47 protein-coding genes and 1 pseudogene (1 of these 48 running past the window's edge) are annotated in these 57,170 nt (G+C 65.9%); 27 read left to right on the plus strand and 21 right to left on the minus strand.

The annotated features are described in order from the left end of the window. Nucleotides 1-272: 272 nt before the first annotated feature. From CT676_RS46115 to CT676_RS29065, 3 genes are all read right to left on the minus strand, one after another. The gene (locus CT676_RS46115) at nt 273-401 is read right to left on the minus strand and encodes a hypothetical protein (RefSeq protein ID WP_275552127.1); all 129 of its coding nucleotides are present in this window, start codon (nt 399-401) and stop codon (nt 273-275) included. Beyond that, nucleotides 401-1,378, minus strand: coding sequence for a helix-turn-helix domain-containing GNAT family N-acetyltransferase (locus CT676_RS29060; protein ID WP_085402540.1), 978 nt, complete (start codon nt 1,376-1,378; stop codon nt 401-403). Before CT676_RS29060 ends, CT676_RS46115 begins: the two co-directional genes overlap by 1 nt. A gap of 66 nt (nt 1,379-1,444) precedes the next feature. Then, nucleotides 1,445-2,020, minus strand: a complete 576-nt coding sequence (locus CT676_RS29065; RefSeq protein ID WP_085402541.1) for a glycosyl transferase — start codon at nt 2,018-2,020, stop codon at nt 1,445-1,447. A 335-nt stretch (nt 2,021-2,355) separates the two neighbouring features. On the opposite strand from CT676_RS29065, the gene CT676_RS29070 reads away from it, so the two are divergent. Both CT676_RS29070 and CT676_RS29075 read left to right on the plus strand, forming a co-directional pair. Next, the gene (locus CT676_RS29070) at nt 2,356-3,195 is read left to right on the plus strand and encodes an RMD1 family protein (RefSeq protein WP_085402542.1); all 840 of its coding nucleotides are present in this window, start codon (nt 2,356-2,358) and stop codon (nt 3,193-3,195) included. Nucleotides 3,196-3,371: 176 nt separating this feature from the next. Then, the gene (locus CT676_RS29075; protein ID WP_071916148.1) at nt 3,372-3,755 is read left to right on the plus strand and encodes a hypothetical protein; all 384 of its coding nucleotides are present in this window, start codon (nt 3,372-3,374) and stop codon (nt 3,753-3,755) included. Between the two features lie 194 nt (nt 3,756-3,949). Here the strand turns inward: CT676_RS29075 and CT676_RS29080 are convergent, their stop codons facing one another. Continuing rightward, on the minus strand, nt 3,950-5,131 hold the full coding sequence (locus CT676_RS29080) for an acetate/propionate family kinase (protein ID WP_135215914.1): 1,182 nt from the start codon (nt 5,129-5,131) through the stop codon (nt 3,950-3,952). A 4-nt stretch (nt 5,132-5,135) separates the two neighbouring features. Beyond that, the gene (locus CT676_RS29085) at nt 5,136-7,523 is read right to left on the minus strand and encodes a phosphoketolase family protein (protein ID WP_167768195.1); all 2,388 of its coding nucleotides are present in this window, start codon (nt 7,521-7,523) and stop codon (nt 5,136-5,138) included. Nucleotides 7,524-7,733: 210 nt separating this feature from the next. On the opposite strand from CT676_RS29085, the gene CT676_RS29090 reads away from it, so the two are divergent. From CT676_RS29090 to CT676_RS29105, 4 genes and pseudogenes are all read left to right on the plus strand, one after another. Continuing rightward, a complete protein-coding gene (locus CT676_RS29090; protein ID WP_085402545.1) occupies nt 7,734-8,897 on the plus strand; it encodes a PA0069 family radical SAM protein in 1,164 nt (387 codons plus the stop codon). Between the two features lie 23 nt (nt 8,898-8,920). Beyond that, nucleotides 8,921-9,375: pseudogene (locus CT676_RS29095) on the plus strand (VOC family protein). Between the two features lie 76 nt (nt 9,376-9,451). Beyond that, on the plus strand, nt 9,452-10,303 hold the full coding sequence (locus tag CT676_RS29100) for a ribonuclease HII (RefSeq protein ID WP_085402590.1): 852 nt from the start codon (nt 9,452-9,454) through the stop codon (nt 10,301-10,303). A gap of 99 nt (nt 10,304-10,402) precedes the next feature. Next, a complete protein-coding gene (locus CT676_RS29105; protein ID WP_085402547.1) occupies nt 10,403-11,911 on the plus strand; it encodes a glycosyltransferase family 39 protein in 1,509 nt (502 codons plus the stop codon). A 122-nt stretch (nt 11,912-12,033) separates the two neighbouring features. On the opposite strand, the gene CT676_RS29110 is transcribed toward CT676_RS29105, so the two are convergent. Continuing rightward, the gene (locus tag CT676_RS29110; protein ID WP_135215916.1) at nt 12,034-12,840 is read right to left on the minus strand and encodes a uracil-DNA glycosylase; all 807 of its coding nucleotides are present in this window, start codon (nt 12,838-12,840) and stop codon (nt 12,034-12,036) included. A 139-nt stretch (nt 12,841-12,979) separates the two neighbouring features. Between CT676_RS29110 and CT676_RS29115 the strand changes: the two genes are divergently transcribed. The 3 genes from CT676_RS29115 (at nt 12,980) to CT676_RS29125 (ending at nt 17,674) form a co-directional block, all read left to right on the plus strand. Further along, nucleotides 12,980-14,641, plus strand: coding sequence for an electron transfer flavoprotein-ubiquinone oxidoreductase (locus CT676_RS29115; protein WP_085402548.1), 1,662 nt, complete (start codon nt 12,980-12,982; stop codon nt 14,639-14,641). Between the two features lie 329 nt (nt 14,642-14,970). Beyond that, nucleotides 14,971-16,764, plus strand: a complete 1,794-nt coding sequence (locus tag CT676_RS29120; RefSeq protein ID WP_094184200.1) for a tetratricopeptide repeat protein — start codon at nt 14,971-14,973, stop codon at nt 16,762-16,764. 25 nt (nt 16,765-16,789) lie between these two features. Beyond that, the gene (locus CT676_RS29125; protein WP_085402549.1) at nt 16,790-17,674 is read left to right on the plus strand and encodes a 4-(cytidine 5'-diphospho)-2-C-methyl-D-erythritol kinase; all 885 of its coding nucleotides are present in this window, start codon (nt 16,790-16,792) and stop codon (nt 17,672-17,674) included. A gap of 127 nt (nt 17,675-17,801) precedes the next feature. On the opposite strand, the gene CT676_RS29130 is transcribed toward CT676_RS29125, so the two are convergent. Beyond that, a complete protein-coding gene (locus tag CT676_RS29130) occupies nt 17,802-18,674 on the minus strand; it encodes an alpha/beta hydrolase (RefSeq protein ID WP_085402550.1) in 873 nt (290 codons plus the stop codon). 483 nt (nt 18,675-19,157) lie between these two features. On the opposite strand from CT676_RS29130, the gene CT676_RS29135 reads away from it, so the two are divergent. Beyond that, on the plus strand, nt 19,158-19,421 hold the full coding sequence (locus CT676_RS29135; RefSeq protein ID WP_085402592.1) for a hypothetical protein: 264 nt from the start codon (nt 19,158-19,160) through the stop codon (nt 19,419-19,421). Between the two features lie 64 nt (nt 19,422-19,485). Here the strand turns inward: CT676_RS29135 and CT676_RS29140 are convergent, their stop codons facing one another. The 4 genes from CT676_RS29140 to CT676_RS29155 all read right to left on the minus strand — a co-directional run bounded on the left by CT676_RS29140 (nt 19,486) and on the right by CT676_RS29155 (nt 23,394). Further along, nucleotides 19,486-20,118, minus strand: coding sequence for a LysE family translocator (locus tag CT676_RS29140; protein ID WP_135215917.1), 633 nt, complete (start codon nt 20,116-20,118; stop codon nt 19,486-19,488). Nucleotides 20,119-20,162: 44 nt separating this feature from the next. Beyond that, on the minus strand, nt 20,163-21,425 hold the full coding sequence (gene fabF / locus CT676_RS29145; RefSeq protein ID WP_135215918.1) for a beta-ketoacyl-ACP synthase II: 1,263 nt from the start codon (nt 21,423-21,425) through the stop codon (nt 20,163-20,165). Between the two features lies 1 nt (nt 21,426). Further along, nucleotides 21,427-21,942 (minus strand): helix-turn-helix domain-containing protein, encoded by a 516-nt coding sequence (locus tag CT676_RS29150; protein ID WP_085402554.1) that lies wholly within the window; start codon nt 21,940-21,942, stop codon nt 21,427-21,429. A 444-nt stretch (nt 21,943-22,386) separates the two neighbouring features. Next, nucleotides 22,387-23,394 (minus strand): polyprenyl synthetase family protein, encoded by a 1,008-nt coding sequence (locus CT676_RS29155; protein WP_085402593.1) that lies wholly within the window; start codon nt 23,392-23,394, stop codon nt 22,387-22,389. 133 nt (nt 23,395-23,527) lie between these two features. Between CT676_RS29155 and CT676_RS29160 the strand changes: the two genes are divergently transcribed. From CT676_RS29160 to glyS, 6 genes are all read left to right on the plus strand, one after another. Beyond that, nucleotides 23,528-23,755 carry a DUF2007 domain-containing protein gene (locus tag CT676_RS29160; RefSeq protein WP_014497336.1) on the plus strand — a complete coding sequence of 76 codons (228 nt, stop codon included), beginning with the start codon at nt 23,528-23,530 and terminating at the stop codon, nt 23,753-23,755. Further along, nucleotides 23,748-24,578 carry a methyltransferase gene (locus CT676_RS29165; protein WP_135215919.1) on the plus strand — a complete coding sequence of 277 codons (831 nt, stop codon included), beginning with the start codon at nt 23,748-23,750 and terminating at the stop codon, nt 24,576-24,578. Before CT676_RS29160 ends, CT676_RS29165 begins: the two co-directional genes overlap by 8 nt. Nucleotides 24,579-24,729: 151 nt before the next feature. Beyond that, the gene (locus CT676_RS29170; protein ID WP_085402555.1) at nt 24,730-25,638 is read left to right on the plus strand and encodes a S49 family peptidase; all 909 of its coding nucleotides are present in this window, start codon (nt 24,730-24,732) and stop codon (nt 25,636-25,638) included. Nucleotides 25,639-25,742: 104 nt separating this feature from the next. Beyond that, on the plus strand, nt 25,743-25,934 hold the full coding sequence (locus CT676_RS29175) for a hypothetical protein (protein ID WP_071916131.1): 192 nt from the start codon (nt 25,743-25,745) through the stop codon (nt 25,932-25,934). 248 nt (nt 25,935-26,182) lie between these two features. Beyond that, entirely contained in the window at nt 26,183-27,130 is a 948-nt protein-coding gene (locus CT676_RS29180) for a glycine--tRNA ligase subunit alpha (protein WP_028153882.1), read from the plus strand. Further along, nucleotides 27,130-29,229, plus strand: coding sequence for a glycine--tRNA ligase subunit beta (gene glyS, locus CT676_RS29185; RefSeq protein ID WP_085402556.1), 2,100 nt, complete (start codon nt 27,130-27,132; stop codon nt 29,227-29,229). Before CT676_RS29180 ends, glyS begins: the two co-directional genes overlap by 1 nt. A 299-nt stretch (nt 29,230-29,528) precedes the next feature. Here the strand turns inward: glyS and CT676_RS29190 are convergent, their stop codons facing one another. Then, nucleotides 29,529-29,882 (minus strand): DUF1236 domain-containing protein, encoded by a 354-nt coding sequence (locus CT676_RS29190; RefSeq protein ID WP_038944551.1) that lies wholly within the window; start codon nt 29,880-29,882, stop codon nt 29,529-29,531. Between the two features lie 223 nt (nt 29,883-30,105). On the opposite strand from CT676_RS29190, the gene CT676_RS29195 reads away from it, so the two are divergent. The 3 genes from CT676_RS29195 to CT676_RS29210 all read left to right on the plus strand — a co-directional run bounded on the left by CT676_RS29195 (nt 30,106) and on the right by CT676_RS29210 (nt 35,281). Beyond that, nucleotides 30,106-30,261 (plus strand): DUF3096 domain-containing protein, encoded by a 156-nt coding sequence (locus tag CT676_RS29195; protein WP_014497329.1) that lies wholly within the window; start codon nt 30,106-30,108, stop codon nt 30,259-30,261. Between the two features lie 96 nt (nt 30,262-30,357). Beyond that, the gene (gene ppdK, locus CT676_RS29200; protein ID WP_085402557.1) at nt 30,358-33,321 is read left to right on the plus strand and encodes a pyruvate, phosphate dikinase; all 2,964 of its coding nucleotides are present in this window, start codon (nt 30,358-30,360) and stop codon (nt 33,319-33,321) included. Between the two features lie 505 nt (nt 33,322-33,826). Then, the gene (locus tag CT676_RS29210; protein WP_085402559.1) at nt 33,827-35,281 is read left to right on the plus strand and encodes a cell wall hydrolase; all 1,455 of its coding nucleotides are present in this window, start codon (nt 33,827-33,829) and stop codon (nt 35,279-35,281) included. Between the two features lie 108 nt (nt 35,282-35,389). Here the strand turns inward: CT676_RS29210 and nadC are convergent, their stop codons facing one another. From nadC to nadA, 3 genes are read right to left on the minus strand one after another with little or no spacing between them, the layout of a single operon-like run. Beyond that, the gene (gene nadC, locus CT676_RS29215) at nt 35,390-36,268 is read right to left on the minus strand and encodes a carboxylating nicotinate-nucleotide diphosphorylase (RefSeq protein WP_085402560.1); all 879 of its coding nucleotides are present in this window, start codon (nt 36,266-36,268) and stop codon (nt 35,390-35,392) included. An 11-nt stretch (nt 36,269-36,279) separates the two neighbouring features. After that, nucleotides 36,280-37,887, minus strand: a complete 1,608-nt coding sequence (locus CT676_RS29220; protein WP_135215920.1) for an L-aspartate oxidase — start codon at nt 37,885-37,887, stop codon at nt 36,280-36,282. A gap of 9 nt (nt 37,888-37,896) precedes the next feature. Continuing rightward, on the minus strand, nt 37,897-39,003 hold the full coding sequence (nadA, locus tag CT676_RS29225; RefSeq protein ID WP_085402562.1) for a quinolinate synthase NadA: 1,107 nt from the start codon (nt 39,001-39,003) through the stop codon (nt 37,897-37,899). Between the two features lie 337 nt (nt 39,004-39,340). On the opposite strand from nadA, the gene CT676_RS29230 reads away from it, so the two are divergent. The 8 genes from CT676_RS29230 (at nt 39,341) to CT676_RS29265 (ending at nt 50,725) form a co-directional block, all read left to right on the plus strand. Then, nucleotides 39,341-40,594 carry an MFS transporter gene (locus CT676_RS29230; RefSeq protein WP_135215921.1) on the plus strand — a complete coding sequence of 418 codons (1,254 nt, stop codon included), beginning with the start codon at nt 39,341-39,343 and terminating at the stop codon, nt 40,592-40,594. A gap of 41 nt (nt 40,595-40,635) precedes the next feature. Then, the gene (locus tag CT676_RS29235; RefSeq protein ID WP_085402564.1) at nt 40,636-41,622 is read left to right on the plus strand and encodes an MDR family oxidoreductase; all 987 of its coding nucleotides are present in this window, start codon (nt 40,636-40,638) and stop codon (nt 41,620-41,622) included. Nucleotides 41,623-41,734: 112 nt separating this feature from the next. Then, a complete protein-coding gene (locus tag CT676_RS29240; RefSeq protein ID WP_085402565.1) occupies nt 41,735-42,334 on the plus strand; it encodes a hypothetical protein in 600 nt (199 codons plus the stop codon). A gap of 154 nt (nt 42,335-42,488) precedes the next feature. Continuing rightward, on the plus strand, nt 42,489-42,722 hold the full coding sequence (locus CT676_RS29245) for a hypothetical protein (RefSeq protein ID WP_028152150.1): 234 nt from the start codon (nt 42,489-42,491) through the stop codon (nt 42,720-42,722). A 224-nt stretch (nt 42,723-42,946) separates the two neighbouring features. Beyond that, a complete protein-coding gene (locus CT676_RS29250) occupies nt 42,947-44,689 on the plus strand; it encodes a HAMP domain-containing methyl-accepting chemotaxis protein (protein ID WP_085402595.1) in 1,743 nt (580 codons plus the stop codon). A gap of 180 nt (nt 44,690-44,869) precedes the next feature. Next, complete coding sequence (locus CT676_RS29255; protein ID WP_085402566.1) at nt 44,870-46,576, plus strand: methyl-accepting chemotaxis protein; 1,707 nt, start codon at nt 44,870-44,872, stop codon at nt 46,574-46,576. A gap of 205 nt (nt 46,577-46,781) precedes the next feature. After that, nucleotides 46,782-48,752 (plus strand): HAMP domain-containing methyl-accepting chemotaxis protein, encoded by a 1,971-nt coding sequence (locus CT676_RS29260; RefSeq protein WP_167768196.1) that lies wholly within the window; start codon nt 46,782-46,784, stop codon nt 48,750-48,752. Between the two features lie 284 nt (nt 48,753-49,036). Further along, nucleotides 49,037-50,725 (plus strand): methyl-accepting chemotaxis protein, encoded by a 1,689-nt coding sequence (locus tag CT676_RS29265; RefSeq protein ID WP_085402569.1) that lies wholly within the window; start codon nt 49,037-49,039, stop codon nt 50,723-50,725. A gap of 3 nt (nt 50,726-50,728) precedes the next feature. Here the strand turns inward: CT676_RS29265 and CT676_RS29270 are convergent, their stop codons facing one another. The 6 genes from CT676_RS29270 to CT676_RS29295 form a co-directional block, all read right to left on the minus strand. Then, a complete protein-coding gene (locus CT676_RS29270) occupies nt 50,729-53,470 on the minus strand; it encodes a DUF2339 domain-containing protein (protein WP_135215922.1) in 2,742 nt (913 codons plus the stop codon). A 51-nt stretch (nt 53,471-53,521) separates the two neighbouring features. Further along, nucleotides 53,522-54,490, minus strand: coding sequence for an NAD regulator (locus CT676_RS29275; protein WP_167768197.1), 969 nt, complete (start codon nt 54,488-54,490; stop codon nt 53,522-53,524). A 19-nt stretch (nt 54,491-54,509) separates the two neighbouring features. Next, a complete protein-coding gene (locus CT676_RS29280; RefSeq protein ID WP_028152156.1) occupies nt 54,510-55,016 on the minus strand; it encodes a protein-tyrosine-phosphatase in 507 nt (168 codons plus the stop codon). A 144-nt stretch (nt 55,017-55,160) separates the two neighbouring features. Continuing rightward, a complete protein-coding gene (locus tag CT676_RS29285) occupies nt 55,161-55,775 on the minus strand; it encodes an HD family hydrolase (protein WP_085402572.1) in 615 nt (204 codons plus the stop codon). Next, nucleotides 55,772-56,398 carry a DNA-3-methyladenine glycosylase I gene (locus CT676_RS29290; RefSeq protein WP_063985089.1) on the minus strand — a complete coding sequence of 209 codons (627 nt, stop codon included), beginning with the start codon at nt 56,396-56,398 and terminating at the stop codon, nt 55,772-55,774. The genes CT676_RS29285 and CT676_RS29290 overlap by 4 nt, the downstream gene beginning before the upstream one ends. Beyond that, nucleotides 56,395-57,170 carry the 3' portion of a folate-binding protein YgfZ gene (locus CT676_RS29295; protein WP_085402573.1) on the minus strand. 100 nt of this gene lie beyond the right edge of the window, so only the last 776 of its 876 coding nucleotides appear in the window; its start codon lies beyond the right edge, outside the window; the stop codon is at nt 56,395-56,397. Before CT676_RS29295 ends, CT676_RS29290 begins: the two co-directional genes overlap by 4 nt.

The raw sequence follows: 57,170 nt of genomic DNA on the forward strand, positions 1-57,170 counted from the left end.
GACTGTTCGGGTTCAATGGACTAACGGACGGGGCACCTCTCTCACCCACGGCCTGCAACGACCTGGGGGTTTGCGGGCTCCCGTCCGTCACCGCAACGTCTACAATAGCAGACCTGCGGCGCTTCGACTTACAAGGGGTCTCCATCCGCACGGACCGCTCGGAGACATACCCCTCACCCAAGCGAGTTCGTATCTACTGGCGTCGCTGCCCTCTCCCGCAAGGGGCGAGGGCACAATCATGCGCATCGCGCCCGCTGCGACAGCGATAGCGACTAGCTCTTCCGCCGCAGCGAGCCCCACACCACGCGCCACATAGTCCGGCACGCTTCCGCGTGCAGCCGTCGTGCGCGGCGCTTGTAGAGATCGACGAGCTCTCCCGTGATGAGCGCGTGCCGCCGCATCAGAGATCGCGCTCCCAGGTTTCGCCGGTGAGGTTCTGGCCAAAGCTGCGATGCGGCTCGGTGGCGGTCAGCTTGAAGCCGGCATCCTGATAGATTTTTCGCGCGGCGACCAAATTGCTCTGCGTCCACAGCGTCATCCGCCGATAGCCGCAGGCGCGGGCAAAGGAGACGCATTCGGCGACCAGCCGTTGGCCTAGCCCCTGTCCGCGTGCGGCCGGATCGAGCAGCAACAGGCGCAGCTTGGCGACGTCGTCGCTGGCCTTGACCAGAAATACCGAGCCGACCGGCCGGCCCTCGATGTCGGCGATCCAGCAGCGCTCGCGCGAGGCATCGTAGGAGGTCATGTATTTGGCGACGATCTCGGCCACCAGCGCCTCGAAGCCGGAGTCGAAACCGTATTCGCTGGCGTAGAGCGCGCCGTGGCTCTGCACCACCCAGCCCATGTCGCCCGGGCGGGGCTCGCGCAGGGTCGCGCGCGGGGATGGCGTCCGCGGCATAGCGAGCAGCCGCTCGATCGTCTCCATCGCACCGGTGAGCTTGCTGCGCTCCTCATCCGGCAGCGGCCGCAGCATCGCGGCGACGTCGTCCTGGGACGAGCGTTCGAGCCTGGCGAACGCCTGGCGGCCCTTCGCGGTCAGGCTCAACTGAACCTGCCGGCGGTCGCTCGGAAGCGGCTTGCGCGCGATCAGGCCGCTCTCGTCGAAGTTCTGCACGATGCGACTGAGATAGCCGGCGTCGAGCCCGAGCGCGATGCCGATCTCCTTGGCCGACTGCTCGCCACCATGGGCCAGCTCGTAGAGCACGCGCGCCTCGCTCAGCGAGAACGGGCTCTTCAGGAGCTGCTGGTCGAGCACGCCGAGCTTCTGGGTGTAGAAGCGGTTGAAGGCGCGAACCGCCTGGACCTGGTCGTCAGCGACCTGTTCGGTCGAAGCGGGGCAGGATGGCGACGGGCTGGATGACGAAAGGGCAGATGGCATGGGTCACCTCGATAATTGCCATTGTCAAACAATTATTTGACTTTGGCAAGTATTAGATCGGTGACGTCAGCCGACCATGACGATCCGGCTGCGCAGCATGGTCCGGGACGAGCGGCCGAGCCGCCGGAGCAGCCGCGCCTCGGAACGGCGGGCCTGGGGCGGGTAGCCGCCGATCCGGTCGTAATGATCGCGCGCGATCAAGAGTCCCTGATCGCCGAGGGGGCCGACCAGTTTGCGCACCACGGCCCAGAGGACGTCGCGAAACCCGGTATCGGCATAAGGCGACCGTGTGTAGCGGAACACCGCCGCGCGATCCCTGCCGCTGGTCGAGACAGCCTGGATGAACTGGGTGGTTTCCTCGATCCAGCCGGTCTCCAGCACGGCGCCGGCCGGGAGGAACATCAGCCAGGGCGAACGGGCCTGGAGCGCGCCGGCGGCAAGCGCGGCGCCCTGCGAGGATCCCTCGAAGCCGATGAAACGGCAGCCTGCAACGTCCGCCACGCGCTCGATGACGCCGTTGCGGGTGCCGTCGACCAGCAGCACTTCGCGGATGACGCCCGCGGCGGCGCCGGGCACCAGCGCGGCGAGGGTTGCGACCGCCGTCTGCTCGACGCCTTCGGTCGGTATGATGACGCTCAGCATGATTGAGGCTTCGATGTCTGCACTTCGGGAGAAGCGTAGCTTGTTATGAATGTGTCATAAACACGCGGCGTCGCCGAGTGCAACTTTTCGCCGGTGTTCCGGCATGCGATGGTAGATCGCCGCCGGTCTATCGCAGCCGAATATGTCGTGCGCGGGGTGGCCCTGTTGCCGAATGTTTCCGCGAATGTCGTTTCCGTGAGCTTCAAACGGGGGCTTTCTCTGCCGATATGATCGGGGCGAGGACGGCACGTTCCGCAAGGCTGCACCGGCAGTCTGACACAAACCTTGTGACGGGAAAAACGTGCAACGCTCGCCGCGCAAAGTGAGATAGTCCAGTGAACGCCGATCAACTTCCCGTTGGCACCACGCCAACATCGCCGAAGCCGGAGGCCGCGCCGACCCTGCGGATCCGCGCCGTGATGCTGGGCGAACGCATCAATCCGTCCGGGCTCGAGCTTGGCGCACCTGTCTCCTCGACGCCTGCTGCCTTCCGCGTCCATGCCGGGCTCGTCGTGATCTTCCGCTACGGCGTCGTGGTGCTGATCGGCCTCCTCCCTTCGGAGGAGAAGGTGCTGATCGACAGCCTGAAACCGCGGGTGACCGGCGAGCTCAGCCCTTTTGAAGAGGAGATCGCACAGGCGCAGCTCTGCAAGGATGAGAACGCCGAGGCGATCCAGCCCGGCGGGCCGATCTGCCTCGCCAAATTCTCCGACGATCGGCTGCTGATCGTTGCGGACGCGCTCGCCAAGAGCACCTCGCTCGCCCGCGACGAGCGCCGCGTCGCCGCGGTTTTCGACGTGATCGAGCCCTTCGCGCGGGGGCTCGCCGAGCAGGGCCGCACGCCGCCCCGGCGCAAGGGCATCCTGCAACTGATCGGCAATGCGCTTCTGGTCCAGCAGCGCGTCGCCGGCCGTGTCGCGGTGGCCGAGAAACCGGACGTGCTCTGGGAGAAGCCCGAGCTCGACCGCCTCTATGCCCGTCTCGAAGACGAGTACGAATTGAAGGAGCGCCTTGACACGCTTGAGCGCAAGCTCACCGCGGTCTCGGAAACCGCCAACGCGCTGACCGACATCATCGACACCCAGCGCTCGCTGCGTCTGGAAATCGCAGTCGTGGTGCTGATCGTGATCGAGGTCGTGATCGGGTGCATCCAGATCCTGTCGGGCACGCATTAGACCGGCCTGAGATCGGCCTGCACGCCACTGTGCGGGCGGGGAACCGTCGTTCATGTAGATGAACGTTGATCCAAATCAAAGGCACGAAGCTCCAGCGCACGAGACTTCGATCGGACCCGCGGTCAACGCGATGTGCAGCTGTCCGCGGCTTCCTCCCTCGAAGAAGGAGTACGCTGATGTTGCGTCAAGCTCTCATCGCTTCGGCAGCCGCAGCTATGCTGCTTGTCGCCTTCACTCCCGATGACGCATCTGCCCGCGGCGGTCGCGGCGGCGCCATGCGCGCAGGAGGTTTCCACGGCGGTGCCGTGCGGGCAGGAGGCTACCGCGGGGGCGCGGTCGCGGCGCGTGGATATCGGGGCGGTGCTGTCGCCGTGCGCGGCGGGCGTTACGGCTATCGGGGCGCTTATGCAGGGTATCGCGGATATCGTTACGGCGTCGGTGCGGCGGCAGTGGGGGCCGCGGCGATCGGCGCAGCTGCGACGGGGGCCTACTACCGCAGCGGCTGCGGCTATGACGCTTACGGAAACTATGTTTGCCCGGGCGGGTACTCTCCGTACTGAGCGGAGCGACGTAGTTGGCCCATGGTGCTCGAAGCGCTGGCGAAATCGTTTGCTTTGCGCACCATGGTCATTTCGACAGTGGCGCAGCAGCGCTGCGACAAGTCATGGCCCGACAAGTCATGGCCCGAGAAGTCATGGCCCGCTGAAATTCTCCCACGGGGGAGAAGGGAAAGATGCAGCGGTCGACCGGGCTTTCATTTCACTCGCAGCACAGCCGCGCAATGCCGAGCGATCGTCAGCTCCTCATTCGTCGGAATGACGAACACATTGACGGTGCTGCCACTGCTGCTGATCCGCTCGCGTGCCGCGTCATTCGCACCCGCGTCAATATGCACGCCGAGCCACCCGAGCCGCTCACCAATCGCGGTGCGGATTTCCTTCGCATGCTCGCCGATGCCGCCGGTGAAGACCAGACAGTCCAGCCCGCCCAGCGTGGTCGCCATCACCGCGACCTGCTGCGCCGCACGGAAGGTGAAGAGCTCGACCGCCTGCCGCGCCGCCGCCTCACGGCTCGCCAGCAGCGTGCGCATGTCGGCAGAGATGCCGGAGACGCCGAGCAGGCCTGACTCGTGATAGAGCAGGTGCTGGACATCCTCGACCGGCATCCTCTCGTGCTGTTGCAGATAGAGCAGCACGCCGGGATCGATCGTGCCGCTCCGGGTGCCCATCACGAGGCCATCGAGCGGCGTCAGCCCCATCGTGGTGTCGACGCTGCGGCCATCGCGCAAGGCGCACAGGCTGGCGCCATTGCCGAGATGCGCGATGATGGTGCGCTTGGCAATGAACTGCGGCGCGATTTTCGCGAGGCGCCCCGCGACATATTCGAACGAGAGGCCGTGAAAGCCGTAGCGCCGGATACCGCGCTCTTCATAGCGCCGCGGGATGGCGAAGCGGCTCGCGGGTGGAGCCATGCTGTGATGGAAGGCCGTATCGAAACAGGCGATCTGCGTCAGTTCAGGCCGGATCGTGCTGATGATGCCGACAGGTTCAAGGCAGCGCGGCTGGTGCAGCGGCGCCAGTGGCGTCAGTGCGTCCAGCTTTGCGTAGACGTCGTCAGTCAGCTCAACCGGGCCCGAATAATCCGGCCCGCCATGAACGATGCGGTGACCGACGGCGCGCAGGCGGTGGTCGGCAAAACGCTCCTCGATGAAGCCGAGCACGTCCGCGAACAGATGGCCGCTGTCCGCATCGGATGCTTCCCTCTGCGTCTCGAAAAGGTCTCCGCCCGCGGGGCTTTTCACCACGAGCCGCGGCTTCGCCTCTTGCTCGTCGAGCAGGCCCTTGCAGAGCAGGGCAGGCTCGGCCGCCGCGATGTCGAACAGGCCGAACTTGATGCTCGACGAGCCCGAGTTGAGGACGAGGACCGACACCGTCATGACGTCAACCCGTCTTGCCCGGCCAGACCCAGTCGCGGATTTCAGGCATGTCCTCGCCGTGTTCGCGCACATAGTGCGAATGTTCGATCAGTTTGTCGCGGAACTGCTGTTGCACCTGCGCGGCCCTGGTCGCCAGACCCGGCACGCGCGCGATCGCCTCGATCGCGAGGTGATAGCGGTCGAGCCCGTTGAGCACGACCATGTCGAACGGCGTCGTCGTGGTGCCTTCCTCGGCAAAGCCGCGCACATGCATTCCGGCATGGTTGGTGCGGTTATAGGTGAGACGGTGGATGAGATAGGGATAGCCGTGATAGGCGAAGACCACGGGCTTGTCTGATGTGAACAGGCTGTCGAAATCGCGGTCGGACAGGCCGTGCGGGTGCTGGTCTTTCGGCTGCAGCGTCATGAGGTCGACGACGTTGACGACGCGGATCTTCAGGTCGGGCAGCGCCTTGCGCAGCAGATCGACGGCGGCGAGCGTCTCCAGTGTCGGCACGTCGCCGGCGCAGGCCATCACGACGTCGGGCTCGCCATCCGCATCCTCCGTGCCGGCCCAGGTCCAGATGCCGATGCCGGCATCGCAATGCGTGGCGGCGTCCTGCATCGATAGCCATTGCGGGGCTGGCTGCTTGCCGGCAACGATCACGTTGATGCGGTCATAGGTGCGCAGGCAGTGATCGGCGATCCACAACAGCGTGTTGGCATCGGGCGGGAAGTAGATGCGGACGATGTCGGCCTTCTTGTTGGCGACGAGATCGACGAAGCCGGGATCCTGATGGCTGAAGCCGTTATGGTCCTGCCGCCAGACATGCGAGGTCAGGAGATAGTTCAGCGAGGCGATCGGTCGCCGCCAGGGCAGATGCCGCGTCACCTTCAGCCATTTGGCGTGCTGGTTGAACATGGAATCGACGATGTGGATGAAGGCCTCGTAGCAGGAGAACAAGCCGTGGCGGCCGGTGAGCAGATAACCCTCGAGCCAGCCCTGGCAGAGATGCTCGCTCAAAACCTCCATCACGCGGCCGTCTTGGGCGAGATGCACGTCGTAAGGCTCCGTCGGCTCCATCCAGACCCGTTCGGTCGCCTCGAACACGGCGTCGAGCCGGTTTGACGCGGTCTCGTCCGGACCCATGATGCGGAAGTTGCGCGCCTCGGCGTTGAGGCGGATGACGTCGCGCAAAAATTTGCCGAGCTCACGCGTCGCTTCGCCGGTGACGCCGCCGGGCTGCGGCACGTCCAACGCAAAACTGCGGAAGTCCGGCAGCTTCAACTCCTTCTTCAACAGGCCGCCATTGGCGTGCGGATTGGCGCCCATGCGCCTGTTACCTTCGGGCGCCAGAGCCTGGAGCTCGGGAATAAGCGCGCCGCTGCCGTCGAACAGCTTCTCGGGCTCGTAGCTGCGCATCCAGTCTTCGAGGATTTTCAGATGCGCCGGGTTCTCGCGACAGCCCGCAACGGGAACCTGATGTGCGCGCCAAAAGCCCTCGACCTTCTTGCCGTCGACCTCCTTCGGGCCGGTCCAGCCCTTCGGGCTGCGCAGCACGATCATCGGCCAGCGCGGCCGCTCGACGCTCTTGCGGCCGTCGCGGGCATGCTGCTGGATCGAGCGGATGCTGGCGAGCGCGACGTCGAGCGCATCCGCCATGGCCTGGTGCATCAATTCGGGATCGTCGCCCTCGACGAACAGCGGCTCGTGGCCGAACCCGCGGAACAGGTCGCGGATCTCCGCGTCGCGCATCCGTCCGAGCACGGACGGGTTCGCGATCTTGTAACCGTTGAGGTGCAGGATCGGCAGCACGGCGCCGTCATGGGCGGGATTCAGGAACTTGTTTGAGTGCCAGGACGCCGCGAGCGGGCCGGTTTCCGCCTCGCCATCGCCGACGACGCAGGCGACGATCAGGTCGGGATTGTCGAATGCGGCGCCATAGGCATGCACCAGCGCGTAGCCGAGCTCGCCGCCTTCGTGGATCGAGCCCGGCGTTTCCGGCGCCGCGTGGCTCGGAATGCCGCCGGGGAAGGAGAACTGCCTGAAAAGTTTTCGCAATCCGTCCGTATCGCGCGCGACGTCAGGATAGATCTCGCTGTAGCTGCCTTCGAGATAGGTGTTGGCCACCATGCCCGGGCCGCCGTGGCCGGGACCGCAGATATAGAGCACGCTGACATCGAGCGCGCGGATGACGCGGTTGAGATGGGCGTAGATGAAGTTCAAACCGGGCGTCGTGCCCCAATGTCCGAGCAAGCGCGGCTTGATGTGCTCCGGCCGCAACGGCTCGCGCAGCAGCGGATTGTCGAGCAGATAGATTTGCCCGACGGAGAGGTAGTTCGCGGCGCGCCAATAGCGATCGAGCAGATCGAGCTCGCTGCTCCCTGAGGCCGATTGTCGTTGATTTGTCATGTTCCTGCTGACTTTCACCCAGCGATCGTCACCAACTTTGTTCCGGTGCGATTGATCCCTGTCCGGCATCGAACAGGATCGCCGCGACCGGTGTGTTGCGTGAGGTCAAAGGACCGCGCCCGAAATTTGGGCGGCTACTGTGCATGGGGTTGTTTTTCAGTTTTTTGTTTGTGTTCTTGATTTGTTCCTTTGGCGTGCTATCTTGGCTTCATGAGTCCAGCATCCTCTCATGCTCTCAAGCACCCGCCGGTCACGGCGCCCTCCGAGCCGGCGGGTGCGGACTCTGATTTTCCCGAACTGGCGGTCGCCATCGACAAACAGCGCAGGCGAGGGCGGGGCGCCCAGTCCAATGCCAGCGGCCGCTTCGAGGCCGAGGCCCGCGTCGCCTTCGACGATGGCTGGCAGAGCCTGGAGGAGCTGCCGCCGTTCAAGACCACCGTTGGCGTCGACACCTCGCGCAAGGTGATCACCCGCAACGAATCCCCCGATATCGGCTTCGACCGCTCGATCAATCCCTATCGCGGCTGCGAGCACGGCTGTGTCTATTGCTTCGCGCGGCCGACGCACGCCTATCTCGGCCTGTCGCCGGGGCTCGACTTCGAGTCAAAGCTGTTTGCCAAGCCCGAGGCGCCTTCGCTGCTCGAGAAGGAGCTGGCCGCGACCGGCTACGAGCCGCGGATGATCGCGATCGGGACCAATACCGATCCGTATCAGCCGATCGAGCGCGAGCGTAAGATCATGCGCGGCATTCTCGAAGTGCTGGAGCGCGCCGGCCATCCGGTCGGCATCGTCACCAAGTCGGCGCTGGTCGTGCGCGACATCGACATTCTCGCGCGGATGGCCAAGCGCAACCTCGCCAAGGTCGCGATCTCGGTCACCTCGCTCGATCCAAAACTCGCGCGGACCATGGAGCCGCGCGCGGCGACGCCGCCGAAGCGGCTGGAGGCGCTGAAGCAGCTCTCGGAGGCCGGCATTCCGACCACCGTGATGGTCGCGCCCGTGATCCCCGCGCTGAACGATTCCGAGATCGAGCGCATTCTCGATGCCGCCGCCCATGCCGGCGTCAAGGAAGCCTCCTATGTGCTGCTGCGGCTGCCGCTGGAGGTGCGTGATCTCTTCCGCGAATGGCTGATGGCCAACTATCCGGACCGCTACCGCCACGTCTTCACCCTGATCCGCGACATGCGCGGCGGCCGCGATTACGACGCGAAATGGGGTGAGCGGATGAAGGGCACCGGACCGATGGCCTGGACCATCGGCCGCCGCTTCGAGATCGCCTGCGACAGGCTTGGGCTGAACAAGCGGCGCTCCAAGCTGACGACGGATCACTTTGCGAGGCCGAAGCGGAACGGCGATCAGCTCAGCCTGTTCTGACCGGGAAGCGAAAGAGGCGTAGCATGAGCCAGGAACTTGCCGCGCCGGTGCCGCGGCTCACCGTCATCACACTGGGTGTGAGCGACATTCGCGCCAGCATCGCCTTCTATGACGCGCTCGGCTTCTCGCGTCGGCTGAAGGGGACCGGCGAGGCCGTCGCCTTCTATGATACCGGTGGTCCGGTGCTGGCCCTGTTTCACTGGGATAAGCTCGCGGCCGATGCCAAGTTGCCGGACAATCCGAGGCCCGCGACCTTCCGCGGCATCACGCTCGCCTGGAACTGCGCCACGCGCGGCGAGTCGATGCGGTTCTGGCCTTCGCCGTCGGCAAGGGCGCGGCACTGCTGAAAGCGGCGCATGAGACCGACTACGGCGGTTATTCCGGCTATTTCGCCGACCCCGACAGCCATCCCTGGGAGGTCGTGGTCGCGCCGGGCATCGAGGTCGGTGAGGACCGGCGGGTGCATCTGGCAGAGTAGGCGGCTGGTCTGAATAACGGGAATTGTCCGGGGTTCCCGGTTGCGCCGGCCGGGCCGCTTGCGCACGATCCCGGCCATGATTCGGGACAAGTCGACCAGGAAGCCGACCAAAGACGCGCCAGAGAAGGGCGCGTCGAAGAAGAATGCCGCCAAGAAGGCAGCGCTTGCGAAGGCGGCCAAGGGGGCGGCCGGTAGGCAGCGCGCCATCATCGCCGTCGCCTCGCCGAGCTTCCGCCGCGAGCGCGCGCTGATCAAGCGTGGCATCTGGCCGGTTGCCGGCTGCGACGAGGCCGGCCGCGGGCCTCTGGCTGGTCCCGTGGTGGCGGCCGCCGTGATTCTCGATCCCGACCGCATTCCGCGCGGCATTGACGATTCCAAGCGCCTGACGGCCGAGGAACGGGAAAGACTGTTCGACAAGATCTGCGCCACCGCGCAGGTGTCGGTCGCCGTCGCCTCGCGCTCCCGGATCGACCGCGACAACATCCTGCGTGCCTCGCTGTGGGCGTTGAAGCGCGCCGTGGTGGCGCTGCCCGACACGCCGCGTCATGTGTTTGTCGACGGCCGCGATCGGCTCGACACCGCCTGCGACTGCGAGGCCGTGATCGGCGGCGACGGCATCGTCCTGTCGATCGCCGCCGCCTCGATCATCGCCAAGGTAACGCGCGACCGGCTGATGTGCGCGCTGGCGCAGGACTGCCCCGGCTACGGTTTCGAGCAGCACAAGGGCTACGCCGTTCCCGAGCACCTCGACGCGCTCGACCGCCTCGGCCCCACCGTCCACCACCGCAGCTTCTTCGCCCCCGTCGCCGCCGCCCGCGCCAAGCACATGCCCTGGACGGTCGAGCCGGTGCGGGACTTGTTTGCGGTGACCGAGATGGACGTGCAGGTGGAAGCAAGCGTTGAAATTGATGCGCCAGCGGGCCTCTAGGGCAGACGGTCGTTGCCACAACGCGCAGCGCCCTTTATCAAAACAGATGTGAGCGAATAGGGCCGGCTGGACGGGTTGGCTGCATCTTTCGGACGTTGTATGCGGTTTACCTCCCTGGTCATCGAGCTCATTCGCGCCCGGCCGCGGCTGATCGTGTGGATCGCCGTGCTGCTCCAGGCCGCGATGTGGCTGTTCGTGGCGCTGGTGTTCTATCGCAGCCCGCCCGGCACCCTCGCGACCCTGCTCGCCTTCGGGCGCGAGTACCAGGTCGGTACTGATCTGGGCCCGCCGCTCCCGGTCTGGCTCGCCGACATCGCCTATCGCGCCGCCGGCGGCCACATGTTCGGCGTCTATGTCCTCGCCCAGCTCTGCGAGGTCGCGACCTTCATCGCGCTCTATCATCTCTCCCGCGCCGTGGTCGGCTCACAGCAGGCGGTGCTCGCCGTGCTGCTGACCATGACGGTGCTGGCCTTCTCCTCGCCGGCGCTCGACTTTGGCCCGCTGGTGCTGGCGCGGCCGCTCTGGGCGCTGCTGCTGTTGCATTCCTGGCAGATCATCGGCCAGCGCCGCGGCAATGCCTGGTTCGCCTGGTCGATCGAGGCGGGCCTCTTGCTGCTGACGACGCCCGCGGCGATCTTCCTTCTCCTCCTGCTCGTCGTCTTCGCGATCTCGACCGCCGGCGGACGCCGGACGCTACGCGCGCTCGATCCGCTGTTCGCGCTGATCGTCGTCGCCGTGCTGGCGCTGCCCTATGCGGTCTGGCTGATGCGCGCCGAGACGCTTGTCATGCCGACCCTGCCTGAAGTCGCCGCGCTGAACGCCCGCGCGCTGCACGCGGCCTGGCTGCTCGGCGGGCTCGTGCTTGGCGCGGCGGCGATCCCGGCGCTGACCTTTCTCAATAGCGGCCTGTTCGTCGCCAAGGGCGAGGAAGCGCCGATCATCTACCGGCCGCCGGTCGAGCCGCTCGCGCACAACTTCGTCTATTTCTTCGCGCTGGCGCCTGCGCTCGGCGCGGTCCTGATCTCCGGGCTGCTCGGGCTCGATGCCGTCGTCGGCGGTGCCGGTGTCGTACTGGTCATGTCGGGACTTGCCGTGGTCGTGACGGCCGGGGACCTCATCGCGATGCGCCGCGCGCGGGTGCTGCGGACGGTGTGGGCTGCCGCCGTCCTGGCGCCCGCAGCCGGCGTCGTGCTCGCCGTGCTGTTTCTGCCCTTGACCGGCGCCAACGAGATTGCGACCTCGATGCCGGCGCGCGCGATCTCGGATTTCTTCGACGAGAGCTTTGCCCGCCGCACCAATCATCGCCTGCGCGCGGTCGCCGGCGAGACCCAGCTCGCGAGCCTGATCACGCTGCATTCCGGCCGGCCGCATCTCTTCATCGATGCTCAGCCCGCGCGCACGCCGTGGATCAATCAGGCCAAATTCAGCGAGACCGGCGGCGTCGTGGTCTGGCGCGCCTCCGACACCGCCGGCACCCCGCCGCCGGAAATCCTCGCGCGCTTTCCCGGCATCGTTCCGGAAGTGCCGCGCGCGTTCGAATGGCTGGTGACTGGCCGCCAGCAGTTGCTGCGCATCGGCTGGGCCATCGTACGGCCGAAGGGGACGTAGCGACAAACGCTGAAATCGTAGGGTGGGCAAAGGCGCAAAGCGCCGTGCCCACCATCAAGTCTATCCGTCGTCGACCTAGTGATGGTGGGCACGCTTCGCTTTGCCCACCCTACGACAGCTCGCTATCCCGCCAGCACCTTCGCGATCGCGCGCAGATCCTGCCAGGCCAGCCGCTTGTACGACGGTGAGCGCAAGAGATAGGCCGGGTGGAACGTCGGCAGCGCGCGGATGGTGCGCCCAGCCGTCTCGTAGTCGAACCAGCGGCCGCGGGTGCGCATGATGCCCTCGCGCGTCGACAGCAGCGTCTGCGTTGAGGGATTGCCGAGCGTCACCAGCACGTCGGGATTCACCAGCTCGATCTGGCGCTGGATGAAGGGCAGGCAGATCTGCGTTTCCTGCGGCGTCGGCGTGCGGTTGCCGGGCGGCCGCCAGGGAATCACGTTGGCGATGTAGGCGGTGGTGCGGTTGAGCCCGATCGCGCCGATCATGAGGTCGAGCAGCTTGCCGCTCCGCCCGACGAAGGGCAGCCCCTCGATGTCCTCGTCGCGGCCCGGCGCCTCGCCGACGAACATGATGCGCGCCTGCGGATTGCCGTCGGCGAACACCAGCCGCGTCGCGGTATGCTTCAGCGCGCAGCCTTCAAAATTCTGCATCAGCTCGCGCAGTGCCTCGAGCGTCGGCGCGGTACGCGCGGCCTCGCGTGCGGAGGCGATCGCAATGTCCGGCGCAGGTGCGGCCTCGCCGCGCATCACCGCGGGCGCGGCAACAGGCCGTGGTGCCTCGACCGGAGGTGCGGCGCGCGGGGCCGGCGGCGGAGCATCCAATTCCGCCAGGCGGTCGACAGGTTCCTCCGCGAGCGCGCAATCGACCCCGGCCTCCAGATAGAAGGCGAGAAGCTCTCGGACGGTGGGTGCGGGCTCGGGGATCATTTGGAAAGTCAGACTTTTACTATATCAGTTTGGGGTGCCTTGCATCCCAGTGGAACGCATTTCCGTGGTTGTCCTACCCGGAAAAATCGGAAACAAGGGGGCGCAAATGACGAGGAACCGTCTCAAGGGCTGAGATCAGATGAGCACCGAAGAACTTCCCCCGCGCGAATCCATGGAATTCGACGTCGTCATCGTCGGCGCCGGCCCGTCTGGCCTGGCGGCCGCGATCCGGCTGAAGCAGCTCAATGCCGATCTCAACGTCGTCGTGGTGGAGAAGGGCTCCGAGGTCGGTGCGCACATTCTCTCCGGCGCCGTGATCGATCCGGCCGGGCTCGACAAGCTCATCCCGGACTGGCGCGAGGATTCCGACTGTCCGCTGAAGACGCAGGTGAAGGACGACCGCTTCTACTGGATGACGGGAGGCGGCGCGATCAAGCTGCCGAACTTCATCATGCCGCCGCTGATGGACAATCATCACTGCTATATCGGCTCGCTCGGCAATGTCTGCCGCTGGCTGGCGCGCAAGGCCGAGGCGCTTGGCGTCGAGATCTATCCGGGCTTTGCCGCCGCTGAGGTGCTCTATGACGAGCAGGGCGCGGTGAAGGGCATCGCCACAGGCGACATGGGCATCGGCCGCGATGGCAAGCCGAAGGACTCCTTTACCCGCGGCATGGAACTGCTCGGCAAGTACACTCTGTTCGCCGAGGGCGCGCGCGGCAGCCTGACCAAGCAGCTGATCGCGAAGTTTGCACTGGATTCCAAGAGCGAGCCGGCGAAGTTCGGCATCGGCCTCAAGGAAGTCTGGCAGATCGATCCCGCCAAGCACCAGAAGGGCATGATCCAGCATTCGTTCGGCTGGCCGCTCGACCTGAAGACCGGCGGCGGCTCGTTCCTTTATCACTATGACGACAATCTCGTCGCCGTCGGCTTCGTCGTGCATCTCAACTACGACGATCCGTATCTGTCGCCGTTCGACGAGTTCCAGCGCTTCAAAACCCATCCCTCGATCCGCGGCACCTTCGAGGGCGCCAAGCGGCTCGCCTATGGCGCGCGCGCCATCACCGAAGGTGGCTATCAGTCGGTGCCGAAGCTGAGCTTCCCCGGCGGCGCGCTGGTCGGTTGTGCGGCGGGCTTCGTCAACGTGCCTCGCATCAAGGGCGTGCACAATGCGATGGGCACCGGCATGCTCGCCGCAGAGCATGTCGCGGCCGCGCTCGCTGCCGATCGCGCCAATGACGAGATCGTCGACTACGAGAACGCCTGGCGGTCCTCGGCGGTCGGCAAGGACCTGTTCCTGGTCCGCAACGTCAAGCCGCTATGGTCGAAGTTCGGCACCGTGCTCGGCGTCGCGCTCGGTGGCTTCGACATGTGGTGCAACACGCTGTTCGGTGGCTCGCTGTTCGGCACGCAGTCGCATGCGAAGCCCGATCGCGCCACGCTTGATCCGGCGAAGAGCCACGCGCCGAAGAACTACCCGAAGCCGGACGGCAAGATCTCGTTCGACAAGCTCTCGTCGGTGTTCCTGTCCAACACCAATCATGAGGAGGACCAGCCGGTCCATCTCAAGGTCGCCGACATGAACCTGCAGAAGACCTCGGAGCACGACGTCTTCGCCGGTCCCTCGAATCGCTATTGCCCGGCCGGGGTCTATGAGTGGGTCGAGGAAGGCGCGAGCCCGCGCTTCCAGATCAATGCCCAGAACTGCGTCCACTGCAAAACCTGCGACGTGAAGGACCCCAACGGCAACATCACCTGGGTTCCCCCGGAGGGCGGCGGCGGTCCGAACTACGAGGCCATGTAAGCTAGGCCATGCAAGCCGGGATCATTGGACCAAAGCGATCGAGCCGGGGCCAATGTGACGTGCCCCCGGCATTGTGACGCACGTTCGCGTGAGAACCGGCCCGGGGTAGCGGTCCGCGGCCACGATAAGGCCATACTGGCAGCGTCTTGGGGCGTAGTCGGCCGATTTGGGGCGTGCGGAGGGGATCGCATGCCCGAATCCTTGCGGTGAAGCGCCAAAAGCGGCATTGTCGGCCCGACGGTTCCGGGTCCCCATGCCACCGGCCGCGTTCGCATGCGATACGGCCTACTGCTGCAAACCCAGGCACTACAACTCAAGGCGAGCCCCTGATGTTCTCAAATCGTTTCAACCGCTGGACTGTTGCCGCCATCGCCCTCATGGGCACAGCGATCGCGACGGTCCCCGGCGCGGTCCTGGCGCAGACGCCGGACCATCCGTCCGACACGGCGGCGCAATTCCCGACCCGGAACGATCTGAAGTCGCTGACGACCTCCGGCAGCTATCTCGCCGCCCGCCACGCCAGCGTCGAGCGCGACGCGGCCTCGGCCGCCGCATTCTACCGCTCGGCGCTCCGCACCGATCCCAAGAACAACGAGCTGCTCGATCGCGCCTTCATCTCGTCGGTTGCCGACGGTGACATCGACGAGGCGGTCAAGCTCGCCGAGCGCGTCCTGACCATCGACAAGACCAACCGCGTCGCGCGTCTCGTCGTCGGGGTGCACGATCTCAAGATGAAGAAATACGCGACCGCGCAAACCAACATCAACCAGTCGATCCGCGGTCCGATCACCGATCTCGTCGCCACGCTGCTGTCGGGCTGGGCCGCCTATGGCGCGGGCGATGCCAAGGGCGGCGTCGCCACCATCGACAAGCTCGCCGGTCCGGAATGGTATCCGCTGTTCAAGGACCTCCATGCCGGCATGATCCTCGAGCTCTCCGGCAAGGAGAAGGACGCCGGCGTCCGCTTCGAGCGCGCCTACAAGCTCGACGATTCCATGCTGCGCGTCACCGAGGCCTATGCCCGCTGGCTGTCGCGCAACAAGGATTCCGCGGCCGCGACCACCGTCTACCTGGCTTTCGACAAGAAGCTCGCCCGCCATCCGCTGATCGTGGAAGGTCTGCGCGACACCAAGGCCGGCAAGAAGATGCCGCCGCTGGCCGACTCCGCGCAAGCTGGTGCCGCCGAAGCGCTCTACGGCATCGGTGCCACGCTGACCCGCCGCGGCGGCGAGGATCTGGCGCTGGTCTATCTTCAGCTCGCGCTCTATCTCCAGCCGACCCATCCGCTGGCGCTGCTCTCGCTCGCCGATCTCTATGAATCGGTGAAGCGGCCGCAGATGGCGATCAAGGTTTATGAGCGGGTGCCCGCGACCTCGCCGTTGAAGCGCAACGCGCAGATCCAGCTCGCCATCGATCTGGATTCCGCCGACCGCACCGACGAGGCGATCAAGATCCTCAAGGGCGTCACATCGGACGATTCCAAGGATCTCGAAGCCATCATGGCGCTCGGCAATATCGAGCGCGGCCGCAAGAAGTTCGGCGATTGCGGCGCGACCTATTCGCGGGGCATCGACGTGCTGCCGGCCGGCAACGACAAGGCCAACAGCGTCTGGTATTATTATCGCGGCATTTGCGAGGAGCGCTCCAAGGAGTGGAGCAAGGCCGAAGCCGACATGAAGAAGGCGCTCGAGCTCCAGCCCGACCAGCCGCATGTCCTCAACTATCTCGGCTATTCCTGGATCGACCAGGGCGTGAATCTCGACGAAGGCATGAAGATGATCAAGCGTGCCGTCGAGCAGCGTCCCGACGACGGCTACATCGTCGACTCCCTCGGCTGGGCCTATTACCGCATCGGCAATTACGAAGAGGCGGTGAAGAACCTCGAGCGCGCGATCGACCTCAAGCCCGAGGATCCCACCATCAACGATCACCTTGGTGATGCCTATTGGCGCGTCGGCCGTACGCTGGAAGCGAAATTCCAGTGGGCCCACGCCCGCGATCTCAAGCCCGAGCCGGAGGAGCTTCCGAAGATCGAGGCCAAGATCGCCAACGGTATGACCGACGATTCGAACTCTTCGGCCGCGCAGGCGGACAAGAAGAAGGACGACGGCAAGGGCGGCTAAGAGCGCGTTTGGGGGCTGATCGCCAATGTCGGCGTTGATTGAAGAAGGGCGCGCGAAGGTCAATCTGAGCCTTCGCGTCGTCGGCCGTCGTGCCGACGGCTATCATGATCTCGAAAGCGTGGTCGCGTTTGCCGACTGCGCGGACCAGCTTACGCTGGAGCCGGGCGGCGAGCTGAAGCTCGTCACCACCGGGCCGCTGGCCGCGGCCTGCGGCGATACCGCGGACAATCTCGTGGTCAAGGCGGCCAGGCTCCTGGCCGAGGCCGTGCCGAACCTGAAGCTCGGGGCCTTCGCGCTCGACAAGGTGCTTCCCGTCGCGGCCGGCATCGGCGGCGGCTCGGCCGATGCCGCGGCGGCACTGCGGCTGCTCGCACGTCTCAACAATCTCTCGCTCGACGATCCGCGCCTGCAGAAGGTTGCGCTCGCCACCGGCGCCGACGTGCCGGTGTGCCTGTTCTCGCGCGCCTGCGACATGACCGGCGTCGGCGAGCAGCTCCTGCCGCTGGCGCTGCCGAGCATGCCCTGCGTGATGGTCAATCCGCGCGTGCCTGTTGCCACCAAGGACGTGTTCCAGGCGCTGGGCCTGCGCAACGGCGAACTCTTGGTCGGCGCAACGTCCGTTCTCGACGCTCCGGCGTGGCCCGAAGAGGGTGAGTCGATCGCCGATTGGGTCGACGTTCTCGAAACCGTGGCCAACGATCTCGAAGCCCCTGCGCTGCGCATCGAGCCTGTGATCGGCGAGGTGCTGGAAGCCTTGCGTGACTCCGCCGGCGTCAAGCTGGCCCGCATGTCCGGCTCCGGCGCGACTTGCTTTGCGATCTATGGCGCAGCGAGCGATGCGCATGCCGGCGCGGAAAAGATCCGGCGCACCCACCCCGGTTGGTGGGTGCATGCGGGGACGTTGAGCTAGGTTTTTCCGGGCTACGATTCTGCCGTAGGGTGGGCAATGCGAAGCGTGCCCACCAAACTTATTCTCGCAATCTGGCTGCGTGGTGGGCACGGCGCCTTGCGCCTTTGCCCACGCTACGGCAGTGGAGCTAGCCGCCGTCTTCGGCGAGCCCGAGAAACCGCCGGATCTCACTCAACACCTCTTGCGGCTTGTCATGCTGTAGCCAGTGCCCCGCGCCGGCGATGGTCTCGATGCGTGCCTGCGGGAAATAGCGCTCCAGGCCTGCGGCCCTGGCACCCGCGAGAAAACTTTCTCCGGCATTCAGCAGCAGCGTCGGACTTGTGATGCGCGACCACAGCGCGACGTGATCGTCCGGCCAGAGCCGGTGCGGCGCAGAGGCGCGCTGGTAGGGATCGAACTTCCAGCTATAGGTGCCGTCCTCATTCCGCCGCGAGCCGTGCGTTGCAAGATGCAGCGCGAGGTCGCGGGCGAGGCGCTTGTTGTGAAGCACCATCTGCGCGGCCGCGTCTTCGAGGGTCGCATAGCGGCGCGGCGTGCGGTCGTGCAGCCTGTCGAGCTGGCTGACCCATTTGCTGATGCGCTCATGCGTCGGCGCTTTGGGGGTGTCCGGCAACATGGTGACGCCGTCGAGGACGACGAGCTTCGTGACCAGCTCTGGGAACGACCCCGAAAAGATCAGGCTCACCATGCCGCCCATGGAATGACCAATGAGAGTCACTTGAGGCGCTGCGATGCTGCGAATGAGCTGGGCGAGGTCGTAGACATACTCGGTCAGCGCGTAGCTGCCGCCCTTGGTCCAGTCGGAATCGCCATGGCCGCGCAGATCGGGCGCGAGCACGTGAAAGTGCGGCTGAAGCGAGCGGGCGATGGCGTCCCAGCTCCGGCAATGATCGCGGCCGCCATGGACCAGGATGGCGACGGGCGCGCCGTGATTGCCCCAATCGGCATAGTGCAGCCGCAGGCCGTGGGACTCGTATGTGCGACTTTGCGGGGCAAGCATCGGGCGCCGATCCTTCGAAATGCCGGACGAGATAGCAGCACGACTGGAGTAGCCTGCTGCCGCCCATTCCACAAGCAAGCCGCAGGTCACGGGCGCTTCGGCGGCGAGCTCGTGCCGCCTAGGCGGCGCATGGCGCGTCGGCGCTGCCGGGTCTTGCGCATCTTCGCGTCGTGACAGCGACGCGCGGTGCGCGACAACGACCTTGTCAGGAGGCGATAACGCGACCAGGACATCATCCTCATCGAACTCTCCATCGCAACAACCATGGGTGAGCCGCGAGCGATGGGTCGTTCGAATTCCACGCGTTACATCTTGGTCATTACGGGTTGGAAAGTGTTTCGGGGCGATGGCGACAATGTTGCGCGCACGCCGTCATCGCGAGCCGATCGCTTCATCGAAATCGTTCATCGGTATTAAACCTGCGTAAGGCGCCGAACGCAGGACGCACTCATCGCCTCCAACGGATGTTAGGAGGTGAACATCATGAAACTTGTATCTGCGTTTGTCGGCCTTGCCGCACTTGGCGGGGTCACGCTGTCGAGCGGGGCTGCGTCAGCAGCACCGATCGAGGTGCCGACCGGCTATGTCTGCAATGAATGGGGCCATTGCTGGCAACGCCACTACCATGGAGGCTACTACCATCCGCACTACTGGGGTGGTTACGGCTGGCACCATCATTGGGGTGACGGCTGGCGCTGGCATCATTGGGCTCGCTGGCACCGCTGGCATCATTGGCACCACTGGTGAAATCTGAGAAAGGGGCTGCGGCCCCTTTCTTTTTTCGGTGGATGCCCGTCGGGAATGACGCGAGCTAGCCCTGCACCGGCCGCCGCGCCAGCGCGAGCGAGAGGCCAAGGCCGGCGATGAAGACGCCCGAGCCCTGCGTGAGACGCCGCATCAGATGTGGCCTGCCAATCAGCTGCGTGCGCGTTGCAGTTGCCATCAGCACGACGACGACATCGGCGAGCGTGTTCAGGATCACCGAGATCGCGCCGAGCACGATGAATTGCAGCGTGGGGCTCGATCCCGCGGGATCGAGGAACTGCGGAATGAAGGCGAGGAAGAATGCGGCGGTCTTCGGGTTCAGCGCCTCGACCAGCACGCCGTCGCGGAACGCGCGCCTGTCGCCGACGGGCTCGTTCTCCAGCGAGAGCGCGCGGCCGGCGCTGCGGAAGGTCTTGATGCCGAGCCAGACCAGATAGAGCGCGCCGATGAATTTCACGACGGCAAACAGCTCCGCACTGGCAAGGATGATCGCGGAGACGCCGAGGCTGCCCGCGACGACATGAACCAGCCCGCCCAGCGCGGTGCCCGCGGTTGACGCAAAGCCGCTGGCGCGTCCTTCGGACAAGGTCCGTGCCGCGACGTAGAAGATGCCGGGGCCGGGAACGGCGGCAATGAGACACGCTGCGGCCAGGAACAGCCAGAAATTCGTTTCGATCATCCCGGTTTGGTAACGAAGCGTGCCGCGATTACAAGGCCTCTCGTTCAGCCCATCCGGCGGAAGATCACGCTGGCATTCACCCCGCCGAAGCCAAATCCGTTGGAGATGGCGTTGAGCATCGGCATCGGCCGCGCGCTGCCTGCGACGATGTCGATGCCATCAGCGCCGGGATCTGCGTTTTCGAAATTGCGCGTCGGCGGCGCGACCTGGTCGCGCAAGGCGAGGACGGTGAAGATCGCCTCGAGTCCGCCGGCAGCGCCGAGCAGATGGCCGGTGGCCGATTTCGTCGCGCTCACCGCGATGTTCCGGTTGCGGCCGAACAGCGCGGCGATCGCGCCGAGCTCGCTTTCGTCGCCGGCCGGCGTCGACGTCGCATGCGCGTTCAAATGTTGCAAATCCGCGGGCGCAAGCTTCGCCTGGCGGAGCGCGATCTCCATGGCACGGCGGGCGCCGTCGCCATCGGGCGGGCCCGACGTCATGTGATAGGCGTCCGCCGTCGTGCCGTAGCCCACGATTTCCGCAATCGGGGAGGCGCCGCGCGCCAGTGCATGCTCCAGCTCCTCGATCACCAGGATGCCCGCGCCTTCGCCCATGACAAAGCCGTCGCGGTCGCGATCGAACGGGCGCGAGGCGCGCGCGGGCTCGTCGTTGAATCCGCTCGACAGTGCGCGGGCCGCGGCAAAGCCGCCGATGCTGACGATATCGATGCAGGCCTCCGCGCCGCCGCAGATCGCGACATCGGCTTCGCCTGCACGGATCATGCGCGCGGCATCGCCGATCGCCTGGACGCCGGCGGCACAGGCCGTGACCGGTGTGCCCAGCGCGCCCTTGTAGCCGTATTTGATCGAGACGTGGCCGGCGGCGAGATTGGCGAGAAACGAGGGGATGGTGAAGGGCGAGAGCCGGCGCGCGCCGCGCTGCTCGGTGATGCGCACCGCCTCCGCCATTGCCGGGAAGCCGCCGACGCCGGAAGCGATGATCGTCGCGGTTCTCTCCAATGTCGCCGCGTCCTGCGGCGTCCATCTGGCCTGCGCGACCGCTTCTGCGGTGGCGAGCAGGGCGAACAGGATGAAGCGGTCCATCTTGCGCTGGTCTTTTGGCGCGGCAGCTTGCGCGGGGTCGAAGCCGCCTTCGGCATCGTCGGCCTTGTCGGGCACGAGACCGGCAATGCGCGCGGGCAGTGCCTGCGACCATTCCGGCAGAGGGCGCAGCCCACTCTGGCCGGCGAGCAGCCGGCGCCAGGACAGTTCAACACCGCAGCCGAGCGGCGACACCGCTCCCATTCCCGTCACGACGATACGACGCATGTCAGTCTCCAGCCGGCGCAACGGCCGGGTTCATGGCTTTGAGCGAGCCGAGCCGCTTGCGCATCCCGCGGCTGGCGCGGGGACCCGGGACGACGACCGCATTGGCGAGGGTGATCGGACGCATGTCGGCGGCATCGACCACGATCGGATCGAACGGGCGAGCGTCGCTCCGATTCGCCAGCATGATGGATTCGCCCTTGGGCGCGAGATGCCTGTTGCCCCAGGCCAGCAGTGCCACGACCACAGGGAAGAAATCCCGCGCCTTCTCCGTCAGCACATATTCGTACCGCGGCGGCCGTTCGTGATAGCGGCGGCGGATGAACATGCCGCTCTCGGTGAGATGGGCAAGGCGCCGCGACAGGATGTTCGGCGCGATGCCGAGGCTTTGCGAAAATTCGTCGAACTTCGTCGCGCCCTGGAAGGCATCCCGCAAGATCAGGATGCTCCACCATTCGCCGACCGTCTCCACGGCGCGGCCGACCGGGCATTCCAGGATGGAGGGGGATTTCGGCTGCATGGCGGGAGCGTAGGAGAGTGGCTTGCAAAATGCAAGTCACTGGGCAGGCGGCGGCAGGTAGAGTGAGCGGTGAGGATGCGGAGGCGGGGCTGGCGGTGAGGTGCGCAGCGGGCGAGCGGTGAGTATGTGAAAGCAGGCTGGTGGTGGGATTTAAGGTAGCCGCCGGATAGCCGCTATCGTGCCCCGGACGCAGCGCAGCGCCTCTTGGCGGTGCGCTGCAGAGCCGGGGCCCATGTTGCGGAGAGCCTTGCGTGTCGCTTCCCGGCTCCGCGCAGCAGCGTTTCCCGCTGCAGCGCGTCCGGGACAAGAGAGGGAATGCGCCGTTGCCTAGCTCTCCGTCGTTGCGAGCGCAGCGAAGTAATCCAGACTGTTCCCGCGGAGGGATTCTGGATTGCTTCGCTGCGCTCGCAATGACGACGTGGAAAGAGCGTCAGCCTTTGTCGCCTAGTGCGACCGGGCCAGACAGAACGCGACCACCTGCTCCAGCGCGCTCTTCATCGGTGAGGACGGGAACAGCGCCAGCGCGTCGACGGCCATGGCGCCGTAGTGCTGAGCGCGGCTGAGCGTGTCCTCGAGCGCGCGATGCTTGTTCATCAGGCCCAGGGCGTGGTCGAGGTCGGTGTCGCCGATCTCGCCGCGCTCCAGCGCGCGGATCCAGAAGGCGCGCTCGGTGTCGTTGCCGCGGCGGAAGGCGAGCACGACCGGCAGCGTGATCTTGCCCTCGCGGAAATCGTCGCCGGTGTTCTTGCCGAGCTTGGCGCTCTTGCCGCCATAGTCGAGCACGTCGTCGACGAGCTGGAAGGCGATGCCGAGATTCATGCCGACCGAGCGGCACGCGGTCTGCTCCGCCTTCGGGCGGTTGGCGATCACGGGGCCGACCTCGCAGGCGGCCGCAAACAGCTCGGCGGTCTTGCCGCGGATCACGGCGAGATATTCGTCCTCGGTGGTCGCGGTGTTCTTGGCGGCGGCAAGCTGCATCACCTCGCCCTCGGCGATGGTGGCGGCGGCCGCGGAGAGGATGTCGAGCGCGCGGAGCGAGCCGACCTCGACCATCATGCGGAACGCCTGGCCGAGCAGGAAGTCGCCGACCAGCACGCTCGCCTCATTGCCCCAGAGCATGCGCGCCGACAGCTTGCCGCGGCGCATCTCGCTCTCGTCGACCACGTCGTCGTGAAGGAGCGTCGCGGTATGCATGAACTCGACGCTTGCAGCGAGCTTGATGTGACCGTCGCCGGCGTAGCCGGCGAGGTTGGCCATGGCGAGCGTCAGCATGGGCCGCAGGCGCTTGCCGCCGGAGGAGATGAGGTGGTTGGCGACCTCCGGGATCATGGTGACATCCGACCCGGTCCGCGACAGGATCGTGGCGTTGACGCGCTCCATGTCACCAGCGACAAGGGCAACCAGCTGTTCGATCGACGCGCCGGGAGTTTCGAAAGGTACGATGACGGCCACGCCGGTCTCCAATATTTGCCCCGGAGGGGCTATTCTGATGCAAATACAATAGAAACTGGCAGCGGATGCGGCAAGTGCCGCGGAACCATTGACATTTGCCGCTTTAGCCCCTTTCAGGCAGGAGACCTGCGTTTTGCGTGAACTGGTTCGGACCAACGACATGGTGCTGGTGTCGGCGATCGGCGCGCTGCTCGACGGCGCCAACATCCATCATCTGGTGCTGGACCAGAACATGAGCATTATCGAGGGCTCGCTGGGTATCCTGCCGCGGCGGATCCTGGTCCATGAGGATGACGCCCAGGAGGCCAGGGAGCTCCTCACCGAGGCCGGCCTCAGTCATGAACTGCGCGGCGATGATTGACGTCGTCACAGACTTCACCGAGGACGCCTTTCTCGGCGGGCAATTGCGCTTGAAGCAGAAGCGGTCCGGCCACCGCGCCGGGCATGACGCCATCCTGCTCGCGGCGGCGACGGAAGCGCAGGCGGGCGACCGTGTCGTCGATCTGGGCGCCGGCATCGGCACCGCCGGGCTGGCGCTTGGCCGGCGCGTCGCGGGAATCAGCCTCAGCCAGGTCGAGATCGATCCGGAACTGGCGGAACTCGCGCGCGCCAATGCGGCGGCGAATGCGATCGCCGCGGAGACGATCGTGCTCGACGTTACGGCCGACGCACAGGCGTTTGCGGCTAATGGCCTCGCGCCCGACAGCGTCGACGTGGTGCTGATGAACCCACCCTTCAACGATCCCGCACGCCATCGCGGTTCGTCCGATCAGACGCGCCGCACCGCGCATGTTGCGAGCGAGGAGACGCTGAATGCATGGGTGCATGCGGCGCGGCGCATCCTCCGATCGGGTGGCGCGCTGACCTTGATCTGGCGCGCCGATGGAATCGAGGAGGTTTTGGCAGCGCTGTCACGTGGTTTTGGAAGCCTGTCGATCCTGCCGGTTCACGGCGAGGCAGGACGGCCCGCGATCCGCGTGCTGGTGCGCGCAATCAAAGGCGGCCGGGCTCCGACGCGGCTGCTGCCGGGCCTCATGCTCAACGACGAGTCAGGCGTGCCTAAAAATCAGGTGAGGGAGATTCTGGAAGGGAGGGCGTTCTTGCCGCTGGCGGAGCCGCGACGGCCTACTGCGGAAGCGATTCCGACTGCTGCTCTTGCGGGGTCGTCAGACGGATCGCCATGAACAGCGCACCGACCAGCAGCAACAGCAGATAGATTTTCATGGTGTTCTCCGCTGCCTCATTGCAGCTTCCTAACGGGGAATCTGCAAAACACGTTCCGGGCACTTCCAATGACAGTCGCGTGATAAGAAATGGTTAAGCAGAGGTAACGGCATGGCCGAACAATTGAACGATCGTGAGGGTTCCGGCCTGGCCGACAAGCTCATGCAATATCTGCCGGCGCGCTTCCGTCCCGGCACGGCGGTGGTGCCGGTGGTGCGGCTGTCCGGTGTGATCGGTGCGGTGACGCCGCTGCGCCCGGGCATGACGCTTGCGGGCGTCGCGCGGGTGCTGGAGCGGGCGTTTTCGTACCGGAACGCCAAGGCGGTGGCGCTGGTGATCAATTCGCCCGGCGGCTCGCCGGTGCAGTCGCGCCAGATCTATCTGCGCATCAAGCAGCTCGCGGCGGAGAAGAAGCTGCCCGTGCTGGTGTTCGTCGAGGACGTCGCGGCGTCCGGCGGCTACATGATCGCCTGCGCCGGCGACGAGATCATCTGCGATCCGTCTTCCATCCTGGGCTCGATCGGCGTGGTCGGCGGCAGTTTTGGTTTCCAGGAGGCGATCAGGCGGCTCGGCATCGAGCGGCGGCTCTACACGGCCGGCGCGCACAAGGCGATGCTCGATCCGTTCCTCCCGGAAAACCCCGACGACGTGGCGAAGCTGAAGGCGCTCCAGCGCGAGATCCACCAGATCTTCATCGCGCTGGTGAAGGAGAGCCGCGGCGCGCGGCTGAAAGGCGCCGACGACACCCTGTTCACCGGCGAATACTGGGCCGGCGAGAGTTCGATCGCGCTGGGGCTCGCTGACGGCATCGGCGATCTCCGCTCAACTCTTCGTGCCCGCTATGGCGAGAAGGTTCTCACCCCTGTGATTGCGCCGCCGACCGGTCTGCTCTCGGGCCTTTTGGGGCGGAAATCGCCCGGTGCGGGCCAGCTTTCGGCCATGGAATCAATGGCCGGCCTGCCGGACGAGTTGATCTCGGCGGTCGAGACGCGGGCGATTTGGGCGAAATTCGGGTTCTAGGCGACACCCTCCCGCGCCATTTGGTCCGGGCCGAGCCAATTGCGGCGCGGCCCGGTCTGCGCAAGAATGTCTGTGGGGGCTGAGCACTAGACAAGGATCGACCGATGCCGCCGTTTGTCGCTTTCGCGGGCGTCCTGGGCGGGCTTGCCGTGGTCCGCTGGGCCTACAAGACCGCTGTCCGGATCAACCATGAGCTGGAGGAGATGCGCCTGTCGCGCGTCGCTGAAGCCGCCCATGCCGGGGATATTCAGAAGCTGAAACGTGACCCCGTGACCGGAGCGTATCGGCCCGGCTAGGTAGCGCCACTCGCGTCATGCCCGGGCTTGTCCCGGGCATCCACGTTCTTCGTACCGCGACCAAGGTCGTGGATGGCCGGGACATAGGCGAGCGGAAGTGACGCCGTCCTTCGGACGGCTATGCCCGGCCATGACCGGCCATGACGGAGCACAGGGCCGCTTTCCAGGCCCCCTTTGCCTTGATTCCCATCCCCGCCGTCGATACGGTCCCGCGCGATTCAACCCCCCCGCGAGAGCCTGATCTGACGATGGACGCCTCATTGCCCGCCCATATGCGCCCGGAACGCTCGTTCCAGGGCTTTATCCTCGCGCTCCAGCGGTTCTGGGCCGAGCAGGGCTGCGTGATCCTGCAGCCCTACGACATGGAAATGGGCGCGGGCACCTTCCATCCGGCGACCACGCTGCGCGCGCTCGGGCCGAAGCCCTGGAACGCCGCCTATGTGCAGCCCTCGCGCCGGCCCAAGGACGGCCGCTACGGCGAGAATCCGAACCGGATGCAGCACTACTACCAGTTCCAGGTGATCATGAAGCCGTCGCCGCCGAATCTTCAGGAGCTGTACCTGAAGTCGCTCGCCGCGATCGGCATCGATTCCGCCGTGCACGACATCCGCTTCGTCGAGGACGATTGGGAGAGCCCGACGCTGGGTGCCTGGGGCTTAGGGTGGGAATGCTGGTGCGACGGCATGGAAGTCAGCCAGTTCACCTATTTCCAGCAGGTCGCGGGATTTGAGTGCGCGCCTGTTGCCGGCGAGCTCACCTATGGGCTCGAGCGCCTCGCGATGTATGTACAGGGCGTTGATCGCGTCTACGACCTCAACTTCAACGGCCGCGAGGGCGACGCCAAGGTGACCTATGGCGACGTGTTCCTGCAGGCCGAGCGTGAATATTCGAAGCACAATTTCGAAGTCGCCGACACCGCGATGCTGTTCGAGCAGTTCAAGATGGCGGAAGCCGCCTGCCGGAAGTACCTCGACGCCGGCTGGCAAAAAAACTCAGAGTCCGGCAAGCGCGAGGCGCACCTGATGGCGCTGCCGGCCTATGACCAGTGCATCAAGGCGAGCCATGTCTTCAACCTGCTCGACGCGCGCGGCGTGATCTCCGTGACCGAGCGGCAGAGCTACATTCTTCGCGTGCGCGAGCTGGCAAAGGCCTGCGGCGAGGCCTGGATCCATACTGAAGCGGGCGGAGCGGCCTGATGCCCGATCTTTTGCTTGAACTGTTCTCGGAAGAAATCCCCGCGCGCATGCAGGCCAAGGCGGCCGACGATCTGCGCCGCATGGTCACCGACAAGCTGGTCGCCGAGGGCCTCGTCTACGAGGGTGCGAAAGCGTTCGCGACGCCGCGCCGCCTTGCACTGACCGTGCATGGCATCCCCGCGCGTCAGCCTGACCTGAAGACCGAACGCCGCGGTCCGAAAATGGGCGCGCCCGATGCGGCCGTGCAGGGTTTTCTGAAGGCGACGGGTCTAAACTCGCTCGACGAAGCCAAGATCCAGCGCGACCCGAAGGGCGACTTCTACATCGCGCTGATCGAAAAGCCCGGCCGCGACGCGATCGACGTGCTCGCCGAGATTCTGCCGGTCATCATCCGCACCTTCCCCTGGCCGAAATCGATGCGCTGGGGCGCGCGCTCCGGAAAACCGGGATCGCTGAGCTGGGTGCGTCCGCTGCACGCGATCACCGCGACGTTCGGGCCCGAAACGGAAGATCCCGATGTCGTCAAATTCTCGATCGACGGCATCGAGACAGGCCAGACCACCTACGGTCATCGCTTCATGGCGCCGGCGGCGATCAACGTACGCCGCTTCGAGGACTACGAAGCGAAGCTGAAGGCCGCCAAAGTCATCCTCGATCCGCAGGCGCGCAAGGACATCATCTTCGCTGACGCCAAGGAGCTGACGTTCGCGCAAGGGTTTGAGCTGGTCGAGGATCAGGTGCTGCTCGACGAGGTTTCGGGCCTCGTCGAATGGCCCGTCGTCATGATGGGATCGTTCGAGCCGGAATATCTCGCGATCCCGGAAGAGGTGATCCGCGCCACCATCCGCAACAACCAGAAGTGCTTCGTCGTCAGGGATTCCAAGACGGGCAAGCTGACCAACAAGTTCGTCCTCACCGCCAATATCGAGGCGGCCGACGGCGGCAAGACTATCGTATCAGGCAACGAGCGCGTGATCCGTCCGCGCCTGTCGGATGCGAAGTTCTTCTATGAGACGGACCTGAAGACGAAGCTCGAGGATCGGCTGCCGAAGTTCGAGCAGATCGTGTTCCACGAGAAGCTCGGGACTCAGGCTGCGCGCATCAAACGCATCGAACGTCTCGCCGCCGAGATCGCGCCTTTGGTCGGTGCCGATGTCGCGAAGGCCACGCGTGCCGCGCATCTCGCCAAGGCCGATTTGCTGACCGAAGTCGTCGGTGAATTCCCGGAAGTGCAGGGCTTGATGGGCAAGTACTACGCGCTGGCCCAGGGCGAGGATGCCTCTGTCGCCGCCGCGTGCGAGGAGCACTACAAGCCGCAGGGCCCCGCGGATCGCGTACCCACCGATCCGGTCAGCGTTGCGGTCGCACTTGCAGACAAGATCGACACGCTCGTCGGCTTCTGGGCGATCGACGAGAAGCCGACCGGCAGCAAGGACCCGTATGCGCTGCGGCGCGCGGCGCTGGGCGTGATCAGGCTGATCGCTGAGAACAACCTGCGTCTGTCGCTCATGAAGGTGGCAGCATCTGCACTCGCGGGCCTGTCGGTGAAGTCGGCCGATACGGAGAAGCTTCCAAGCGATCTCCTCGCCTTCTTCGCCGATCGCCTGAAGGTCCAGCTGCGCGAGCAGGGCGCACGGCACGATCTCGTCGACGCCGTGTTCGCCCTCGGCGGCCAGGACGATCTCCTGATGATCGTCCGCCGCGTCGAGGCGCTCGGCAAGTTCCTCGAGAGCGATGACGGCAAGAACTTGCTCGCTGGTATCAAGCGCGCCAGCAACATCCTCGGCATCGAGGAGAAGAAGGACAAGCGCGCGTTCGACGGTGCGCCGGATGCTGCGCTCTATGGCCTCGATGAGGAGAAGGCGCTGGCGAAGGCGATCGGCGAGGTGCAGGCGGAAGCAAGCGCTGCCGTCGCCAGGGAAGACTTTGCCGCCGCGATGAGCGCGATGGCAAAGCTGCGTCCGCCGGTCGATGCGTTCTTCGAGAAGGTTCGCGTCAACGACGACGATCCGAAGGTGCGTGAAAACAGGCTGAAGCTGCTCAACGAGATCCGCAGCGCCACGCGTGCGGTCGCGGATTTCTCGAAGATCCAGGATTGAGGCGGGGCCACAACAACGGTGTCATTCCGGGGCGTGCGAAGCACGAGCCCGGAATCCATTGAGCCGCGCGTGACGTAGAGAAATGGATTCCGGGCTCGCGCGAAGTGGCGCGCCCCGGAATGACGACCACACAAAAAAGCCCCGCCCGGCGGGGGGAGAACCGGGCGGGGCCTGATGTCCGTACTTCGCGATGCGCGCCAGCCTGATTGAAGTGACACGCCGGACATCGAGTTGATCGGAAGCGTTTTCAAGCGAAGTGGATACCGGTTCGCGTGAAGAAAACGCGTTCAGACGAGAATCTAATCCATCACCTCGACGACGCGCCGCGAGCGCGGCTCGACCAGCACGGTTGCGCCGTTTACGACGGTGTAGCGGTAGGTGGTGGCGCCGAAACGTTGCGGCACGTCATAATAAGTGACGCCGCTTTCAGGTAAGGTGGCGCCGACCACCACGCGATCCGGGACACGGAAGGCCGGCACACGTTGCTCGACGACATATTCGCGGAATGCCGGCCTCTGTTCGACCGCAATCGTCGGGCCGCTGTCGACGACAACAGGCGCGCGGCCAACGGTGAGACCGGATTGCGCAGACGCTGCGATCGGCGAGCCGAGCGCGGCGCCAAGCGCAGCGAGGGCGAGAATCCTGTTCCGCATGGGCAACTCCTTCGAACTGATTTCAGCCGGCGCTACTGGCGCGACCGGTTGCCAATGCATGTCCCCTTCGCAATGTTCCGGGAAAAGCCCTGCCGCATCAGCGGCAATTTCGGGCAGTTTTCGCGAAGCCGGGAACCTGTTCGCGCCTTGTGCGTCTCTACCCGCGGAACCCGGTCCGGTATGATCCAGCCGCGATTCGCCTCACGTCACGGAAAGACAATTCATGCACATCACCGTCGCCCACATCTCGCCGCTTCTGTCGCTGCTTGCGGGCGTGCTCATCCTGATCATGCCGCGCCTTCTCAACCTGATCGTCGCGATCTTTCTCATCATAAATGGTGCGATCGGGCTCGGATTGTTGAAGTGGCTCCATCTCTAGGCCTTCATTTTCCGGAACTCTTCGACTTGCGCGGGCCTGCCCAAAGTGGTGTAAGGCGCGCGATTTCCCTTTCCTCTCGCAGGTTGTGTGCAAGCTATGGCCAAAGCCGCCTCGAAGCCCAATAAAACTCCAGCGAAAACGCCAGCGAAATCAAAGTCCTCCGCCGCGGCGAAAGCCGCGCCGGCGGCTCGCAAGGCGCTCGCCAAGAGCACCTTGAAGAGCGCCCCGAAGCCGGTCGCCAAGGCGGCTGTAAAGTCGGCTGCAAAGCCCGCTCCGAAGCCCGCGGCGAAGGCTGCGACCAAGTCGGCTGCGCCGAAGGTTGCCGTGAAGCCCGCCCCCAAAAAGGCCGCGCCCGCCAAGGCGGCGCCAGCCGCGGCCAAGGCCGGCAAATGGGTGTTCACGTTCGGCGACGGCAAAGCCGAGGGCCGGACGGAGATGCGCGACCTGCTTGGCGGCAAGGGCGCCAACCTCGCCGAGATGGCCAATCTCGGCCTTCCCGTGCCTCCCGGCTTCACCCTCCCGACCTCGGTCTGCACCTACTTCTACGCACACGACAAGTCCTATCCGAAGGAATTGCAGTCGCAGGTTGAGAAGGCGCTCGACCATGTCGGCAAGTTGACCGGCAAGGTGTTCGGCGACGTCAAGAACCCGCTGCTCGTCTCCGTGCGCTCCGGCGCGCGTGCCTCGATGCCGGGCATGATGGACACCGTGCTCAATCTCGGCCTCAACGACGAGACCGTGGAAGCGCTGTCGGAACTGTCGGGCGACCGTCGCTTCGCCTATGACAGCTATCGCCGCTTCATCACGATGTATTCGGACGTGGTGCTCGGCTTCGAGCATCATCACTTCGAGGAAATCCTCGACACCTTCAAAGACAGCCAGGGCTATTCGCTCGATACGGACCTCAGCGCCGAGGACTGGGTCGGGCTGGTCGGCAAGTACAAGGACGCGGTCGCGCGCGAGACCGGCAAGGATTTCCCGCAGGACCCGCACGACCAGCTCTGGGGCGCGATCGGCGCGGTGTTCTCATCCTGGATGAACGCGCGTGCGGTGACCTATCGCAGGCTGCACGACATTCCGGAATCCTGGGGCACCGCGGTCAACGTGCAGGCCATGGTGTTCGGCAATATGGGCGAGACGTCGGCGACCGGCGTTGCCTTCACCCGCAACCCCTCGACCGGCGAGAGCAAGCTCTACGGCGAATTCCTGATCAACGCGCAAGGCGAGGACGTGGTGGCGGGCATCCGCACGCCGCAGGACATCACCGAGGAAGCGCGCAAGGAATCCGGTTCCGACAAGGCGTCGATGGAAGCGGCGATGCCGGAAGCCTTCAAGGAGCTGACGCGGATCTACACGCTGCTCGAGAAGCACTACCGCGACATGCAGGACATGGAGTTCACGGTCGAGCAGGGCAAGCTGTGGATGCTCCAGACCCGCGGCGGCAAGCGCACCGCCAAGGCGGCGCTGCGCATCGCGGTCGAGCTCGCCAATGAAGGGCTGATCTCGAAGAAGGAAGCGGTGACGCGGATCGATCCCGCCTCGCTCGACCAGCTGCTGCATCCGACCATCGATCCCGACGCCAAGCGCGACGTGATCGCGACCGGCCTGCCGGCCTCGCCCGGTGCTGCCTCCGGCGAGATCGTGTTCTCCTCGGACGAGGCGGCCAAGCTCCAGGCCGACGGGCGCAAGGTGATCCTGGTCCGCATCGAGACCAGCCCGGAAGACATCCACGGCATGCACGCCGCCGAAGGCATCCTGACCACCCGCGGCGGCATGACCTCGCACGCGGCGGTGGTCGCGCGCGGCATGGGCAAGCCCTGCGTCTCCGGCTGCGGCACCATCCGCGTCGATTACGGCCGCGGCACCATGAGCATCGGCTCCCGCACCTTCAAGACCGGCGACGTCATCACCATCGACGGCTCGCTCGGCCAGGTGCTCGCCGGCCGCATGCCGATGATCGAGCCGGAGCTGTCCGGCGAGTTCGGCACGCTGATGAAATGGGCCGACCAGGTCCGCAAGATCGGCGTGCGCGTCAACGGCGACACGCCGGAGGATGCGCGCACCGCGATCAAGTTCGGCGCGGAAGGCATCGGCCTGTGCCGCACCGAGCACATGTTCTTCGAGGAGACGCGCATCCGCACGGTGCGCGAGATGATCCTCTCCGAGGACGAGCAGTCGCGCCGCGCCGCGCTGGCCAAGCTGCTGCCGATGCAGCGCGCCGACTTCGTCGAGCTGTTCGAGATCATGAAGGGCCTGCCCGTCACGATCCGACTTCTGGATCCTCCCCTCCATGAATTCCTGCCGCACACCCATGCCGAGGTCGAGGAAGTGGCGCGCGCCATGAACACCGACCCGCGGCGCCTGGCCGACCGTGCGCGCGAGCTCTCGGAGTTCAATCCGATGCTCGGCTTCCGCGGCTGCCGCATCGCAATCGCCTATCCTGAAATCGCCGAGATGCAGGCGCGTGCGATCTTCGAAGCCGCAGTCGAGGCCGAGAAGCGCACCGGCAAGGCCGTCGGCCTCGAGGTGATGGTGCCGCTGATCGCCACCAAGGCCGAGCTCGACCTCGTCAAGGCGCGCATCGATGCCACCGCGAAAGCCGTGATGCGCGACACCAACACCAAGATCGCCTACCAGGTCGGCACCATGATCGAGCTGCCGCGCGCCTGCCTGCTCGCGGCCGAGATCGCCGAGAGCGCGGAGTTCTTCTCGTTCGGCACCAACGACCTCACGCAGACCACCTACGGCATCAGCCGCGACGATGCCGCGAGCTTCCTCGGGACCTACGTGTCCAAGGGCATCCTCCCGGTCGATCCCTTCGTCGCGCTCGACCAGGAAGGCGTCGGCGAGCTCGTCAAGATCGGCGTCGCGCGCGGCCGCAAGACGCGCCCGAAGCTCAAGGTCGGCATCTGCGGCGAGCACGGCGGCGATCCCGCCTCCGTCGCCTTCTGCCACGATATCGGCCTCGACTACGTCTCCTGCTCACCCTACCGCGTGCCGATCGCCCGTCTCGCCGCGGCGCAGGCGGCGCTCGGCAAGGCGATCGCGAGCCAGGCGTAAGCCGATTTGAAATGTTGAATGCGAAGAGGCGGGGCTAGGCCCCGCCTCTTTCATTTGAGGCGACACTCCACCCACACTTCATTTGCGAGCGCCCACACTCACTGTCATCGCCCGGCTTGACCGGGCGATCCAGTACGCCGAGGCCGTTGTGGTTGAGCGGACAGGCCGCGGCGTACTGGATGCCCCGGTCAAGCCGGGGCATGACACCGATGAAGCGGACACACTGCGCAAAAACAACGGAACTCGTCACGCGTCCCGTAATGATACGCGCGCGCAAGAGTTCCTTCACCATTCGCGTTGACCGAATGTTTACCGCTTTACGAGAGGCGGCGTTTACCAACGTGCATCATTGCCCGTGAAAACACCTGCAATCGCTTGAGTGTGCCGCACGCGCAACGCCGATTAACGCCCCGGCAACCTAAATTGGATATTGACGATAAAGATCGAATTGTACGGACGTACTGCGGTTCGATTTTTCTGGCGTAAGCGTAGCGTGAGCGTGTCGATGTCAGTGTTGCGTAACCATCCGAAGGGCGCGCGGTTCGCGTCCTTCGGAATCGGTCTCTGCATCTTCGCATTGATGCCGAGAGAGACCGGCTATCAGGATATCGCGTCGTTGCTGGCGCGTCAGCCCGGCGTCGCCGAGCGCTGGCAGAAGCAGGTGTTTTCCGCCGCGTCCTCGATCCAGCTCGCCACCTACAGCTTTTCCCGTCCGATCGGCACGTCGCTTCCGCAGAGCGCGATGGTTCGCCTCGCGAGCCTCGATGGTCGCGACGTCACCGGCGCGATCGGCCGCAATCCTGCGCTTCAGACGCCGCCGCGCTACCAGGCCGCCGATTTTCCCAAGGTCGATCGCTCCATGAAGGGGGATCGCCTCGCAAGCGTCACACCCACGCAGGCTCCCGAGACGACCGCACCATCGGCCGCGCCGGCACAGCAAGATCCCGCGACATCGAACAGCTCGGTGTTCGGCGCCAAGACCGCCGCGTTGCCGCAAATCATGTCGCCGGAGTCCGCGGCGGCGCTCGATCCCGAGCTTCAGGAAGCGCTGCGTGCGCCGCCGCTGCCGCAATATGCCAATCCGCCACAAGCCAGCGACGCAGCGCGCGCGTTCGCGGTCCAGCCGCTCGAGGCGCTGAAGCGGGCGACCCTTCCGGACGCAGCGCCGCGCGATCCCTTCCGCGTCAAGACCTCGAACCTGTTTTTCGGGAGCTCCTCGCTCGGCGGCAATCTCGAGAGCATCGAGAGCTGGCAGCCCGGCGCCGAGCCGCTGATCGTGATGCCCGATCCTGATATGAAGGTGACGGCCGCGCTGTCGCCGCCGTCGGCCGAGATCGCCAGGGACATCGAAAGCGGCGAGAGCGTCGCGCCGAAGGGCGAGGTCAACGCCGACAACCAGCGCGCCAGATCGCCGGCGGAGCGGCTCGCGCTCGACGACAAGTCGCGCGCAAAGGCCGAGAAGTGTCTCGCCGAAGCCGTCTATTTCGAATCGCGCGGCGAGGCCGTGCGTGGCCAGATGGCGGTTGCGCAAGTCGTGATGAACCGCGTCTTCTCCGGCAAATATCCGGACACCGTGTGCGGCGCGGTCTATCAGAACAAGCACCGCCATTTGGCGTGTCAGTTCACATTCGCCTGCGACAACAATGCCGATGTGATCCGCGAGCCCGAGATGTGGGAGCGCGCGAAAAAGATTTCGAAGGCGATGCTCGACGGCCAGATCTGGCTGCCCGAAGTGGGCAAGTCCACGCACTACCACGCCTACTGGGTGCGTCCGTCCTGGGTCGCCGAGATGAAGAAGATGTACAAGACCGGCGTCCACACCTTCTATCGCCCGCGCGCCTGGGGCGACGGCAGCGAAGAACCGAGCTGGGGCACCCCGGCCCAGACCGCCGCGCTCTCCGCCGAGCTCGCCCAGGAAGCCAAGAGCTCCGCCGAGATGGGTGTGAGCGAGCGAAGGTAATCATTCACGGAAGTTCGTCATGCCCGGGCTTGTCCCGGGCATCCACGTTCTTTGTGTTGCGAGGCGAGGCGTGGACGGCCGGGACAAGCCCGGCCATGACGGTGTGGCTCACGCCTCGATATCCAGCGCGCAGTCGAAGTTCGGCGCTGAATGCGTCAGCGCGCCGGATGAGGCGTAGTCGACGCCGGTCGCCGCGATGGCCGCGATCGAGTCCAGCGTGACGCCGCCGGATGCCTCCAGCTGGAGGCATCCCTCGTTGAGCCTGACGGCCTCGCGCAGCGTCGCGAGGTCCATGTTGTCGAGCAGCACGGCATCGGCGAGCCCGGTGCCGAGCACCTCGCGGAGTTGCGCGAGCGTATCGACCTCGATCTCGATCTTGACGAGATGACCGGCATGGGCACGAGCGCGCTCCAGAACCGGGCGGATGCCGCCGGCGACCGCGATGTGGTTGTCCTTGATCAGGATCGCATCGTCGAGCCCGAAGCGGTGGTTGAAGCCGCCGCCGCAGCGCACGGCGTATTTCTCCAGCGCCCGCAATCCCGGCGTGGTTTTTCGCGTGCAGCAGATGCGCATTTTGGTGCCTTCGGTGCGCGCGACATAGTCCGCCGTGAGCGTCGCGACGCCCGAGAGGCGGCCGACGAAATTCAGCGCGGTCCGCTCCGCCGTGAGGATGGCGCGCGCCGGGCCCGTGATCGTCAGCACGTGCTGGCCGCGGGCAATCCGTGCGGCGTCGCGGACATGTGCGCGCACCTCGATGTCGGGTGAGAGCTTTTGCAGCGTCGCCAGCGCCAGCGGCAAGCCGGCGATCACGCCAGACTGGCGGGCGACCAGGATCGCCTGCGCCTTGGTCGTCTCCGGGATCGTTGCAAGCGAGGTGATGTCGCCGGCGCGGCCGAGATCCTCGTCGAGTGCGCGATGCACGGCCTCGTCGATCGCAAGCGGCGACAGGAAGGCGTCGGGATAGAGCAGTGACGTCGGGGTGATCATGGGGGACTCCATCAGGCGGTCATCGGTCGGGCGGTGCGTGGCAGCGGACGCTCGCTCAGGCTCTCCGCGATCTCACGTGCCTCCGTGAGCGTCGTCGTCGTTCTCTGTGCCAGCGCCGGGACATCGGCCGGATGGTCGGAGCGGAAATGCGCGCCGCGGCTCTCGCGCCGGCTCCAGGCGGAAGCTGCGACGAGCAGGGCTGACGCCGCCATGTTGCGGAGTGCGATGCTTGCGGGCCCGCGTTCGACTGCGGCGAAGCTGCGCACGGCCTCCGCAAGCCCGTCACTGTTGCGGATCACGCCGACATGCGCGCTCATCATCGTTCGCAACCGCTTCACGGTGGCAGCGTCCGGCGTGCCGCCACGCGATGTCACCAACGCATCGGGAAGGCGGGCAGGCGAGGGGATCGCGCGGCCGGCGATGTCGTCGGCGATGCGGGCGGCGTAGACCACGGCCTCCAGCAGCGAATTCGAGGCGAGCCGGTTGGCGCCGTGCGCGCCGGTGGACGACACTTCGCCGCCGGCCCAGAGCCCGTCGATCGAGCTGCGGCCGCGCTCGTCCACTGCGATGCCGCCCATGTGGTAATGCGCCGCCGGCGCGATCGGGATGGCCTGCGTGGCGGGATCGATGCCGGCCGCGATGCAGCTTGCATGCACGGTCGGGAATTTGTCGGCGAAGCGCGCACCGAGCGCCTGCCGGGCATCGAGAAAGGCACCGCGCCCGGCCGCGATTTCGGCGAATACGCCGCGGGCCACGATGTCGCGCGGAGCGAGCTCTGCGAGCGGATGGAGCGCCGTCATGAAACGCTCGCCATCGCCGTTGATCAGCGTTGCCCCTTCGCCGCGCAGCGCTTCGGTTGCGAGCGGCGCCGGATCGCGGCCGACCATGATGGCGGTCGGGTGGAACTGCACGAATTCAGGGTCGGCGATGACTGCGCCGGCGCGCGCGGCGATCGCAAGGCCGGAGCCGCTGGCCTCAGGCGGGTTGGTGGTGACGGCATAGAGATGGCCGAGGCCGCCGGTCGCCAGCACCACCGCGCGAGAGGCCAGCAGGAGCGGACGTGCAGCGGGATTGCCGGCCTCGCGCAATTTAAGGCCGGTGACGGCGCCGTCCTCGGTCAACAGCGCTTCGGCGACGAGCCCTTCGATCAGTCGGATCGACGGCGTGCGGCGTACGGCCTCGCTCAGTGCCGCGATGATCGCGGCTCCGGCCCCGTCGCCGCGCACATGCACGATGCGCCGCGCCGAATGCGCGGCCTCGCGGCCGACAGCGAGCTTGCCTTCGAGGTCGCGGTCGAACGGCACGCCATAGGCGAGTAGGTCATGAATGCGTGGCGCCGCCTCGCGCGCGATGCCGAGTGCGACCGCTTCATCGACAAGACCGCCGCCGACGGCGATGGTGTCAGCGGCGTGCGCCTCCGGGCTATCGCCTTCGGCCACGGCCGCAGCGATGCCGCCCTGCGCCCATGCGGACGACGCCCCTTGTCCGAGCGGGGCGGCCGAGATCAGCGTTACCGGCCGCGGCGCGAGCTTCAGTGCACAAAAGAGTCCGGCGAGGCCACCGCCGACGATGACGACGTCATCGGTGCTGCGGGTGAGATTGTGGATGTTGTCTTGCATGTTCTGCGCTCAATTCTTCAGATTGATCATCCGCTCGACCGAACGCCGCGCGCGTTTCGCGAGCGCGGGATCGATCGTGACCTGCTCGCCAAGCGTGAGCAGGCTGTCCAGAATGTTGGCGAGCGTGATACGCTTCATGTGCGGGCAGAGATTGCAGGGGCGGAGCATCTCCACGTCAGGCAGCTCGGCGCGGACATTGTCGGCCATCGAGCATTCCGTGATCATGACTAGCCGCCGTGGCCGCCGCTCGCGCACCCAGTTGATCATGTGCGCGGTCGAGCCGGTGAAATCGGCTTCCGCCAGCACGTCAGGCGGACATTCGGGATGCGCGATGATCTGCACGGACGGGTCGGCGTCGCGATAGGCGCGCAGCTCCTCGCCCGTAAAGCGCTCGTGCACCTCGCAGGCGCCCTTCCAGGCGATGATCTTCACGTCGGTCTTCGAGGCGACATACGTTGCAAGGTAGCGATCGGGCAGGAAGATCACGGTCGGTGCGTTCAGGCTCTCGACCACTTGCACCGCGTTCGACGAGGTGCAGCAGATGTCGACCTCGGCCTTCACCTCTGCGGAGGTGTTGACATAGGCGACGACAGGCACGCCGGGAAATTTTTCGCGGAGCAGGCGAACGTCCGCGCCCGTGATGCTGTCCGCGAGCGAGCAGCCGGCGCGGCTATCTGGGATCAGCACCGTCTTGTCCGGGTTGAGCAGCTTTGACGTCTCCGCCATGAAGTGCACGCCGCATTGCACGATGATGTCGGCCTTCACCTTGGTCGCTTCGACCGCGAGCTGCAGCGAGTCGCCGCCGATGTCGGCGACGCAATGAAAGATCTCCGGCGCCTGATAGTTGTGCGCGAGGATGACCGCGCCCCGGGCCTGCTTCAGCTCGTTGATCGCCTTGATCGTCGGCGCCATCAGCGGCCACTCGATCGGGGGGATCACGTGCTTCACGCGCTCATAGAGCGGTGCAGTGGCCCGCTCGACGTCCGCAGTCCATTCCAGTGAGGGCTTCGGCAGCGCGGGGCCGGTTCGCGCTGCTATGGCGCGCGGAGGGGCGGGGACTTGGCCCTGCGGCCGGTTGGCAAAGTCGTCGGGGCCGTAAATTCCAGTGATGGGCATCGAAGCCTCCCGTGAATGCTAATTATGCTCCATGTGAGTATATATAGGGTCTGAGAAATCCGGCCGAGAGGGCCGGTGGGTTTCGCTAGAGCTCACATATACTCAATCTGAGTAAATCAGAGATAACACGCGCCTGAGCAGGCCGCTAGCCCCAGCCGCACACATTCCCGTCAAATCGCGCCCGGCGCGTCGGGGAGGGCCGCGATGAAACGCAATGCTCCGGCGGCAGCCCTTCGTGGAACGCAATCATTTTTGACTTGGGATCTTCATGCATTTGCATTAAACGCCTGACTCGCGGTTGCCTATTCCGGATCCGCCAGCGACTGATGAGGAACCCATGTCCACTCAAGCGGGCGAACTCGGTCCGGTCTCGCGTTCCTCCACCTGGCGCACCCCGGCGATCATCATTCTCTGCGGTTGTGCCATTGGCATGCTCGGCTTCGGCCCGCGCTCGGCGCTCGGGTTCTTCGTGCAGCCGATGAGCCACGAATTCGCCTGGGGTCGCGACGTGTTCGGCCTCGCGATCGCTTTCCAGAATTTGCTGTGGGGATTGGGCCAGCCCCTTGCCGGCGCGGTCGCCGATCGCTTCGGCCTGTTCCGGGTGATGTGTGTCGGCGCGCTGCTTTACGCCGGCGGCCTGCTGCTGATGCGCTATTCCTCGACGCCGCTGTCGCTGAATCTCGGCGCGGGCGTGATGGTTGGCTTTGGTCTCGCCGGCTGCTCGTTCAACCTGGTGCTGTCGGCCTTCACCAAGCTGTTGCCGGCCGAGAAGCGCGGCCTCGCGCTCGGTGCCGGCACCGCGGCGGGCTCGTTCGGGCAGTTCCTGTTCGCGCCCATTGGCGTCGCGCTGATCGACAATTTCGGCTGGCAGCAGGCGCTCACCGTGTTCGGCTTCCTGATGCTGCTGATCATCCCGCTGTCGCTGGCGCTCTCGACGCCGCCGGTGGCAACCACGGCCAACACGGCGCCGGCGGATGAGCAGACCTTTACGAAAGCGCTCGCCGAAGCCTTCGGCCATCGCTCCTATGTGTTGCTGGTGCTCGGCTTCTTCACCTGCGGCTTCCAGCTCGCCTTCATCACCGTGCATCTGCCGGCGTTCCTGGTCGATCGCGGCATCTCGACGCAAACCGGCGGCTGGGTGATCGCGGCGATCGGCCTGTTCAACATCATGGGATCGCTGAGCGTCGGCTATCTCCAGAACTCGCTGCCGAAGCGCTACATCCTCTCCGCGATTTATTTCACGCGCGCGCTTGCGACGCTCGCCTTCATCTCGTTCCCGATCACGCCGTTCTCGGCGATCGCATTCGGTGCGGTCTCCGGTCTGACCTGGCTGTCGACGGTGCCGCCGACCTCGGCGCTGGTGGCGCTGATGTTCGGCACGCGCTGGCTCGCCACGCTCTATGGCTTCGCCTTCGTCAGCCATCAGGTCGGCGGCTTCCTCGGCGTCTGGCTCGGCGGCATCGTGTTCGAAAAGTTCGGTTCCTATACGCCGATCTGGTGGCTCTCGATCCTGTTCGGCGTGCTGTCCGCGCTGATCAATCTTCCGATCGTCGAGAAACCGGTTCAGCGAGCGGTTGCGCAGCCTGCCTGATCGGCTAAACATCCCCTGAAACAAGTCCAGGGAGTTCAGTCGTGGCCACATTCAAGGCGATCCGGATCGACAAGGCGGACAAGGGCACCACCGCCGCACTCACGCAGTTCGACGACGCCGAACTGATGGACGGTGATGTCACGGTCGGCGTGGAATGGTCGACGCTGAACTACAAGGATGGCCTCGCGCTCACCGGCAAGGCGCCGGTGGTGCGTCGCTTCCCGATGATCGCCGGCATCGATTTCGCCGGCACGGTTGAAACCTCCTCCCATCCGCAATGGAAGGCGGGCGACAAGGTCGTCTGCACCGGCTGGGGCGTGGGCGAGACCCATCTCGGTGCCTATGCCGAGAAGGCGCGGGTCAAGGGCGACTGGCTGGTCGCCTTGCCGCAGGGCCTGTCGGCGCGCGACGCCATGGCGATCGGCACGGCCGGCTTCACCGCGATGCTGTCGGTGCTGGCGCTGGAGAAGCACGGCCTGTCGCCGAAGAGCGGCCCTGTGGTGGTGACGGGCGCGGCCGGCGGCGTCGGCTCGGTCGCCACCGCCGTGCTCTCGAAGCTCGGTTATCACGTCATCGCCTCGACCGGCCGCGCCTCGGAAGCCGACTATTTGAAAGAGATCGGTGCGGCCGAGATCATCGACCGCAATGAATTGTCGGCGGCGGCCAAGCCCCTCGCCAAGGAGCGCTGGGCGGGCGGCGTGGACAGCGTCGGCTCGACCACGCTCGCGAATCTCCTGTCGATGACGAAGTATGGCGGCGCAATCGCGGCGTGCGGCCTGGCGGCCGGCATGGACCTGCCGTCTTCTGTCGCACCCTTCATTTTGCGCGGGGTGTGCCTTCTCGGCATCGATTCCGTGATGTGCCCGATCGAGCCGCGGAAAGCCGCCTGGCAGCGTCTGGCCTCGGATCTGGATCGGACAAAACTATCTGAAATTACTCATGAAATTCCGATCGAGGAAGTTTCGGAATGGGGCGCGAAAATACTCGCCGGCCAGGTCCGCGGCCGCATCGTGGTAAAAATTGTCTAACGGCGTTCAGACTTTACCAACCAAGCTGCTTCAATGTTGCCTTGGTTAGTATGGTAAGCAGCGGGTAAAGAGATAAGGCATCGCCCGCACTGGGGTTGGTTCGGAGTTGAGCATGCTTGCGCGTATTGTGTTGGGGGCTGTCACGGCGGCAGCGACGTTTGTGCCGGCCATTGCAGGAAGCATGAACGCCGACGAGGCGCGCCGCTTCGTTGCCGGCAAGGTGTTCGCGTTCACCTGCTTCGACGGTACCCGCGGCGCAGGCCGCATCCTCGACGACCTTGGCGCCGCCGGCGCGGTGCAGTTCTCGGGCGCAGGCCCGGTGAAGCATCTCCGCCTGCCCGGCAACACGCTCCAGATCCGCGGGCAGAACGTCTGCGCCTCGATCAAGGGCATTCCGTTCGAGCCCTGCTTCAACCTGGAAAAGACCGACGATCGCAGCTTCCGCGGCTCGGTGTCGGGCATGGGCTTCGCCTATTGCGACTTCCACCACCAGGGCGGCAATCAGATGCTGATGGCGCGCGCCGTGGCGCGTCCGCGTTCGCTGCGCTCTTCGGAGCGCACCGGTTCGGTCGCTGCGTCCAATACTGAAGTCGCCGCGCGCGTCGAGACGCCGCGTGTCGAGAGCAGCCGGCTCGAGCCGGTGAAGTCCGAAGCCAGATCGGAGCCCGCCAGGAACGACGCTCCGCTGGAATTGCGCCGCTCGACCCAGTGAGCTGGCTGCGCGGGACCGCCCGCGCATTTTGTCGTTGAAAATATTCATCGGTCACCAAGCCGCCGCGCCGTAGTCATACGGACGGCGGCTTTCATGCCTTGGTAGCGACTCGCGTCCCAGTTTGCGCAGGGCCGGGGGGTGCAAGGGTACTACGATGTCGCTGTATTTCTTTCGCATCAGCACCGGTCGTTATTCCGGCGCCGCCGACCAGCCGTACGAGTTCGAGGATCGCGCCGCCGCTTGGGCCGAGATGAGCGAGGTCTGCGCCAACCTGCTCGGCAGCATCGCGCGCAACCTGAAGCCGAACGCGAAGTGGAGCATGGAGCTGCTCGACGAGAACAAGAAGCCGGTCTTCCGCGTCAGCCTGGTCGGTGAGACCGTGTGCTGATGACCGCGAACGGGCAACCGTTAACGGACGCCAGCGCGTGCAAATCCGCGAGTTCCATTTCATTGCACGTGAAAAGTGTGCAACTGCAGTAGTTTAAGCACGATTTCAGTATTTCTACCCAGGCTGCCGCGGCCACCCTTAACGTTAATGAGTAACCTCGCGGTTAGCCTTCCCGGACTGTTCACGCGCGTCGGCGCGGCAATGCGTATCCGGGGATTATGTCGATGATGTTCATTCAGAACCTGCGAATTGGCACCAAGCTCGCTGTGACCTCGGCACTCACCATCGCGCTCGTCGCGCTGATGATCGTCCTCCAGATGAACGGCGACGCTGCGGTTCAGAAGCTCAGCAATGGGGCATCGGGGCAGCAGTCGATCGCGCAAAGCGCCGCGGAAGCCAAGGCGTCGGTCCGCGGGATGCAGATCGGCATTCGTGACATCCTGAGCTCCACGTCGCCGGCCGAGTTGCAGAAGGCCGTCACCTATTTCAACGATCGGCAGACCGCGGCCCTGAAATTCGCGGACGAGATGGCGAAGCTGTCGCGCTCGCCGGAGAATCACAAGCGGATCGACCGCCTGATCGTGTTGGTCGGCAATTTCAGCAAGGGGCAACAGCAGATCGAAGCGATCCGCAAGCAGGAGCTCGCCCTGAGCGCGAAGAAGGACGGTGAAGCCGCAGCGCCGCTCGCAAAGCTCGTGGCCGAGGTCGACCGCATCCGCAAGGAGATGCTGGCGCCGATCAACGAAGAGATCTCGGAGCTGACCAACGAGATCATCAACTTTGCCAAGCAGAAGAGTTCCGAAGCCCGCGCCGAAGCCGAAGCTGAGGCCGCGTCCGTCGCGCGGACCTCGTTCGTCGCCGGCGTGCTGGTCGCGCTGGTTTTGATCGGGGCGTGCATCTTCTCCGTCTTCAGCATTGCGCGGCCCATGCGCGCATTGACGGCGGCGATGGAGAAGCTCGCCGGCGGCGATTTCTCCGTGGTGCTGCCGGGCCTCGGCCGCAAGGACGAGGTCGGCGAAGTCGCCGGTGCCGTCGAGAAATTCAAGATCGTGTCCGAACAGAAGGCGCGAGAGGACGCGGAAGCCAAGTCGCGGCAGGATCAGCTCGCGGCCGAGCAGCGCAAGTCCGAGATGCGCAGGCTCGCCGACAGCTTCGAAGGCGCCGTCGGCGAGATCGTCGGTACGGTGTCGTCGGCTTCCACGGAGCTTGAAGCATCCGCCACCACGCTCACCTCGACCGCGGAGCGCACGCAGCAGCTCACCACCGTGGTCGCGGCGGCCTCCGAAGAGGCCTCCACCAACGTGCAGTCGGTGGCGTCGGCAACGGAGGAGCTGTCGTCGTCGATCACCGAGATCAGCCGCCAGGTGCAGGAATCTGCGCGCGTCGCCAGCGAGGCGGTCGGCCAGGCCCGCACCACGACCGACCGTGTCAGCGAGCTGTCGAAGGCGGCGACGCGGATCGGCGACGTCGTGGAGCTGATCAACACCATCGCCGGCCAGACCAACCTGCTGGCGCTCAACGCCACGATCGAGGCCGCGCGCGCCGGCGAAGCGGGCCGCGGTTTTGCCGTGGTCGCCTCCGAAGTCAAGGCGCTCGCCGAGCAGACCGCGAAGGCGACCGGCGAGATCGGCCAGCAGATCGCCAGCATTCAGGCCGCGACCGAGCATTCGGTCGGCGCCATCAGGGACATCAGCGACACCATCGAGAAGCTGTCGGAGATCTCCTCGGCGATCGCCGCTGCGGTCGAAGAGCAGGGCGCCGCGACGCAGGAAATCTCCCGCAACGTGCAGCAGGCGGCGGAAGGCACCCATCAAGTGTCGTCCAACATCACCGACGTGCAGCGCGGCGCGAGCGAGACCGGCTCGGCGTCCTCGCAGGTGTTGGCGGCGGCGCAGTCGCTGTCCGGCGACAGCAATCGCCTCAAGCTCGAGGTCGGCAAGTTCCTGGGTACCGTTCGCGCGGCCTGACCAAAACCGCAGGGAGAGCCTTGCTCCCTGCGCAACTCTCGGAACGCAAGAGCGGCGTCGATCGCGGTGAAAACTCCGTGTTTCTACGGCAAACGTGGTTAAGGGAAGCGGAATGGTTTTTGGACGAAGTTCATGGGAATTCAGCCGCTTGAGCGGCAACGTCCATGAAGGATTCCAGTCATGCATTTTCTCGGCCGCTTCCGCATCCTGAGCAAGATCCTCGGGATCGTCCTCCTGCTGTGCGGGATCGGCGCCGCGATCGCCTGGATCGGCGTCTCCGCCCTCAGCGATCTCAGCGAAAAGGCCGACGTGATGTCGACCGCGGCCAAGCGGGCCCTGCTCGCCGCGCGCGCCAACCAGAACGTCATCGCGCTGAACCGCGCTGAATTCCGCAGTGCGCTTGATCCGCGTGACGACAATCGCCTCGCCGCGCGTGATGTCATCAACGCCCAGCTCAAGCAGTATCAGGAGCGTTTCGACGAGGTCAGCCAGACCCCGGACGAGAAGGCCAAGACGCTGCTCCCGGGCGTGCGTGAGGCGTTCTCGGCCTACAAGAGCCAGATGGACACGACGCTCGCGGCCGTCGATGCCGAGAAGTCGGCGAAGCTCAGCGACAGCGCAGACAAGCTGCGCGACATCGCGATGAAGAGCAGGACCGCTGCGGAGAACCTTCAAGGCAAGATCCGCGAACTCGCCGATCGGCTGAATACGCGTGTCGAGGAGAAGAGCAAGGAAGCGCGCGAGCAGTATGAATCGACGTCACGCTTCCTGATCATCCTCGCAGGCCTCGGTGTCATCATCGGCGGCGCGTTGGGCTTCATCATCGGTCAGTACGGCATCGCGCGGCCGATCCGCATGATCGTCGGTGTGCTCCAGGAGCTTGCCTCCGGCCGCTATCAGGTCGAGATCGCCGGCCTTGATCGCAAGGACGAAGTCGGCGAAGTCGCCAAGACCGCGGAAGTGTTCCGGGAGAACGGCCTTGCCAAGATCCGGATGGAAGCCGAGCAGAAGGAGATGGAGCAGCGCAGCGCGGCGCAGCGTCGCCAGGACATGCTCCGGCTTGCCGACCAGTTTGAAACCGCCGTCGGCGAGGTGATCGAGACCGTGAGCTCGGCCTCGACCGAGCTCGAGGCTTCCGCGACGACGCTGACCTCGACCGCGGAGCACGCGCAGCAGCTTGCGACGGTGGTCGCTTCGGCCTCTGAGGAAGCCTCCACCAACGTGCAGTCGGTGGCCTCGGCGACCGAGGAGCTGTCGTCCTCGATCACCGAGATCAGCCGCCAGGTGCAGGAATCCGCGCGCGTGGCGAGCGAAGCCGTCGGCCAGGCCCGCACCACCACCGAACGTGTCAGCGAACTGTCGAAGGCGGCAACGCGGATTGGCGACGTCGTCGAGCTGATCAACACCATCGCCGGCCAGACTAACCTGCTGGCGCTCAACGCCACGATCGAGGCTGCGCGTGCAGGCGAAGCTGGCCGTGGCTTCGCCGTCGTCGCTTCCGAAGTGAAGGCGCTTGCCGAGCAGACCGCGAAGGCCACCGGCGAGATCGGCCAGCAGATTTCCGGCATCCAGTCTGCTACCCAGGAGTCGGTCGGCGCCATCAAGGACATCAGCGACACCATCGAACGGCTGTCGGAGATCTCTTCGGCGATCGCGGCGGCGGTGGAGGAGCAGGGCGCGGCGACGCAGGAGATCTCCCGCAACGTGCAGCAGGCGGCGGAAGGCACCCATCAAGTGTCGTCCAACATCACCGACGTGCAGCGCGGTGCGAGCGAGACCGGCTCGGCGTCGTCGCAGGTGCTTTCGGCTGCGCAGTCGCTGTCCGGCGACAGCAACCGCCTCAAGCTCGAGGTCGGCAAGTTCCTCACCACGGTGCGCGCCGCCTGAGGGCGGCCGTCCTCACCCCATCGTCCGCCGATTGCAACCGCCGCGCGAGGACGCGTGGCGGTTCGCATGCGTCCGCAGCCGATGCCGCGGTGAGAAGGTCTGCACGGTTAACCTTCCGGAAAACCGATGCAGTCATGATCTCGCAATATTCGGGTGCCGAGTCGCCCTCCCTGTATTGCGTATCGAACGTATCGGAGCACATTCAATGAGCGGCTTCTCCATTCGCCTCACCCACAAGGTCATGGCGATCGGACTCTTCGGCCTTGTCGGTCTCGTCGTCTTCGGCGCGATCTACGAGATCGGCAGCCTCTCTCAGGACGCCTCCCGCACCGTTGCCAACCGCGCCCGCGCGATCGCTGACCTGAACAAGCAGCTCACGATCGAGATGCTGGAGGCGCGCCGCAACGAGAAGAATTTTCAGCAGCGCCGCAACGAAAGCTACGCCAAGGCCCATGCCGAGCTGATGGGACCGATCAACCGCGATTTCGACGAGGTCGAGCGGTTGATGGCGGCCGGCGGTATGAGCGCGCTGTCCGACAAGACCAGGCAGGCGCATGACGGCTTCAAACGCTATGCCGAGGATTTCAAGGCGCTCGTCGTGGCCGAGACCAGACTCGGGCTGAACGAGACGCTTGGCCTGTCCGGCTCGCTCCGCGCCGCCGTGCACGACATCGAGGTGAAACTCAAGGAGATCGACGATCCCAGGACGACGAGCTGGATGCTGATGATGCGCCGGCACGAGAAGGACTTCATGCTGCGGCGCGACCCCAAATACATTGCCGAAGTGAAGAAGGCCGCGGTCGAATTCTCCAAGGCGATCGAGGTGGTCGCAGTCCCGATGGCAGTGATGAACGACATCACGGCCAAGCTCCAGAAATACCAGTCCGAGCTCGCGGCCTGGGCCGAGACCGCGCGGCAGAGCGCTACGCTGGACGCGAGCATGATGAAGACATTCCGCGAGCTCGAACCCTCCATGGTCGAGGTGCGGACCGCCGTCGACGCCATGTACAAGCAGGCGGACGCCGCGGAGGCCGCAACGCGCGATGCCGTGCGCATGTGGATGATGATCGCCTTCGCGCTCACCGTCGTCGTGCTCGCCGTGGTCGGCTTTGTCCTCGGGCGCTCGATCTCGAAGGCGCTGTCCGGCATGGTCGGTGCGATGACGCGGCTGGCGCGCGGCGAGCTTTCGATCTCCGTCCCCGGCGTCGGGCGCAAGGACGAGATCGGCGAGATGGCCGGTGCGGTCGAGGTGTTCAGGACCAACATGGCGGAGGCCGAGCGGCTGCGTGCGGAGCAGGCCGAGGCTGACGCGCGCGGGCGCGAACGGCGCAAGGCGGACATGCACCGCCTCGCCGACGGGTTTGAAGGCGCGGTCGGCGAGATCATCGACACGGTGTCGTCGGCGGCAACCGAGCTCGAGGCGTCCTCCAATACGCTGACCCAGGCCGCCGAGCGCGGCAACGGGCTCGCCACGGCGGTGGCGGCGGCCTCGGAGGAGGCGTCCGCGAACGTGCAGTCGGTGTCGTCCGCGAGCGAGGAGATGACCACATCGATCTCGGAGATCAGCCGCCGGGTGCAGGAATCGGCCCGCGTCGCCGACGTCGCGGTGGAGCAGGCCCAGCGCACCAACGCGCGCGTCGCGGAGCTGACCAAGGCGGCAGGGCGTATCGGCGACGTGGTCGAGCTGATCAACACGATCGCCAGCCAGACCAATCTGCTGGCGCTCAATGCCACGATCGAGGCGGCACGGGCGGGCGAGGCCGGCAAGGGCTTTGCGGTGGTTGCGACCGAAGTGAAGGCGCTCGCCGAGCAGACCGCGAAGGCCACCGGCGAGATCAGCCAGCACATCGGCGCGATCCAGACCGCGACGCAGGATTCGGTCGGTGCGATCAAGGAGATCGGCGACACCATCGCGCGGATGTCGGAAATTTCCTCGGCCATCGCCGCAGCGGTGGAGGAGCAGGGCGCCGCGACGCAGGAGATCTCCCGCAACATCCAGCATGCCGCGCACGGCACCTCGGAGGTCTCCGCCAATATCGGCAACGTTCAGCGCGGTGCAGGCGAGACCGGGGCTGCGTCGGCCCAGGTGCATTCGGCAGCACAATCGCTGTCTCAGGAGAGCAACCGGCTGAAGAGCGAGGTCGCGCGCTTCCTGGAGTCGGTCCGGGCGGCCTGAGGTCGTCAGTTGCTCCGTTCGAGCCGCGCATCGCGGTGCGCCGGTGTGGCGTCGCGCGATGTCTGCTGCACTGCAACTAATAATTGCGGAACATATAACGGCGGCGACAGCGAATTCCGTAGTTTCACGTAGGTTCCTGTTAACGCCTGTTTGCAACTATGAGCGCAATCTTACGGGATAAAAATCAGCCAGCATTGTTGAACTGACTTCCGCCCTGTCGTCCGTCGTGACGATGGCGGCGCAGGTGATTTGCGCGTTGCTAGGTCTCATCGGGATTTGCTGTGATGTCGAAGTTGTCGATCGTGTTCAAGCTTCTGACCGTGTTGTCGGTCCTCGTGCTGTCGCTCGCCGGCGTCGGCGTGATGGCGATCGGCACCATGCAGAGTATCAATTCCCACACCGTCGAGATCGCGGAGAGCTGGCTGCCGAGCGTGCGTGCGCTCGGCTCGCTTCGCGCCGACATCAACGAGCTGCGCGTCGCGCTGCGCCTGCACCTGATGCAGGACACCGCCGAGGGCAAGGAAGCCGCCGAGAAGCGCCTCGCCTCGCTGCAGGCGCGCATCGACCAGACCCGCAAGGTCTACGAGCCGCTGATCACCTCGGCCGAGGAGCGTTCGCTCTATGAGCAGTGGAGCAAGGCGTGGGCCGAGTACCTGAACGGGGTGCAGGACGTCATGGCGCTGTCGCGCAAGGGCGTCGGTCGCTTCCCGACCGATGCCAACGAGCTGTTGCAGACCAAGGTCGCGAAGATGGCCCAGGCCGCCGACCCGCTGCTCCAGAAGGGCATCGAGATGAACAACCGGGGCGCCGAGCTGGAGACGAAGCAGGCAGCCGACAGCTACGCCACGATCTTCCGCGTGCTGGTCGGCATCATCGTGTTCTCGGTCGTGATCGCGATCGGTGCCGCCTATTATCTCGTGCGTGACGTTTCTCGCGGCATTGCCTCGATCATCCATCCGATGCAGTCGCTTGGCGAAGGCGACCTCTCCGCCGAGGTGCCGCATCGCGGCGAGAAGACCGAGATCGGCTCGATGGCGGATGCGCTCCAGATCTTCAAGGAGGCGTTGATCGCCAAGAAGGCCGCCGACGAAGTCGCTGCTGCCGACGCCGAGGCCAAGATCGAACGCGGCCGCCGCGTCGACGCCATCACCCGCAAGTTCGAGGCCATGATCGGCGAGGTCGTCGGCACCGTGTCGTCGGCCTCGACCGAGCTCGAGGCCTCCGCGACCACGCTGAGCAGCACCGCGCAGCGCGGGCAGGAGCTTGCGACCGTGGTCGCTGCGGCGTCCGAGGAAGCCTCGACCAACGTCCAGGCGGTTGCGTCCGCCTCGGAGGAGCTGTCGTCCTCCATCACCGAGATCAGCCGCCGCGTGCAGGATTCGGCGCGGATGGCCGCGGAGGCCGTCGAGCAGGCCACGCGGACCAACGACCGCGTCAACGCGCTGTCGCAGGCGGCATCCCGCATCGGCGACGTGGTCGAGCTGATCAACACCATCGCCGGTCAGACCAACCTGCTGGCGCTCAACGCCACCATCGAGGCGGCGCGTGCCGGTGAAGCCGGCCGCGGCTTCGCGGTCGTCGCCTCCGAGGTCAAGGCGCTGGCCGAGCAGACCGCGAAAGCGACCGGCGAGATCGGGGCGCAGGTCTCCGGGATCCAGGCCGCGACGCAGGAGTCCGTCAGCGCCATCCAGGAGATCGGCGGCACCATCGAGCGGCTGTCCGAGGTGGCGGCGGCCATCGCAGCCGCCGTCGAGGAACAGGGCGCGGCCACGCAGGAGATCTCGCGCAACGTGCAGCAGGCTTCGGTCGGTACGCAGGAGGTCTCGATGAACATCACGGACGTGCAGCGTGGTGCGATCGAGACCGGCTCGGCGTCGACGGAGGTGCTGTCGGCGGCGAAATCGCTGGCGACCGACAGCACGCGGCTCAAAGTCGAGGTCGCGCAGTTCCTGGAGTCGGTCCGCGCGGCTTGATCCTCAAGTGCTCGCCTGCGGAGCCGGCGGCGGTGCGACCTGCCGCCGGAACAGGATGCGCTGGTAGAGCCAGCCGATCGCGACCAGCACGATGCCGAGGCACATGAACGACAGCGCGCGGTAGACGCCTGTCAGCGTCGACATGTCGATCACGAAGGCCTTCAGGATCGTCAGCGCGATCACCGCGGCCGACGCCAGCCGTGCCCGCTCGGAGTTGACGAGAATGCCGACGCCGAGCAGCACCACGCCGAAGCCGAGCCAGCCGATCGAATAGGTGTATTGCTCCGCGCCCGTGGTGGCGCCGTAGAGCAGGACCGGGCCGTGATAGAAGCGGCGGATCTCCAGCGTCAAATAGGTCAGCGCGAACACCAGCGCAGCGCCGGCAATCGTGTTCGCATAGGCGACGGGGCGATGTCCGGCCACCGCATAGGACAGCAGCAGCATCAGCACCGCCGGGAGAGCGTAGCCGAGCAGCAGCAGGTTGAAGACGAGACCGCCGACATCGACGCTGGAGAGCAGCCACGGATTCTCCAGGATCAGCAGGCCGAACACGCTGATGAGCCCGGCGATCGCGGTGAGCGCGATTGCGCCGACATTGTGAACGATGCTGTGGCTCCTCAGCCGCAGCCGCTCCAGCCCGATCGCCATGGCGAGCGCGACGCAGACTTGCAGGGCAAATTCGAGCAGTGAGGGCGGCGACGTCATGCGGCCGCCGGTGGCAAGATGCCGGATCTCCATGAAGGCGAGCAGCGCGGTGAACAGGATCGCGGCGGCCTCCACGATGCGCAGCGGCGGATCGTCGCCGCGGCGGCGCAGGAAGATGCTCGCGCCCCAGAACGAGGCCGCCGGCAGGCCGTAGCCCCACAACAGCCAGTTGATGATCGGCGTGGTGCCGACGGCATCGCCGACGATGCGTGGATCATAGCCGATGCGCGCGGTAACGATCGCGGCAAAGATGGCGGCGAGCCGGCGCAGGACCGGGATCGGCCGCTGCAGCGAGATCCAGGCCGTGCCGAGCGACATCAGGGCCAGCGCGATGGTGAGCCAGCCCTTTTCGAGGGCGAAGGTCAGCGCCAGTGCCAATGCGCCGAGCGTGCCGGTCGCGAACAGCGCGACGGAGGTCGCAGCGCCCGGCCGATCTTCGCGGCGTGCCAGCGCTTCGGTCGCAGCGCCGAAGGCCGCGGCGAGCAGCACCGCGAGGATCGCGAACGGGATCGAGCGGTCGAGATGGGCGATGCGCGCGTAGAGCGCAACGAGGATCGCGGTCGGCGTCGCAACGGCTGCCGCCGACCACACCACCGGAATGACCGCCGAGCTCGAGCGGCCCTGCGCGAGAAAGCCCGCGATGCCGAAGCCGGCAGCGAAGATTGCGGCCATCACCAGATGCAGCGTCACCGCGCCGTCGATCGCTGTCGGTCCGACGCCGGGCATGGGGCCGCCCGGCAGCACCAGCATGTCGGGATTGGCGCGCACCGCCCATTCGGCGAACACGATGAAGACGGTCGCTGCGGCCGCGCCCAGCGCGCCGGTCGCCGCCGGCGCGCGCCAGGCGACGAACAGCGTCGCACCAACCAGAAGCGTGAAGGCGATCAGCGCAAGGTCCGCATGCGCGCTCGACAGCACGATCAGCATCGCGCCGAACAGATAGGCGCCGAGGGAGCTCGACGACACCGGCTCGATCTCGCCGTCCTCGATGGTCGGGCCGAACATGAAGCCGCAGACCACGAGCAAAGCGGCGAGCACGAAGCCCGCGATCGCATGGAAGGCGTGCGGCGCGACCTGCAGTTCGCTGGTATCGAGACCCGGGAAGATCCAGAGCACGGCGAAGGCGATGGTCGTCACCGCGAGCCAGCGCCACAGCCGGATGTGCGCGAGGCCGAAGCTCGCGGCGGTGACGATCGCAAGATAAACATAGAGCGCCCAATAATCCGGCTTGCCGCTGGAGACGAGGATCGGCGTCACGAACGCGCCGACCACGCCGAGGCCCGCGAGTGCGGGCCCATGCAACAGTGCCGCGGCGAGCGTGCCCATCGCGACGATGCCGAGCAGCACGAAAGCGGTGGCGGGCACGAGGAAGCCATAGAGCGCATAGGCGGCGTAGATGGTCGCGAACGCCACGGCCGTTCCGGCCGCGGTGAGGATCGCGGGGATGTTGGCGATCGGCAGCGCCGCGATGTTGGAGATGCTCTCCTTGCGTCGCGACCATTCGCCGGCGCCGAGCAGCGCGGCTGCGAACAGCCCGCCGAGGAACACGCGCACGCCGGGGCCGACGAGGCCCGCCTCGATCGAATAGCGCACCATGAAGAAGCCGCCGAGCGCGAGCGCGAGGCCGCCGATCCAGACCACCCAGCGCGTGCCGAGCCGTTCCTCGAAGCCGGGCGCCGGCGCGGGCAAAGGCGGCGGTGCGTAGGCCTCGGTGCTCGCCGCAAGCGGCGGCGGTGCATCGGCTTCAGTGCTCGCTGCGAGCGGCCGCGGTGAAACCTCTTCGGTGACGAGCGGAGGCGGTGCTGCCTCGACTTCGGGCGCGAGCGGCGGCGGCTCGGCGGCCGTCGTCGCGGGCGCCTCGGCCTGCACCTGCGTGGGCATCAGCGGCGGTGGCTGCACCTGCCGCTGCGCGTAAAACATCTCTTCGAGCGAGGCGAGCCGGCGGCGCAGCTCGGTCGCCTGGCTGGAGGCCTTGATCGCGATCAGGACAGCGATGATCGCAATGATCAGCGCAAAGACGTCAAACGGGCCGTCGAACATAAAGCCTCCTGGCAACCGGCGGGCAGGGGCCGGTCACGCAAATCCTAGGATCTAGCGCCGGGAGCGTACGCGCAAGCCCGGCGCGGGTCGTTCCTGGAGCACGTCGCGGCGGAAGCGGTAGAGCGCCGCCGGCCGTCCGCCGGTCTGTGTCGACATCACCCCGGTCGGTTCGACCAGGGCTTCGGTTTCGACCAGGCGGCGGAAATTTTGCTTGTGCAGGTGCCGGCCGGAGATCGCCTCCACCGTGTACTGCAGTTCAGTGAGTGTGAACTCCGCGGTCAAAAGTTCAAACACCACAGGACGATCCTTCAGTTTCGCACGCAGCCGCGCGATCGCGGTCGCGAGAATCCGGCGGTGATCGAATCGCATCGAGGTGCCGAGCGCGGGAAGCTCCTTGCGCGCCAATGCCGCAGGGCGGCCGTCGCGCCGCGCCTCCTCGATCAGCCCGGCCTCGTACAAGAGCTCGTAGCGGTCGAGCACGCGCTCCTCGTCCCAGGGCGCGCCGTCGAGACCGAAATAGAACCGCACGCGATCCCGGCGCGGCAATGCGCGTGTGGTCTCCGGCGTCTCCTCCTCGGCCCATAGCGTCAGCGCCGGGATGATGTCACGGGCGATGATCGCGGGCGGCTCCTCGCGCCAGTCTTCCCAGGGGAGGAAGCGATACCATGGTTCGAAGCTCGCGCCGGTCGCTGCGAGCTCGCCGCCCACCGCGCGCGTCAGCGCGAGATAGCCGATCGACACCATATGCGCACCGGTGTCGCCGGCCTCGGCATGACGACCACGATCGCCGAACGTGTAGAGCTGCTCGACATAGCCGAGCCGCAAGCCCGCCTGTGCCTCGACCCAGGCGCGCAGGCCGATCTCGAACGTGCGATGGCTCGGCGCATCGAACGGCCCGAACGGCAGGCCCGCCAGCCCATCACTGCTGTGCGCGGTGAGGATCAGCGGCTCATGATCCTCGATCGCGACGATCGCCGCGGTCAGGCCGATCTCGATCGGCGTCAGCTGCGTGTCGCTCATGCGGCTGATGTCGCAGTTGTCATTCGAGCTCGATCACGAAGGGGCGGCCCTCGACCATCATCGCGCCCGGGCCCATCTCGTCGAGCGCGCGCAGCATGCGGCCGTTGCGCCCAAGCGCGCGGTCGGCAAGGCCGACGATGCGGCGGTTCGGCGAGGCTATCGGCGAGGCCGCGCGGATCTTCTTGGCGATCTCGATCTCGTCGCGATCCGGATTGAGGGCGCAGACGGCCGCGAACGCGCTCGCAGTGGAGCGGCTGATGCCGGCATAGCAATGCACCACCAGCGGCGCGCTGCGGTCCCAGCCGCGCACGAAATTCAGCACCTGGTCGATATGAGCTTCGGATGGTGCGGTGAAGCCGTCCATCTCCTCGGTGATGTCGTCCATCGACACTTTGAGATGGTTGGCCGGCAGCACCGACACCGGACGTGCCACCTGCTCGACATTGGCCATGACGGTCAGCACATGGCTGGCCCTGGTGAGGCGGACGGTTTCGGGAAGGGCGGCGAGGGAACAGACGTGGATCATGGCGGACCTTTTTGCCGCTGATTATAGCGAGCGCTCGTACGGTGGGCAAAGGCGCATCGCGCCGTGCCCACCGTTTCGCACCGCGCACATTGCGGCTAGTTTGGTGGGCGCGCTTCGCTTTGCCCACCCTACGAAGGGATGATGCTACGCGAACACCGCGTTGAACCGCTCCAGAAACTGCTTCTCGGCCCGCGCCGCGGTCCAGGGCGTGAGGTAGTCGCGCCGGACGCTGTCGGAGAGGCCGGGGTCCCTGCCGAACAGGCGCTTCGCCTCGCTTTCGCTGAAGCCGGCGAGCTCGGTTGCCTCCAGATAGGCCGCCCCGCGATCGGCGGCCTTGATGGCTTGCGTGATCTCCTCGGGCAGCGCCGGCGGCAGGCCGAAGCGGATGTGGATGGCGCCGAGCAGGCGCTTCTCCACCGCCTTGTAATGGCCGTCGAGCACGGCCTTGAACGGCGAGATCATGTCGCCGATCACGTATTCGGGCGCATCGTGCAGCAGCGCGGCCAGCCGCATGCGCTCGTCGACGCGCGGCATCTCGTGCCGCATCACGGTCTCCACCAGAAGCGTATGCTGCGCGACCGAGAAGATGTGCGCGCCGGTGGTCTGCCCGTTCCAGCGCGCCACGCGCGCGAGCCCATGCGCGATGTCGGCGATCTCGACATCGAGCGGAGAGGGATCGAGCAGATCGAGCCGCCGGCCCGACAACATGCGTTGCCAGGCGCGGGATGCCACGTCGCGTGCCGTTTTCTTCGCGGTCATTTGGCCTTGAGGCGCGGCTTGCGCTGCGTCTTGCCGCAGCTCGCGTGACAATGGCAGTCGACGAGATGGTCGTTGACCATGCCGGTCGCCTCCATGAAGGCGTAGACGATGGTCGGACCGACGAATTTGAAACCGCGCGAGGACAGTTCCTTGGAGATCTGCGTCGACAGCGGCGTCGAGGCCGGCACGCTCGCAGTGGTCTTGAAATTGTTGACCTTGGGCCGGCCGTCCATGAAGTCCCACAACAGCTTCGAGAAGCCCGGGCCCTTCTCCATGATGTCGAGATACGATTTCGCGCTCAGGATCGCGCCGTCGATCTTGGCGCGGTTGCGCACGATGCCGGCATCGTTCATCAGCGCGTGCACCTTCTTGTCGTTGTAGCGCGCGATCTTCTCCGGCTGAAAATCATCGAAGGCTTTGCGGAAATTGTCCCGCTTGCGCAGGATCGTGATCCAGGAGAGGCCGGCCTGGAAGCCGTCGAGGATCAGCTTTTCGTAGAGCGCACGGTCGTCATATTCCGGCACGCCCCATTCGGTGTCGTGATAGGCGACATAGAGCGGGTCTTCGCCGGGCCAGGGGCAGCGGGTCTTTCCGTCGGGATGCAGGCGGGGGGCTCGGCTCATGCGATGGGCTGCTTCAGGGGAATGCGGACGACGTCGGGTTCGGCGAGCCGCACGGCGAGGCCGCCGGCGGTGAGCGGCTGGCCGGCATCGAGCGCGTCCGCAACGCGGTCGATGCGCACCAGCGCGATGCCCTTGCCCTGGGCGGACGAGCCCATCGTGCCGACCGGCTTGTCGCCGGCCATAACACTGACGCCGGCCTCCGGCGAGAGGTCATCGAGCAGCACCTTGACGCTGCGGGTGCGCGCGGTGCCGCGATGCTGCATACGCGAGACGACCTCCTGGCCGACATAGCAGCCCTTGTCGAAATCGACGCCGGCGAGGCGGTCCATGTTGGTCTCGTGCGGGAACGCATCGCTGTACATGAAATCGAGCCCGCCGCGCGGCACGCCAAGCGCAATACGATGCGCCTCATAGGCGGAGGCATCGACCAGCTCGGCGCCGATGAGATCGGACAGCTTCTGCTTGAGATCTTCGGGGATCAGGATGCGAGTGCCGAGCGCATCATTGCGCGGATCGGCGAATGCAAGGTCCGGCTGCGCCGCAAGCTGGCCGTCCCAGGCCGCGAGCACACCGAGATCGAGGTTTTCCACCGTGACCTTGGCGCGCAGCTTGTAGAATTTCAGCTTGGTGGCGAGGCCCTCGGCCAGCGCCTTCGGACAGTCGATCAGGAACCCGCCGCCATGGCCTGCGGGCACCTCTGTGATCAGGAAATCCACGATGATCTTGCCCTGCGGCGTCAGCAGCGCACCGAATCGCCCCAGGCCCGGCTTCA

Origin of the sequence: Bradyrhizobium sp. MOS001 (assembly GCF_004634465.1) — a bacterium.
In the GTDB taxonomy this organism is placed as follows: domain Bacteria; phylum Pseudomonadota; class Alphaproteobacteria; order Rhizobiales; family Xanthobacteraceae; genus Bradyrhizobium; species Bradyrhizobium barranii.

Bases quoted from the DNA above. Each gene is read 5' to 3' on its own strand.
- CT676_RS29290 (WP_063985089.1), bottom strand. From the start codon at position 56,398: ATGAGCCGAGCCCCCCGCCTGCATCCCGACGGAAAGACCCGCTGCCCC.
- CT676_RS29120 (WP_094184200.1), top strand. From the start codon at position 14,971: ATGTTCTCAAATCGTTTCAACCGCTGGACTGTTGCCGCCATCGCCCTC.
- CT676_RS29150 (WP_085402554.1), bottom strand. From the start codon at position 21,942: ATGCAGCCGAAATCCCCCTCCATCCTGGAATGCCCGGTCGGCCGCGCC.
- CT676_RS29270 (WP_135215922.1), bottom strand. From the start codon at position 53,470: ATGTTCGACGGCCCGTTTGACGTCTTTGCGCTGATCATTGCGATCATC.
- ppdK (WP_085402557.1), top strand. From the start codon at position 30,358: ATGGCCAAAGCCGCCTCGAAGCCCAATAAAACTCCAGCGAAAACGCCA.
- CT676_RS29195 (WP_014497329.1), top strand. From the start codon at position 30,106: ATGCACATCACCGTCGCCCACATCTCGCCGCTTCTGTCGCTGCTTGCG.
- CT676_RS29065 (WP_085402541.1), bottom strand. From the start codon at position 2,020: ATGCTGAGCGTCATCATACCGACCGAAGGCGTCGAGCAGACGGCGGTC.
- CT676_RS29180 (WP_028153882.1), top strand. From the start codon at position 26,183: ATGGACGCCTCATTGCCCGCCCATATGCGCCCGGAACGCTCGTTCCAG.
- CT676_RS29090 (WP_085402545.1), top strand. From the start codon at position 7,734: ATGAGTCCAGCATCCTCTCATGCTCTCAAGCACCCGCCGGTCACGGCG.
- CT676_RS29085 (WP_167768195.1), bottom strand. From the start codon at position 7,523: ATGACAAATCAACGACAATCGGCCTCAGGGAGCAGCGAGCTCGATCTG.
- CT676_RS29125 (WP_085402549.1), top strand. From the start codon at position 16,790: ATGTCGGCGTTGATTGAAGAAGGGCGCGCGAAGGTCAATCTGAGCCTT.
- CT676_RS29130 (WP_085402550.1), bottom strand. From the start codon at position 18,674: ATGCTTGCCCCGCAAAGTCGCACATACGAGTCCCACGGCCTGCGGCTG.
- CT676_RS29190 (WP_038944551.1), bottom strand. From the start codon at position 29,882: ATGCGGAACAGGATTCTCGCCCTCGCTGCGCTTGGCGCCGCGCTCGGC.
- CT676_RS29175 (WP_071916131.1), top strand. From the start codon at position 25,743: ATGCCGCCGTTTGTCGCTTTCGCGGGCGTCCTGGGCGGGCTTGCCGTG.
- CT676_RS29135 (WP_085402592.1), top strand. From the start codon at position 19,158: ATGAAACTTGTATCTGCGTTTGTCGGCCTTGCCGCACTTGGCGGGGTC.
- CT676_RS29105 (WP_085402547.1), top strand. From the start codon at position 10,403: ATGCGGTTTACCTCCCTGGTCATCGAGCTCATTCGCGCCCGGCCGCGG.
- CT676_RS46115 (WP_275552127.1), bottom strand. From the start codon at position 401: ATGCGGCGGCACGCGCTCATCACGGGAGAGCTCGTCGATCTCTACAAG.
- CT676_RS29250 (WP_085402595.1), top strand. From the start codon at position 42,947: ATGATGTTCATTCAGAACCTGCGAATTGGCACCAAGCTCGCTGTGACC.
- CT676_RS29115 (WP_085402548.1), top strand. From the start codon at position 12,980: ATGAGCACCGAAGAACTTCCCCCGCGCGAATCCATGGAATTCGACGTC.
- CT676_RS29255 (WP_085402566.1), top strand. From the start codon at position 44,870: ATGCATTTTCTCGGCCGCTTCCGCATCCTGAGCAAGATCCTCGGGATC.
- CT676_RS29170 (WP_085402555.1), top strand. From the start codon at position 24,730: ATGGCCGAACAATTGAACGATCGTGAGGGTTCCGGCCTGGCCGACAAG.
- CT676_RS29265 (WP_085402569.1), top strand. From the start codon at position 49,037: ATGTCGAAGTTGTCGATCGTGTTCAAGCTTCTGACCGTGTTGTCGGTC.
- CT676_RS29260 (WP_167768196.1), top strand. From the start codon at position 46,782: ATGAGCGGCTTCTCCATTCGCCTCACCCACAAGGTCATGGCGATCGGA.
- CT676_RS29100 (WP_085402590.1), top strand. From the start codon at position 9,452: ATGATTCGGGACAAGTCGACCAGGAAGCCGACCAAAGACGCGCCAGAG.
- CT676_RS29220 (WP_135215920.1), bottom strand. From the start codon at position 37,887: ATGCAAGACAACATCCACAATCTCACCCGCAGCACCGATGACGTCGTC.
- CT676_RS29210 (WP_085402559.1), top strand. From the start codon at position 33,827: ATGTCAGTGTTGCGTAACCATCCGAAGGGCGCGCGGTTCGCGTCCTTC.
- CT676_RS29275 (WP_167768197.1), bottom strand. From the start codon at position 54,490: ATGAGCGACACGCAGCTGACGCCGATCGAGATCGGCCTGACCGCGGCG.
- CT676_RS29110 (WP_135215916.1), bottom strand. From the start codon at position 12,840: ATGATCCCCGAGCCCGCACCCACCGTCCGAGAGCTTCTCGCCTTCTAT.
- CT676_RS29075 (WP_071916148.1), top strand. From the start codon at position 3,372: ATGTTGCGTCAAGCTCTCATCGCTTCGGCAGCCGCAGCTATGCTGCTT.
- CT676_RS29245 (WP_028152150.1), top strand. From the start codon at position 42,489: ATGTCGCTGTATTTCTTTCGCATCAGCACCGGTCGTTATTCCGGCGCC.
- glyS (WP_085402556.1), top strand. From the start codon at position 27,130: ATGCCCGATCTTTTGCTTGAACTGTTCTCGGAAGAAATCCCCGCGCGC.
- nadC (WP_085402560.1), bottom strand. From the start codon at position 36,268: ATGATCACCCCGACGTCACTGCTCTATCCCGACGCCTTCCTGTCGCCG.
- CT676_RS29060 (WP_085402540.1), bottom strand. From the start codon at position 1,378: ATGCCATCTGCCCTTTCGTCATCCAGCCCGTCGCCATCCTGCCCCGCT.
- fabF (WP_135215918.1), bottom strand. From the start codon at position 21,425: ATGCGTCGTATCGTCGTGACGGGAATGGGAGCGGTGTCGCCGCTCGGC.
- CT676_RS29230 (WP_135215921.1), top strand. From the start codon at position 39,341: ATGTCCACTCAAGCGGGCGAACTCGGTCCGGTCTCGCGTTCCTCCACC.
- CT676_RS29240 (WP_085402565.1), top strand. From the start codon at position 41,735: ATGCTTGCGCGTATTGTGTTGGGGGCTGTCACGGCGGCAGCGACGTTT.
- CT676_RS29140 (WP_135215917.1), bottom strand. From the start codon at position 20,118: ATGATCGAAACGAATTTCTGGCTGTTCCTGGCCGCAGCGTGTCTCATT.
- CT676_RS29165 (WP_135215919.1), top strand. From the start codon at position 23,748: ATGATTGACGTCGTCACAGACTTCACCGAGGACGCCTTTCTCGGCGGG.
- CT676_RS29280 (WP_028152156.1), bottom strand. From the start codon at position 55,016: ATGATCCACGTCTGTTCCCTCGCCGCCCTTCCCGAAACCGTCCGCCTC.
- nadA (WP_085402562.1), bottom strand. From the start codon at position 39,003: ATGCCCATCACTGGAATTTACGGCCCCGACGACTTTGCCAACCGGCCG.
- CT676_RS29080 (WP_135215914.1), bottom strand. From the start codon at position 5,131: ATGACGGTGTCGGTCCTCGTCCTCAACTCGGGCTCGTCGAGCATCAAG.
- CT676_RS29285 (WP_085402572.1), bottom strand. From the start codon at position 55,775: ATGACCGCGAAGAAAACGGCACGCGACGTGGCATCCCGCGCCTGGCAA.